This is a genomic window from Marinobacterium nitratireducens, assembly GCF_014645375.1.
GTDB classification, from domain to species: Bacteria; Pseudomonadota; Gammaproteobacteria; order Pseudomonadales; family Balneatricaceae; genus Marinobacterium_A; species Marinobacterium_A nitratireducens.
In genome coordinates, this window is record NZ_BMLT01000004.1 from 286,477 (window position 1) to 343,596 (window position 57,120).

The 57,120-nt window shown below is 62.9% G+C and carries 52 protein-coding genes and 7 tRNA genes (2 of these 59 cut by a window edge); 24 read left to right on the plus strand and 35 right to left on the minus strand.

Going from position 1 to position 57,120, the window contains the following annotated elements; translation table 11 throughout:
* The 3 genes in view from IEX85_RS09595 to IEX85_RS09605 are tightly spaced (at most 60 nt apart) and all read right to left on the minus strand, a layout consistent with a single transcriptional unit that may run on beyond the window.
* A protein-coding gene (locus IEX85_RS09595) for a metallophosphoesterase (RefSeq protein WP_188860365.1) crosses the window boundary here: on the minus strand, positions 1–207 show its beginning. It extends 786 nt beyond the left edge of the window; 207 of the gene's 993 nt are visible here — the first part of the coding sequence; its start codon is at positions 205–207; its stop codon lies beyond the left edge, outside the window.
* Position 208: 1 nt separating this feature from the next.
* A complete protein-coding gene (locus IEX85_RS09600) occupies positions 209–1,090 on the minus strand; it encodes an NAD(+) kinase (RefSeq protein ID WP_188860366.1) in 882 nt (293 codons plus the stop codon).
* Between the two features lie 60 nt (positions 1,091–1,150).
* The gene (locus IEX85_RS09605) at positions 1,151–2,122 is read right to left on the minus strand and encodes a 1-aminocyclopropane-1-carboxylate deaminase/D-cysteine desulfhydrase (protein WP_188860367.1); all 972 of its coding nucleotides are present in this window, start codon (positions 2,120–2,122) and stop codon (positions 1,151–1,153) included.
* A 297-nt stretch (positions 2,123–2,419) separates the two neighbouring features.
* Between IEX85_RS09605 and IEX85_RS09610 the strand changes: the two genes are divergently transcribed.
* On the plus strand, positions 2,420–2,884 hold the full coding sequence (locus tag IEX85_RS09610; RefSeq protein WP_188860368.1) for an aminoacyl-tRNA deacylase: 465 nt from the start codon (positions 2,420–2,422) through the stop codon (positions 2,882–2,884).
* A gap of 501 nt (positions 2,885–3,385) precedes the next feature.
* Here the strand turns inward: IEX85_RS09610 and IEX85_RS09615 are convergent.
* The 7 genes from IEX85_RS09615 to IEX85_RS09645 form a co-directional block, all read right to left on the minus strand.
* Positions 3,386–3,462 (minus strand) — tRNA-Asp (locus IEX85_RS09615).
* Positions 3,463–3,468: 6 nt separating this feature from the next.
* A tRNA-Val gene (locus tag IEX85_RS09620) sits at positions 3,469–3,544 on the minus strand.
* Positions 3,545–3,674: 130 nt separating this feature from the next.
* Positions 3,675–3,751: transfer RNA gene (locus IEX85_RS09625), tRNA-Asp, on the minus strand.
* A gap of 6 nt (positions 3,752–3,757) precedes the next feature.
* Positions 3,758–3,833, minus strand: a tRNA-Val gene (locus tag IEX85_RS09630).
* A gap of 218 nt (positions 3,834–4,051) precedes the next feature.
* Positions 4,052–4,128: transfer RNA gene (locus IEX85_RS09635), tRNA-Asp, on the minus strand.
* A 6-nt stretch (positions 4,129–4,134) separates the two neighbouring features.
* Positions 4,135–4,210: transfer RNA gene (locus IEX85_RS09640), tRNA-Val, on the minus strand.
* Between the two features lie 229 nt (positions 4,211–4,439).
* Positions 4,440–4,516: transfer RNA gene (locus IEX85_RS09645), tRNA-Asp, on the minus strand.
* 283 nt (positions 4,517–4,799) lie between these two features.
* Between IEX85_RS09645 and IEX85_RS09650 the strand changes: the two genes are divergently transcribed.
* Together IEX85_RS09650 and IEX85_RS09655 are read left to right on the plus strand one after the other, a co-directional pair.
* Positions 4,800–5,378, plus strand: a complete 579-nt coding sequence (locus IEX85_RS09650; RefSeq protein WP_188860369.1) for a SecY-interacting protein Syd — start codon at positions 4,800–4,802, stop codon at positions 5,376–5,378.
* 4 nt (positions 5,379–5,382) lie between these two features.
* Positions 5,383–5,976, plus strand: coding sequence for a YajG family lipoprotein (locus IEX85_RS09655; RefSeq protein WP_188860370.1), 594 nt, complete (start codon positions 5,383–5,385; stop codon positions 5,974–5,976).
* 9 nt (positions 5,977–5,985) lie between these two features.
* Here IEX85_RS09655 and IEX85_RS09660 read toward each other — a convergent pair whose 3' ends face one another.
* Positions 5,986–6,654, minus strand: a complete 669-nt coding sequence (locus IEX85_RS09660) for a DNA-3-methyladenine glycosylase I (RefSeq protein ID WP_188860371.1) — start codon at positions 6,652–6,654, stop codon at positions 5,986–5,988.
* Positions 6,655–6,826: 172 nt separating this feature from the next.
* Between IEX85_RS09660 and IEX85_RS09665 the strand changes: the two genes are divergently transcribed.
* From IEX85_RS09665 to IEX85_RS09705, 9 genes are all read left to right on the plus strand, one after another.
* Positions 6,827–8,041: a pyridoxal phosphate-dependent aminotransferase gene (locus IEX85_RS09665; RefSeq protein ID WP_188860372.1), complete on the plus strand. Its 1,215-nt coding sequence runs from the start codon at positions 6,827–6,829 to the stop codon at positions 8,039–8,041.
* Positions 8,042–8,175: 134 nt separating this feature from the next.
* Positions 8,176–10,419: a mechanosensitive ion channel family protein gene (locus tag IEX85_RS09670; protein ID WP_188860373.1), complete on the plus strand. Its 2,244-nt coding sequence runs from the start codon at positions 8,176–8,178 to the stop codon at positions 10,417–10,419.
* A gap of 174 nt (positions 10,420–10,593) precedes the next feature.
* Positions 10,594–11,772, plus strand: coding sequence for a glycosyltransferase family protein (locus tag IEX85_RS09675; RefSeq protein WP_188860374.1), 1,179 nt, complete (start codon positions 10,594–10,596; stop codon positions 11,770–11,772).
* The gene (locus IEX85_RS09680) at positions 11,769–12,926 is read left to right on the plus strand and encodes a glycosyltransferase family protein (RefSeq protein ID WP_188860375.1); all 1,158 of its coding nucleotides are present in this window, start codon (positions 11,769–11,771) and stop codon (positions 12,924–12,926) included. Before IEX85_RS09675 ends, IEX85_RS09680 begins: the two co-directional genes overlap by 4 nt.
* A complete protein-coding gene (locus tag IEX85_RS09685) occupies positions 12,923–13,660 on the plus strand; it encodes a polysaccharide deacetylase family protein (protein WP_188860376.1) in 738 nt (245 codons plus the stop codon). Before IEX85_RS09680 ends, IEX85_RS09685 begins: the two co-directional genes overlap by 4 nt.
* A 78-nt stretch (positions 13,661–13,738) precedes the next feature.
* Positions 13,739–15,025, plus strand: a complete 1,287-nt coding sequence (locus IEX85_RS09690; protein WP_188860377.1) for a glycosyltransferase family 4 protein — start codon at positions 13,739–13,741, stop codon at positions 15,023–15,025.
* Positions 15,022–16,140: a glycosyltransferase family 4 protein gene (locus IEX85_RS09695; RefSeq protein WP_188860378.1), complete on the plus strand. Its 1,119-nt coding sequence runs from the start codon at positions 15,022–15,024 to the stop codon at positions 16,138–16,140. Before IEX85_RS09690 ends, IEX85_RS09695 begins: the two co-directional genes overlap by 4 nt.
* Before the next feature lie 6 nt (positions 16,141–16,146).
* The gene (locus IEX85_RS09700) at positions 16,147–16,734 is read left to right on the plus strand and encodes a histidine phosphatase family protein (protein WP_188860379.1); all 588 of its coding nucleotides are present in this window, start codon (positions 16,147–16,149) and stop codon (positions 16,732–16,734) included.
* Positions 16,735–16,781: 47 nt separating this feature from the next.
* Positions 16,782–17,153, plus strand: a complete 372-nt coding sequence (locus IEX85_RS09705) for a hypothetical protein (protein WP_188860380.1) — start codon at positions 16,782–16,784, stop codon at positions 17,151–17,153.
* 11 nt (positions 17,154–17,164) lie between these two features.
* On the opposite strand, the gene IEX85_RS09710 is transcribed toward IEX85_RS09705, so the two are convergent.
* Both IEX85_RS09710 and IEX85_RS09715 read right to left on the minus strand, forming a co-directional pair.
* The gene (locus tag IEX85_RS09710) at positions 17,165–17,647 is read right to left on the minus strand and encodes a 3'-5' exonuclease (protein WP_188860381.1); all 483 of its coding nucleotides are present in this window, start codon (positions 17,645–17,647) and stop codon (positions 17,165–17,167) included.
* A 1-nt stretch (position 17,648) separates the two neighbouring features.
* The gene (locus IEX85_RS09715) at positions 17,649–18,554 is read right to left on the minus strand and encodes a class I SAM-dependent methyltransferase (RefSeq protein ID WP_188860382.1); all 906 of its coding nucleotides are present in this window, start codon (positions 18,552–18,554) and stop codon (positions 17,649–17,651) included.
* 145 nt (positions 18,555–18,699) lie between these two features.
* On the opposite strand from IEX85_RS09715, the gene htpX reads away from it, so the two are divergent.
* A complete protein-coding gene (gene htpX, locus IEX85_RS09720) occupies positions 18,700–19,587 on the plus strand; it encodes a protease HtpX (protein WP_188860383.1) in 888 nt (295 codons plus the stop codon).
* Between the two features lie 342 nt (positions 19,588–19,929).
* Here htpX and IEX85_RS09725 read toward each other — a convergent pair whose 3' ends face one another.
* The 4 genes from IEX85_RS09725 to pdxB all read right to left on the minus strand — a co-directional run bounded on the left by IEX85_RS09725 (position 19,930) and on the right by pdxB (position 23,274).
* The gene (locus tag IEX85_RS09725) at positions 19,930–20,136 is read right to left on the minus strand and encodes a hypothetical protein (protein WP_188860384.1); all 207 of its coding nucleotides are present in this window, start codon (positions 20,134–20,136) and stop codon (positions 19,930–19,932) included.
* Positions 20,137–20,261: 125 nt separating this feature from the next.
* Complete coding sequence (locus IEX85_RS09730; RefSeq protein ID WP_188860385.1) at positions 20,262–21,374, minus strand: ATP-NAD kinase family protein; 1,113 nt, start codon at positions 21,372–21,374, stop codon at positions 20,262–20,264.
* Positions 21,375–21,383: 9 nt separating this feature from the next.
* Positions 21,384–22,091 carry a flagellar brake protein gene (locus IEX85_RS09735; protein WP_188860386.1) on the minus strand — a complete coding sequence of 236 codons (708 nt, stop codon included), beginning with the start codon at positions 22,089–22,091 and terminating at the stop codon, positions 21,384–21,386.
* 34 nt (positions 22,092–22,125) lie between these two features.
* Positions 22,126–23,274 (minus strand): 4-phosphoerythronate dehydrogenase PdxB, encoded by a 1,149-nt coding sequence (gene pdxB, locus IEX85_RS09740; protein WP_229721864.1) that lies wholly within the window; start codon positions 23,272–23,274, stop codon positions 22,126–22,128.
* Positions 23,275–23,433: 159 nt separating this feature from the next.
* On the opposite strand from pdxB, the gene IEX85_RS09745 reads away from it, so the two are divergent.
* Positions 23,434–23,682: a hypothetical protein gene (locus IEX85_RS09745; protein ID WP_188860387.1), complete on the plus strand. Its 249-nt coding sequence runs from the start codon at positions 23,434–23,436 to the stop codon at positions 23,680–23,682.
* Positions 23,683–24,261: 579 nt separating this feature from the next.
* On the plus strand, positions 24,262–25,080 hold the full coding sequence (speD, locus tag IEX85_RS09750) for an adenosylmethionine decarboxylase (protein ID WP_188860388.1): 819 nt from the start codon (positions 24,262–24,264) through the stop codon (positions 25,078–25,080).
* 53 nt (positions 25,081–25,133) lie between these two features.
* Here the strand turns inward: speD and IEX85_RS09755 are convergent, their stop codons facing one another.
* A complete protein-coding gene (locus IEX85_RS09755; RefSeq protein ID WP_188860389.1) occupies positions 25,134–25,511 on the minus strand; it encodes a diacylglycerol kinase in 378 nt (125 codons plus the stop codon).
* Positions 25,501–27,288 (minus strand): phosphoethanolamine transferase, encoded by a 1,788-nt coding sequence (locus IEX85_RS09760; RefSeq protein WP_188860390.1) that lies wholly within the window; start codon positions 27,286–27,288, stop codon positions 25,501–25,503. The genes IEX85_RS09755 and IEX85_RS09760 overlap by 11 nt, the downstream gene beginning before the upstream one ends.
* Before the next feature lie 329 nt (positions 27,289–27,617).
* On the opposite strand from IEX85_RS09760, the gene dusA reads away from it, so the two are divergent.
* Together dusA and tal are read left to right on the plus strand one after the other, a co-directional pair.
* Positions 27,618–28,652 (plus strand): tRNA dihydrouridine(20/20a) synthase DusA, encoded by a 1,035-nt coding sequence (gene dusA / locus IEX85_RS09765; RefSeq protein WP_188860391.1) that lies wholly within the window; start codon positions 27,618–27,620, stop codon positions 28,650–28,652.
* Positions 28,653–28,710: 58 nt separating this feature from the next.
* Positions 28,711–29,667 (plus strand): transaldolase, encoded by a 957-nt coding sequence (gene tal, locus IEX85_RS09770; protein ID WP_188860392.1) that lies wholly within the window; start codon positions 28,711–28,713, stop codon positions 29,665–29,667.
* Between the two features lie 483 nt (positions 29,668–30,150).
* On the opposite strand, the gene IEX85_RS09775 is transcribed toward tal, so the two are convergent.
* The 10 genes from IEX85_RS09775 to cobB form a co-directional block, all read right to left on the minus strand.
* Positions 30,151–30,636: an STAS domain-containing protein gene (locus IEX85_RS09775; protein ID WP_188860393.1), complete on the minus strand. Its 486-nt coding sequence runs from the start codon at positions 30,634–30,636 to the stop codon at positions 30,151–30,153.
* Positions 30,629–31,801 (minus strand): PP2C family protein-serine/threonine phosphatase, encoded by a 1,173-nt coding sequence (locus IEX85_RS09780; RefSeq protein WP_188860394.1) that lies wholly within the window; start codon positions 31,799–31,801, stop codon positions 30,629–30,631. Before IEX85_RS09780 ends, IEX85_RS09775 begins: the two co-directional genes overlap by 8 nt.
* Positions 31,802–31,881: 80 nt before the next feature.
* Complete coding sequence (locus IEX85_RS09785) at positions 31,882–32,589, minus strand: MlaA family lipoprotein (RefSeq protein ID WP_188860395.1); 708 nt, start codon at positions 32,587–32,589, stop codon at positions 31,882–31,884.
* A 197-nt stretch (positions 32,590–32,786) separates the two neighbouring features.
* Positions 32,787–33,788, minus strand: a complete 1,002-nt coding sequence (locus tag IEX85_RS09790; protein WP_188860396.1) for a porin — start codon at positions 33,786–33,788, stop codon at positions 32,787–32,789.
* A gap of 466 nt (positions 33,789–34,254) precedes the next feature.
* Positions 34,255–38,169, minus strand: coding sequence for an ATP-dependent RNA helicase HrpA (hrpA, locus tag IEX85_RS09795; RefSeq protein WP_188860397.1), 3,915 nt, complete (start codon positions 38,167–38,169; stop codon positions 34,255–34,257).
* 131 nt (positions 38,170–38,300) lie between these two features.
* A complete protein-coding gene (locus IEX85_RS09800; RefSeq protein ID WP_188860398.1) occupies positions 38,301–39,098 on the minus strand; it encodes a class II glutamine amidotransferase in 798 nt (265 codons plus the stop codon).
* Between the two features lie 19 nt (positions 39,099–39,117).
* Positions 39,118–39,624, minus strand: coding sequence for a bactofilin family protein (locus tag IEX85_RS09805; RefSeq protein WP_188860399.1), 507 nt, complete (start codon positions 39,622–39,624; stop codon positions 39,118–39,120).
* Between the two features lie 83 nt (positions 39,625–39,707).
* The gene (locus tag IEX85_RS09810) at positions 39,708–40,712 is read right to left on the minus strand and encodes a M23 family metallopeptidase (RefSeq protein ID WP_188860400.1); all 1,005 of its coding nucleotides are present in this window, start codon (positions 40,710–40,712) and stop codon (positions 39,708–39,710) included.
* A gap of 219 nt (positions 40,713–40,931) precedes the next feature.
* The gene (gene ppnN / locus IEX85_RS09815) at positions 40,932–42,320 is read right to left on the minus strand and encodes a nucleotide 5'-monophosphate nucleosidase PpnN (protein WP_308425645.1); all 1,389 of its coding nucleotides are present in this window, start codon (positions 42,318–42,320) and stop codon (positions 40,932–40,934) included.
* 203 nt (positions 42,321–42,523) lie between these two features.
* Complete coding sequence (gene cobB, locus IEX85_RS09820; protein WP_188860401.1) at positions 42,524–43,228, minus strand: Sir2 family NAD+-dependent deacetylase; 705 nt, start codon at positions 43,226–43,228, stop codon at positions 42,524–42,526.
* 251 nt (positions 43,229–43,479) lie between these two features.
* On the opposite strand from cobB, the gene IEX85_RS09825 reads away from it, so the two are divergent.
* The 3 genes from IEX85_RS09825 to yidD all read left to right on the plus strand — a co-directional run bounded on the left by IEX85_RS09825 (position 43,480) and on the right by yidD (position 47,205).
* A complete protein-coding gene (locus IEX85_RS09825) occupies positions 43,480–44,868 on the plus strand; it encodes a PhoH family protein (protein WP_188860402.1) in 1,389 nt (462 codons plus the stop codon).
* A 409-nt stretch (positions 44,869–45,277) separates the two neighbouring features.
* Positions 45,278–46,834: a malate dehydrogenase (quinone) gene (gene mqo / locus IEX85_RS09830; protein ID WP_188860403.1), complete on the plus strand. Its 1,557-nt coding sequence runs from the start codon at positions 45,278–45,280 to the stop codon at positions 46,832–46,834.
* Between the two features lie 98 nt (positions 46,835–46,932).
* A complete protein-coding gene (gene yidD, locus IEX85_RS09835) occupies positions 46,933–47,205 on the plus strand; it encodes a membrane protein insertion efficiency factor YidD (protein WP_188860404.1) in 273 nt (90 codons plus the stop codon).
* Here the strand turns inward: yidD and IEX85_RS09840 are convergent.
* The 3 genes from IEX85_RS09840 to IEX85_RS09850 are packed head-to-tail and all read right to left on the minus strand — an operon-like array spanning position 47,187 to position 49,505.
* Positions 47,187–48,095: a 5-oxoprolinase subunit C family protein gene (locus IEX85_RS09840; protein WP_188860405.1), complete on the minus strand. Its 909-nt coding sequence runs from the start codon at positions 48,093–48,095 to the stop codon at positions 47,187–47,189. The genes yidD and IEX85_RS09840 overlap by 19 nt on opposite strands.
* A complete protein-coding gene (gene pxpB, locus IEX85_RS09845) occupies positions 48,092–48,781 on the minus strand; it encodes a 5-oxoprolinase subunit PxpB (protein ID WP_188860406.1) in 690 nt (229 codons plus the stop codon). The genes IEX85_RS09840 and pxpB overlap by 4 nt, the downstream gene beginning before the upstream one ends.
* A complete protein-coding gene (locus IEX85_RS09850) occupies positions 48,771–49,505 on the minus strand; it encodes a 5-oxoprolinase subunit PxpA (protein WP_229721865.1) in 735 nt (244 codons plus the stop codon). The genes pxpB and IEX85_RS09850 overlap by 11 nt, the downstream gene beginning before the upstream one ends.
* Before the next feature lie 224 nt (positions 49,506–49,729).
* On the opposite strand from IEX85_RS09850, the gene IEX85_RS09855 reads away from it, so the two are divergent.
* Positions 49,730–51,955 carry an SLC5/6 family protein gene (locus IEX85_RS09855; protein WP_188860407.1) on the plus strand — a complete coding sequence of 742 codons (2,226 nt, stop codon included), beginning with the start codon at positions 49,730–49,732 and terminating at the stop codon, positions 51,953–51,955.
* A gap of 66 nt (positions 51,956–52,021) precedes the next feature.
* Here the strand turns inward: IEX85_RS09855 and IEX85_RS09860 are convergent, their stop codons facing one another.
* Positions 52,022–52,837 carry a mechanosensitive ion channel family protein gene (locus tag IEX85_RS09860; RefSeq protein ID WP_188860408.1) on the minus strand — a complete coding sequence of 272 codons (816 nt, stop codon included), beginning with the start codon at positions 52,835–52,837 and terminating at the stop codon, positions 52,022–52,024.
* 387 nt (positions 52,838–53,224) lie between these two features.
* Between IEX85_RS09860 and IEX85_RS09865 the strand changes: the two genes are divergently transcribed.
* From IEX85_RS09865 to IEX85_RS09875, 3 genes are all read left to right on the plus strand, one after another.
* Entirely contained in the window at positions 53,225–53,821 is a 597-nt protein-coding gene (locus IEX85_RS09865; protein ID WP_188860409.1) for a TIGR04211 family SH3 domain-containing protein, read from the plus strand.
* Between the two features lie 112 nt (positions 53,822–53,933).
* On the plus strand, positions 53,934–54,383 hold the full coding sequence (locus IEX85_RS09870; protein WP_188860410.1) for an RrF2 family transcriptional regulator: 450 nt from the start codon (positions 53,934–53,936) through the stop codon (positions 54,381–54,383).
* Between the two features lie 137 nt (positions 54,384–54,520).
* Positions 54,521–54,763 (plus strand): GrxA family glutaredoxin, encoded by a 243-nt coding sequence (locus IEX85_RS09875; RefSeq protein ID WP_188860411.1) that lies wholly within the window; start codon positions 54,521–54,523, stop codon positions 54,761–54,763.
* A 264-nt stretch (positions 54,764–55,027) separates the two neighbouring features.
* Here the strand turns inward: IEX85_RS09875 and recD are convergent, their stop codons facing one another.
* Positions 55,028–56,869: an exodeoxyribonuclease V subunit alpha gene (gene recD, locus IEX85_RS09880; protein ID WP_188860412.1), complete on the minus strand. Its 1,842-nt coding sequence runs from the start codon at positions 56,867–56,869 to the stop codon at positions 55,028–55,030.
* Positions 56,869–57,120, minus strand: partial view of an exodeoxyribonuclease V subunit beta gene (recB, locus tag IEX85_RS09885; RefSeq protein ID WP_188860413.1) — the 3' portion only. 3,270 nt of this gene lie beyond the right edge of the window; only the last 252 of its 3,522 coding nucleotides appear in the window; its start codon lies beyond the right edge, outside the window; the stop codon is at positions 56,869–56,871. Before recB ends, recD begins: the two co-directional genes overlap by 1 nt.

Here is a 57,120-nt window from a genome sequence, read left to right on the forward strand (position 1 = left end):
TTCCATATCCCGCACCAGCTGCACCGCCTCGCGGATACGCGGGCCCCGGTCAACGATATCGCCGACGAAAATAGCCTGGCGGGACGGATGGCGGTAAACGCCGCCCTGACGCCGGTAACCCAGCCTGTCCAGCAGCATGCGCAGACTGACCGCACAACCATGTACGTCGCCGATCAGGTCGTATCCCTCGAACGCAGCTACAGTCAAATCACTCTCCCAACTTGGTGCCCCAGCCCAGCTTCTCGCGGCAGGTGCGGTAAAAGTCGTAATTCAGCGGGTGCAGCAGCTTCAGCTTGTGCGGCTTCTTGTGTATGCGAATGATATCGCCGGGCGCCAGGCCGATGCTGAGCTGCCCGTCACATGAGACCGTCGGATAGGTCTTGTTGTTCTCACTGATCACCAGCTTGAGCTCGCTGTTGCCATCGACGACGATAGGCCGACTCGACAGCGTATGGGGGAACATCGGCACCAGAACCAGCGCATCCAGCTTCGGCGACATGATAGGACCGCCCCCCGACAACGAATAGGCCGTGGAGCCGGTGGGCGTCGATACAATCAGCCCGTCGGAACGCTGGGTATAGACGAACTGCCCCTCGATATAGAGTTCGAACTGGATCATCTGGATCGCCTTACCGGGATGCAGCACGATGTCGTTGAGCGCAGTCCCCTCGGCAATCACCTCGCCCTCGCGCGTCACCACCAGATCCAGCAGAAAGCGGCTCTCGACCATATATTTGCCGTCGAGCACCTCGGCGACCTTTTCCTCTATCTCGGCCGGCGAGATGTCGGTGAGAAAGCCCAGACTGCCGCGATTGACGCCCAGTACCGGCACATGGGACGGAGACAGCGCGCGCGCCGCCCCCAGCAGACTACCGTCACCGCCGACCACTATCACCAGGTCGCAGATTTCGCCCATCATCTTCTGCTTGCAGGTCTGCAGACCGTGACCCGGCATCATGTCGGAGATTCGTTCGTCGAGAACCGTTGTCAGCCCCTTCTCGTTAAGGAAGCGAATCAGCTGTTTCAGTGAGTCGATAACGGTTTTACTGCCCAGGCGCCCGATCAATCCTATGTGTCGAAAATAATCCATCTATGTTTCCTGTGTGAAATAACCGGGTCCTGTCCGAATATCCGCGACATTCGATACCGATCAGAGCGGTAAGGCTCCGCGAAAAGCCGAGCGTCGATCGTACAACGTTTTTGCCATTCCTCTAAGCCCCTGCAGCCCGCCGGTATGAATCAGCACAACACGGGTTCCGGCGGCAATGCCCCCGGATACCACCAGACGATTAAACCCAAGCAGCAATTTGCCGGTATAGACGGGATCAAGGCAAATGCCTGTTTCCTGCTCGAAAGCATGCAGAAAAGCCGCCAACTGCAGCGAAACGCGACCGTAACCGCCCTCGTGCGCGTCGAGCTGCAGCTGCCAGCCCGCGCTATCGGCAAGCCCGGCCTCCCGCAGCTGAGAGGCAATATCGCGATACAGAAAATCACCGCCCCGAAGGACCGGAAAGCCCAGCAATCTGCAGTGTTCGGGCCGCGCCGCGACAAGACCGGCCAGGGTGCTGCCGGTACCGACGGCAAGACCAACCAAGCCGGTGCCAGCCAGAGCGCCGGCTGGAAAAGCGTCGAAGATTTCGCCGCAACCCTGCAATGCCGGCGGACCTGCGCCGCCCTCGGCGATGATATAGCAATCGCCGAAGCGATCCCGAAGCCGGTCCGCAACTTCAGGAGTCTGTTTGCAGCGGTAGGTTCGGCGGTCGACAAAATGCAGGCGCATGCCCCAGTCCGCGGCATCCCGCAGGGTGGGATTATCCGCATACCCGGGTTCGCCGCGGACGACACCGATGGTCTCAAGACCCATGACGCGGCCGGCAAACGCCAGCGCATGCAGGTGGTTGGAAAAAGCGCCGCCGAAGCTGATCACCCTGCGGTAGCCGGCAGACATCGCCTGCTCCAGGTGGTATTTGAGCTTGAAGAGCTTGTTGCCGCTAACCTGGGAATGCAGCTCATCCAGACGCAGCAGCGACACCTCGATACCGGCCTGCCGGTACAACGGCAAAAGCAGGGGCTGCAGTCTCGCCGGAGCGCCCGAAACACCCGGCCACGGAATATTGATCATGGCGGCATAAGCTACCAGATGAGGCCCGATATGCATACGCGAATAACCGCGACGCAGGCACCATGGACTATGCTAATAACACGGCGACGCAGCGGGCAAAAACACCTGCCAGTGCCGCCTGGCTGAGGAAGCCGTCGACGCCACAGCGACGCCGGCCCTTCCAAAGAGCGAATCGGCCATGGTCCGGTGATGCACCTTCGGCACACCGCCGGTTCCTGTGCCCTTCGCACCGTTCGACCAACGCCGCATATACGCCTGCGGCAACCCGAGTCCGACTTTTCGGGGGAGGTTAGCACTATGTCCATTGCACCGACCGTGCAGACGTTCCTGGATCGCCAGCATGTGCCCTACCGCCTGCTGCATCATACCTATGCGGAAACCATGATGAGCTCGGCCATCGCCGCACAATTGCCGGCACGCCAGGTGGCCAAGGGGGTCGTACTCAAGGATGAAGAAGGATTCGTGATGGCAGTGGTTCCTTCGGACCGGATGGTGGATATCGACGCCATCAACCGCAGCATGAACCGACTGCTCGAACCCGCCTCACAACAGGATGTGAAGATCCTCTTTCGCGACTGCGACCACGGCGCAGTTCCCTCACTGGGCCAGGCCTACAACATGCCCGTGATCTGGGAAGACGCCCTGGCATCGGAAGAAGACTGCTATTTCGAGTGCGGCGATCATACCGATCTCATCCGCCTCGACCGCAGCTCTTTCCAGCATCTCATGCACGACTACCCGCACGGAGCCATCAGCCATTAGGCGAGGGAATGTTCCCGATATGGAATCAACATGCAAAACGGCGTCGAATCGGCGCCGTTTCTGTATGGGCGCGGATGAATGTGACGGGTGACGGGTGACGGGTGACGGGTGAAAGATACCGTCTGTTGCGACTCTTCGGTACCCTGAAGAACCATCATCGTTGGGTTACGCGACTACGTCGCTAGACCCAACCTACGAAGAGATGGCAGGCAGGTATTCTGGCCTTTTCATCCTTCCAAGTTGTTGGCGGAACGGACGGGACTCAAACCCGCGACCGTACCCTGTGGAGAGATGACAGGCAGGTATTCTAACCTCTCTCTTCACAGATGTTGGCGGAACGGACGGGACTCGAACCCGCGACCGTACCCTGTGGAGAGATGACAGGCAGGTATTCTAACCGCTCTCCTCGCAGATGTTGGCGGAACGGACGGGGTTTGACCCGAGACCGTACCCTGTGGAGAGATGACAGGCAGGTATTCTGGCCTTTCTCTTCACAGATGTTGGCGGAACGGACGGGACTCGAACCCGCGACCCCCTGCGTGACAGGCAGGTATTCTAACCAACTGAACTACCGCTCCGCGTTCTGGTGGGCGAAGAGGGGTTCGAACCCCCGACCCTCTGCTTGTAAGGCAGATGCTCTCCCAACTGAGCTATTCGCCCAGAACGTTTGTGGCCTTATACGACTCTTCGGCACCTTGAAGAACCGGTGTTGGGTTACGCGACTTCGTCGCTAGACCCAACCTACGAAGAGATGACAGGCAGGTATTCTAACCTCTCTCTTCACAGATGTTGGCGGAACGGACGGGACTCGAACCCGCGACCCCCTGCGTGACAGGCAGGTATTCTAACCAACTGAACTACCGCTCCGCGTTCTGGTGGGCGAAGAGGGGTTCGAACCCCCGACCCTCTGCTTGTAAGGCAGATGCTCTCCCAACTGAGCTATTCGCCCAGAACGTTTGTGGCCGTATACGACTCTTCGGCACCTTGAAGAACCGGTGTTGGGTTACGCGACTTCGTCGCTAGACCCAACCTACGAAGAAATGACAGGCAGGTATTCTGGCCTTTTCATCCTTCCAAGTTGCTGGCGGAACGGACGGGGTTTGACCCGAGACCGTACCCTGTGGAGAGATAACAGGCAGGTATTCTAGCCTTTCTCTTCACAGATGTTGGCGGAACGGACGGGACTCGAACCCGCGACCCCCTGCGTGACAGGCAGGTATTCTAACCAACTGAACTACCGCTCCGCGTTCTGGTGGGCGAAGAGGGGTTCGAACCCCCGACCCTCTGCTTGTAAGGCAGATGCTCTCCCAACTGAGCTATTCGCCCAGAACGTTTATGGCCTTATACGATTCTTCGGCACCTTGAAGAACCGGTGTTGGGTTACGCGACTTCGTCGCTAGACCCAACCTACGAAGAGATGACAGGCAGTTATTCTGACCTTTCTCTTCAGCGTTTTACTTCCGAAGAAGTTGGCGGAACGGACGGGGTTTGACCCGGGACCGTACCCTGTGGAGAGATGACAGGCAGGTATTCTGGCCCTTCTCTTCACAGATGTTGGCGGAACGGACGGGACTCGAACCCGCGACCCCCTGCGTGACAGGCAGGTATTCTAACCAACTGAACTACCGCTCCTTTTTACCGCCCGGTGGCACAGGCATTACCCCGCGCCGTACCGGCCGCCCTGTTGCATATCGCCCCAGAACGGAGTGCGAATTCTAATGATTTTATGAGCGCTGTCAAACGTTTAGCGCAATTTTTTTTAGCGCAGTTCAGGCGCCTGTTTTTTGTACAGAACGCTAAACCCTGCCGATCCCGCCGAACCTCTTCGCATTCCGCGCCAGCGTCAAGCGGCGTGCTTGTACAAGCAATTTGTTAGCCGCTAGAGTAAGGCCAACTCAGCGACAACCGGAACGACATGTCCACAACGACAAACGTCGAGCAAGCGCTCGACCGATTCATTGAACGCGCCCTGTCTGTACAGATGGAACAAAGCGGCCGCCTGCCCCATCAGCCCTACGACCCCGAGTGGCCGTCGGACTGCTACCAGGCACCTGCTACGCCGGGACAGCAGACGGCATGGCGGCCGGTACGCCAGTGCACGGCGTCCGACCTTTTCGAGCGCATCGGAGCGGCACTTGATCAGGACATCCACCCGGATATCGTCAGCTTCTACAACCGCTACTGGTCGGACCCGCTGCCGGCAAGGCGCAGTGAAGGCATGCTCAGCCTGCTGCAACTCTGGAATCCCGAAGACGGCGAGCGACTGCGCGCCAACCTGATCGGCCACGCGCTGAATCAACGCCGCCGCAAGCGTCCGTTATCGCTGTTCTTCGCCTGCGTCGAGGAGGACGAAGACCTGTTCATCAGTCTCGACAACTGTAACGGTTCTATCTGGCTGGAGTCCGTGCGCCGCGGCCCGCTGCGCCAGCTCGACTCGAGCCTGGCCGCATTCATCGACAGCCTCGAACCCGTAGCGACCCCCGACCAGGAGTAACATCATGCGCCGCCTGAAACGGACCGCAGGCCTCGTGTTTCTTGCACTGCTAATGAGCGCCTGCACCAGCCTCAGCCCTCAGCAGGTCGAACTGCAGCCGCTGGTCGACACCCGCCAGCGACTGCCCGGCGGACTCTCGGTGGCCCTGGAGGCCAAGGACCTGCGCCCGACACCGGTGATCGGCTACCGCGTTTCACGCTTCGAACAGAACGCTTTCATCACCCTGGCCCGGGACGCCCGCTACACGCTCCTCAGCACTGCCCAGCAGGCGCTGCGACAGATGGGCGCCTACCGCTTCGCTCCTTCCGTCAGCGGCGCTAACGGCCTCAAGATAAGCCTGCTGCTCGACCGTCTGAGCTACGATGCCAGCCAGCACAGCGTGCGCCAGGAGGTGCGGCTGGATATGGCGCTACGCCTGGTGGCCGAATATCGGGGACGTGCGTTCACCGGCCAGTATCAGTCGCAAAAGACTCACAGCTCGCCGCTGCCGCCATCGGAAGCCAAGAACCAGGAACTGCTCAACGACCTGGCCAGCGAAACCCTGACCCGGGCTTTCAACGACCCGAAGCTGATCGAATTCCTGCGCCGGGGCGGATAACGACAGCCGTTACCAGCCCACCGTCATCGACAGCAACCGACTGATCTGGCACAGCGGGCGTCCCGATTCCTGCTGCCACTGATTGAACGCCTCCTGCACCTTTTTCAGATCGCGCTGCGCAGTCGGCTTTTTGTCGACCACGCCCTGGGCCTTCAACGCGGCAACCACGTCATCGGTCAGAATAAAGGTATCCTTACCGACCATGCGCAGGAAGTAAGGCCCGGAGTTGCCGCCGAGCTGGGATCCGCGTTTCTTCAGAAACGCCCAGAGGCCGATGATGTCGTCCGTTGGCCACTGTGCGAGAAAACGCCCGAAACTGCCCGCTTGTGCTGCGCACTCGTTCACCATCAGCGCATTGGCGCGCACTGACTTGATCTTGCCGAAATGACGGATCAGCCGCTCGTTCTGCATCAGGCCCTCGAGCTGCTCGTCCGACATCAGCACCACCTTGCGCGGATCGAAGCCGAAGAAGGCCTCCTCGAACGCCGGCCATTTGGCATCGACCAGGGAGTGCTTGAGCCCGGCGCGAAAGACCCGCCGCGCCAGATCGGACAACAGCCTGTCATCCCCGGCCTCAGCCAGTTGTGTATCGTTCAGGGGCTGCGGAAGCAGCGCTTCGATATCCTCGCCGGCGCGGTGTGCACAAACGTGTTCGTGGATCCACTGGAAGCTTTTCATCCCTCGCTCCTGACTGACTGCAGCCGGGCTGCGGCGGCAGCCCGGATATTCTTTTGCCGCGTAAATCGGCGTATGATGATCGCCTTTTTCGCCGCTAAAAGGCCTTACCGGCCGAATCCGCCACCGGGGGCGCGGCGAGTGCGCTCATGCAATGGAGTTCAGGGTTGCAACCATGCCAGTTATCCGAAAATCGAACAAGCTGATAAACGTCTGCTACGACATCCGCGGTCCGGTACTGCAGGAAGCGAAGCGGCTCGAGGAAGAAGGTCATCGCATTCTCAAACTGAACATCGGCAACCCGGCGCCCTGGGGCTTCGAAGCCCCGGAAGAAATCGTTCAGGACGTGATTCTCAACCTGCCCTCGGCACAGGGATACTGCGATTCCAAGGGGCTGTTCTCGGCGCGCAAGGCGGTGATGCAGGAAACCCAGCGCAAAGGCATCCGCAACGTCACCATCGAGGACATCTACATCGGCAACGGCGTCTCCGAACTGATCGTGATGGCAATGCAGGGTCTGCTCAACGACAATGACGAGATGCTGATCCCGGCGCCGGATTATCCGCTATGGACAGCGGCGGTCAGCCTCGCCGGCGGCAACCCCGTGCACTACGTCTGCGACGAGCAGTCGGACTGGTTCCCCGACATCGACGATATTCGCAGCAAGATCACCGATCGCACCAAGGGCCTGGTCATCATCAACCCGAACAACCCCACCGGTGCACTCTACCCGCCCGAGCTGCTGCAACAGATCGTAGACCTGGCACGGGAACACAAACTGATACTGTTCGCCGACGAGATTTACGACAAGATCCTCTATGACGGCGCCGAGCACACCTCCCTGGCCTCGCTGGCAGACGACGTGCTCTGCATTACCTTCAACGGCCTGTCGAAAACCTATCGCGCGGCAGGATTCCGGTCCGGCTGGCTGATCGTCAGCGGCCCCAAGCATCAGGCCCGCGACTACATCGAAGGGCTGGATATGCTGGCGAGCATGCGGCTGTGCGCCAACGTGCCGGCACAGCACGCGATCCAGACAGCCCTCGGCGGCTACCAGAGCATCAATGAGCTGATCGTGCCCGGCGGCCGGCTGTACGACCAGATGGACAGCGCCTGGCGCCAGATCAACGAGATACCCGGGGTTTCCTGTGTACGCCCCAAGGCCGCCATGTACCTGTTCCCGAAACTCGACCCGGCGATGTATCCGATCAAGAACGACGAGAAGATGGTGCTGGACCTGCTGCAGCAGCAGAAGGTCCTGGTCGTTCAGGGCAGCGGTTTCAACATGCCCGACACCCAGCATTTCCGCGTCGTGTTTCTGCCCAGAAAGGACGACCTCCACGACGCCATCGGCCGACTGGCCGACTTCCTGCGCCACTACCAGCAGTAAGCCCCCGGCCTGCCCGATCGTCGGGCGGGCCGACTCTCTTGCGAGAGACATCCGCCTGAGCTGACAGGTTCCCTTGTCAGCTTCCGGGGATTAGACTCAAGCAATTGAATTCATTGCATAAGGTCCAGCCAGCCATGAATGCTTCGCTCGTCCGCCCCCTGCTGATCCTGCTGCTGATGCTGCTGCCGCTGGCCGCTCCCCAGGCGGCCGAGCCGCCGACCGGCCAGACCAGCGCCGAACGGGTCGCCGGGATGACCGACGCTGAGGTGCGCGCCGCGCTGAGGCAGCAGCTGGAACAGGAATCCATACGCGATCGTCAAAACCCCTACGACGTCCTCAATACCATGCAGGTCTCGACCCGGGACTTCGAAAGCCGGCTGCCGCAGGTTCGCCAGAGCCTGGCGCGCTGGCCGGAGCAGTGGCATCGCTTCTGGCTGTCGCTGACCGACCAGCGCGGCGGGCCCGGCGCGCTGGACCTGATGCTGGGCTTCGCCATGATGCTGCTGGCGGGCCTCGCCGTGGAAAACCTCGCGGGCTGGAAGCTGCGCCAGCTGTCGGCCGACATTTCCTCCCGCACCTCATGCAATCTCTCCACCAGCATCGGCTACCTGGCGATACAGACGCTGGTCAACCTGGTGCGACTGGGGGCCTTTTTCCTCGGCGCACTGCTGGTGCCGCTGCTGCGTCATGCTCCCGACAGCAGCCCGCGCACCACCCTGATCATGCTGCTGATCACGGTCACCCTGGTGCGCCTGGCCTCGATACTGTCGCGCAGCCTGCTGGCGCCCTACGCCCGCGGCATCCGCCCCTTTCACATGGAGTGCGAGGATGCGCGCAACACCCACTTCTGGTTCATGGCCTTCGCCACCGTCTACGCGCTTGAACAGCTTGGCAACGAACTGCTGTACCACCACGGTATCGAGCCGGTGCTCAAGGCCCTGACCATACCGGTTGGCGGCCTGCTCCTGACCCTGATCGTGCTGGCCTATCTGTGGCGACACCGCAACACCATCACCCAGCTTTTCACCGAGTCGGAGCCCGGCACGGAGCCGGCGGCCCCGGGCTTTCTGCAGCAGTACTGGCCCATTCTCGCCACCACCTGGCTACTGCTGATCTGGGGCCTGTGGTCCTACTTCAACTTCGTCGGCGATGTCGAGTCGGCCAGCGCCCTGACCCCGGCCTGGTGGCTGACGCTCGGCTTCGTGCTGATCGACCGCCTGCTGCACGCCCTGCTAGGGGCCCTGTGCCGGGCGCCCTGGCTGCAAAGCTACAGCTTCGATCAGCGCTCCCGGCGCTTCCGGCAGGTGATACAGAACGGCAGCCGGCTGCTGCTGCTCGGCGCCGCCCTGTTCTTCATCAGCGAAGCGCTGGGATTCAATTCGATGTCGATGTTCGAAGCCTCGCTGGCGGAAAGGGCCCTGAGCGGTGCCATCAATATCCTGATACTGCTGCTGCTGGCCTACACCAGCTGGCAGCTGATTCTGTCCGCCATCGAGCGCCGCCTGCCGGAACCGAGAGAGAACGAGGCCATCGCCAGCCTCGACGGCGAAGGCGGCGGCAGCGGCGCGACCCGTGTCGAGACCCTGCTGCCGATGGTGCGCAGTTTCGCCTACGCCATCCTGATCATCATCGTGGTGCTGACCACGCTGAGCATCCTCGGGGTCGAGATAGGTCCGCTGCTCGCCGGCGCCGGCGTGGCCGGCATCGCCATCGGCTTCGGCGCGCAGAAGCTGGTGCAGGATATCCTGTCCGGCATCTTTTTCCTGCTCGACGACGCTTTCAGGCGCGGCGAGTATATCGAGGCGGCCAACATGCGCGGCACGGTGGAGCAGATTTCGTTGCGCTCGATGCGCCTGCGCCATCACCTCGGCGCGGTCCAGACCATCCCCTACGGCGAAATACAGACCGTCAAGAACCTGTCCCGCGACTGGGTGACCATGAAGCTGGAATTCCGCCTGCCCTACGACACCGATATCGAAAAGGTGCGCAAGATCATCAAGAAAGTGGGGCAGGAGATGCTCAACGACCCGGAAATGGGCCCCAACTTCCTGCTTCCCCTGAAATCGCAGGGCGTGATGCGCGTCGAGGAGTCGGCGCTGATCTTCCGCATGAAGTTCACCTGCAAACCCGGCGAGCAGTGGGTCATCCGCCGTGAAGCCTACCGCCGCGTGAAGGACGCGCTCGCCGAACAGGGCATCAACTTTGCCCACCGGGCCGTCCATGTTCTGCTGCCCGACACCCTCGCACATGAGCTGCATGACTCTAGCCCAGAAGTGCGCAGCGCCGTAACCCAGTCCATTGGCAGTGCAGTCGCCCAGGCCGAGGAGGTGCCGCCGATGCTCAAGCGCGACAACCGGATCGACGACGAAGACAGCTGATGGCGCAGCCGGTCCGGCGGGCATTTTCGCGCCGGGCCGATATACAACGACAAAGCCGGTGCTTTACTATGAACCCCGGCAACGGCGACATACCCGGACAGCCGAGCCCCGAGGCCCGGCAACCGGTGCGGAACGACGCCGATACGAACGGATTCAGAGACAAAAGGCCTGCTTTTGAAAACCCGACGCTTGCTGATATACAGCCACGATTCCTTCGGACTCGGTCACCTGCGCCGCTGTCGCACCCTGGCCCACGCTCTGGTCGATGCCTACAAGGACCTGACGGTTCTGATACTTACCGGTTCGCCCATCATCGGGCGCTTCGATTTCAAGGCAAGGGTCGATTTCGTCCGCATCCCCGGGGTCATCAAGTTGCACAACGGCGACTATACCTCGCTGGCGCTGCACATCGACCTGGCCGATACCCTGGCGCTGCGCGAATCCATCATTCTGCATACCACCAAGGTCTTCGCACCCGACCTGTTTCTGGTCGACAAGGAACCCCTGGGCCTCAAAGGCGAGGTGCACGCGACCCTGCGCATGCTACGTGACAAACCCACCCGCACCGTACTGGGGCTGCGCGACGTCATGGATGCCCCCGAATTGCTGGCCGACGAATGGCGCGCCAAGGGCGTATTCGGCGAACTGGAAGCCTTGTACGACGAGTACTGGGTCTACGGCCCCAGGGCCATGGGCAACCCGCTGCGGGACCTGCCGCTCGATCCGTCGGTCGAGGAGCGCATGCGCTTTACCGGCTACCTGCGCCGCGACATCCCCGCCGTCGCCAACGCGGTCGACTATCCGCCACCGGAGCGGCCCTACCTACTGGTCACTCCCGGCGGCGGCGGCGACGGCATCGAGATGATCGATTGGGTGCTGCGGGCCTACGAATCCGGGGCCACCCTGCCCTGGCGCGGCCTGTTCGTGCTCGGCCCCTTCATGCCCCAGGCCGAACGGGCGCAGTTCATGCAACGCGCCGAGAAGCTCGACCAGGTCGACATGATCACCTTCGACGCCCAGCTCGAGCGCCTGATGGCCAATGCCAGCGGCGTCGTCGCCATGGGCGGCTACAACACCTTCTGCGAAATCCTGTCACTGAACCGTCCGGCGCTGATACTGCCGCGCAGTCATCCGCGGCGCGAACAGCTGATCCGGGCGCGCAACGCCGCCCGCCTCGACCTGGTTTCCATACTGGACAGCGATGGCCCCCGCTCCACGGAGGATATGGTCGCGGCGCTGCAGCGACTGCCGCAACAGCCGCCGCCTTCGGTCCATGAGCAGCCGGGTTGGCTGGACGGCCTCGACCAGGTGATCCGCCGCGTCGGCCAGCTGTTCGGAGAAATCTCGCCATGAGCGACGGGCGCGGAACGGCGCGCATCCTGTTTTACGTTCAGCACCTGCTTGGCATCGGCCATCTCAGGCGCGCCGCGCTGATCAGCGACGCCCTGGTGGCACGGGGATTCGAGGTTCACCTGGCACTTGGCGGCGAACCGGTGCCGGCGATCCCCTTCAACGGCGCCCGCTGCCACTATCTGCCCGCGGTAAAGACCGACGCCGCCTTCAGCGGCCTGACCGACGCTGCCGGAGAGCCCATCGACGACGCCTTTCGCCAGCTCCGGTGCGAGCGCCTGCTGGCACTCGCGAACGACGTCCAACCGGCGGCCATCATCACCGAGCTTTACCCTTTCGGTCGCCGGCAGATGCGCTTCGAGCTGCGCCCCCTGCTGCAATGGGCCGAACGTCAGCCAAAGCGGCCGTTGCTGATCTGTTCGCTGCGCGACATCCTGCAGCGCCGCCGCGCCGAACGGGAGCAGGAAACGCTGGCTCTGGTACAGCACCACTATGACCGCATCTGGGTCCACGGCGACAGCAGACTGAGCCCGCTCGCCGCCAGCTTCGGTCCCGCCGCCGCCATCGCCGAGCGCACCTTCTACACCGGCTACGTCGCGCCCGCCGCGCCCTGCATGCGTGCGCGCAGCGGCGTGGTGGTCTCGGCAGGAGGCGGTGCCGTCGGGCGGCAGCTTTTGCACGCCGCGCTCGATGCCCACCGGGCGGGACTGCTCGACGACCGCCCCTGGACACTGATTGCCGGGCCCGGCCTGCCCGAGGCCGACTACGCAAGACTCGGCGCTGAGGCCGAACGTCCCGGCATGGAGCTGATCCGTTTCTGCGAGCGCTTCATCGAGCGCCTGGCCGGCGCCGAGCTGTCGATCTCCCAGGCCGGTTACAACACCGTAATGGACCTCATTGTCAGCGGCGTGCCAGCGGTGCTGGTCCCCTTCGCCGGCGACGGCGAGACCGAGCAGCTGGAGCGCGCCCGGGCGCTGGAGGCCGGCGGTCGCGCCAGCCTGGTAACGGAGGCAAACCTCGACGCGGCCAGCCTCGCACAGGCGGCGCAGCGCGCGCTGGGCCAGTCCCACAGCCTGCCGCCGCTGCCGCTCGAGGGTGCCGCCTGCGCCGCCGAGGACCTGGCGCTGCTGCTGCGACAACCAGGGGGACTGGCATGAACCCCTGGCAGGCACTGGAGAGGGAACTGGATCTTTGGCCCGCGCCACCGACGATGTGGTGGCGCGACGATGACGCGATTGCACCGACGGCAGCCCTCGAGCGGCTGCTGACCATCACCGCGGACGCCTCCATCGCGCTGCAACTGGCGGTGATCCCTGCCCTCTGCACCACTGCACTGGCGCAGCGGCTGGCCGACGAGACCGATGTCTGGGTACTGCAACACGGCTGGGACCACCGCGGCTATGCCGCGCCCGGCGAGCGCAAGCGCGAGCTCGGCGGCCCGCGCCCGCGCAACGAGATCCTGCAGCAGCTCAAGCGCGGCCGGGCGCTGCTGGCGCAGCAGTTCGCAGACCGGGCGCTGGACATCCTGGTGCCGCCGTGGAACCGCATCGACGCCGACCTGCTGCCCGCATTGCCGCAACTGGGCTACCGACGCCTGTCGGTGCTGGGACCGCGCCCGGCGGAACCGACGGACATTGGCCGGATCAATGTACATATCGATATCATCGACTGGAAAAGCCGCCGTTTCGCCGGCGAAGCGAGCATCCTGCAACGCCTGACCGGGCATCTGGAGGCGCGCCGCCTCGGTACCGTTGACGCCAGCGAACCCACCGGGGTGATGACCCACCACCTGGACCAGGACGAGGACTGCTGGCGCTTTCTCGCCGCCCTGACCGACAGGCTGTCCGGGCGTGTACGCTGGATCGGCGGGCCGGAGCTGCTCGAGGCATGAGCACCGCCCCGCCGCCCTCGCGGGCGACCCTTGTGCCCCGGCAACTCTGCCAGACCGATATATGACCAGGAGTTTTAGTTGAGCCGACAGATCACCCTCGTACTCAAAGGCTACCCGCGGCTGTCGGAAACCTTTATCGCCCAGGAAATCCGGGCGCTGGAGCGACGCGGACTGCAGATCACCCTGGCTTCGCTGCGCCATCCCACCGATGTGGCGCGGCACCCGATCCATGGCGAGATCGAGGCCGAGGTCATCTATCTTCCGGAATACCTGCATCAGGAGCCCCGGCGGGTACTGAAGGCCTGGTGGCGGGCCCGGCGCCTGCCCGGCTACCGCGACTGCATGCGCAAATGGATGCTCGACTGGCGCCGCGACCGCAGCCGCAACCGGCTTCGCCGCCTGGGGCAGGCACTGGTGCTGGCAACCGAGCTGCCGCCCGGCACCGAGCAGCTGTATGCCCACTTTCTGCACACGCCTGCCTCGGTCACCCGCTACTGCGCCCTGCTGACAGGTCTGCCGTGGAGCGCCTCGGCCCACGCCAAGGATATCTGGACCAGCGAGGCCTGGGAGCTGCGCGAAAAGCTCGCCGAGCTATGCTGGCTAGCCACCTGCACAGAGGCCAACCACCGCTACCTCAGCGAACTGAGCGACGACCCCAAACGGGTGCACCTGATCTACCATGGCCTGGACTTTCGCCGTTTTTCGGCGCCGGACTCCCACGAGCAGCACCGCGACGGCCGCGACGCCGATAACCCGGTCAGGCTGATCTCGGTCGGCCGCGCCGTCGCCAAAAAGGGCTATGACGACCTTCTGGAAGCACTGGCGGCGCTGCCGCGCACGCTGCACTGGCAACTGACCCATATCGGCGGCGGCCCGCTGCTCGAGTCCCTGCGCCAGCGCGCCCGCGAACTCGGCATCGCCGACCGCATCGAGTGGAAAGGCGCACTTCCCCAGCGCGAGGTGCTGGAGGCCTACCGCCAGGCCGACCTGTTCGTGCTGGCCAGCAAGATCGTCGAGGACGGCGACCGCGATGGCCTGCCGAACGTGCTGATGGAGGCGCAGAGCCAGGGCCTGGCCTGCCTCTCGACCCGCATCTCGGGCATCCCCGAGCTGATTCGCGACCGCCAGTCCGGCTGGCTGGTCGATCCGGGCGATCCCGCGGGCCTCGGCAGCGCCCTCGGGACACTGATCGGCGACCCGGCGCTGCGCCAGCGGCTGGGCCTTAGCGGACAGGCGCGGGTGCGTGACACCTTCGACATGGAGCAAGGCATCGATGCGCTGGCGAAGCTGTTCGGCCTGGCCGCCGCGCCCGCACAGGAGCCGCGCACCGAACGCCCCGTCGATGCCTGCTGCGACAGCCGATGACCACGCCGCTTGCCTTCTATGCCCCGCTCAAGCCGCCGGACCACCCCAATCCCTCCGGCGACCGGCTGCTGGCGCAACTGCTGATGAGCGCCCTCGACAGAGCGGGCTTCGATGTCCGCCTTGCCAGCCGTCTGCGCAGCCGTGACGGCACCGGGCAGTTGTCGCGCCAGCAGCGCCTCGAAGCGCTTGGCGAACGACTGGCACAGCGTCTGTTGCGACACTGGCAACGGCAGGGCTGGCGGCCCCGGCTCTGGTTCACCTACCACCTCTACTACAAGGCGCCGGACTGGATAGGGCCTGCGGTCTGCCGCGCACTGGGCATCCCCTATGTCGTCGCCGAGGCCTCCTGGGCCGCAAAGCGCGCGCAGGGCCCCTGGGCTTACTCGCAGCACCAGCTCAAAGCCAGCCTGGCGCTGGCGCAATGCATCTTCACCTTCAACCCGGCGGATGCCCCGGGCCTGCGCCAGCTGCTCGGAAACACGGCCCCCATCGTCGAACTGCCGCCCTTTCTGCAACTGCCGCCCCGGGCGAACGACGAGCGCAGAACACTGGCGCACCAGTACAACCTCGACGCCGCCAGACCATGGCTGATCAGCGTGGCGATGATGCGGCCCGGCGACAAGCTTGCCTCGTACCGCCAGCTGGCACAGGCGCTGAGGCTTGTGCAGGCTGACTGTCAGCTGCTGCTGGTCGGCGACGGCAGCGCAAGGGCGAGCGTGGCCCGGGCTTTTGCCGACGACCGCCGCGTGCGCTTTACCGGGCAACTCGCCACCGACCAGCTGCTGCCGCTGCTCGGCGCCTGCGACCTGATGGTATGGCCCGCCGTCAACGAAGCGTTCGGCATGGCGCTGCTCGAAGCCCAGGCACTGGGCGTGCCGGCGATAGCCGGCGACTACGGCGGCGTCGGCGGTATCGTCAGCGATGGCGAGACCGGCCGCCTCACCCCCCGGGACAGGCCGGAACTGCTGGCCGCGGCCATCGACGACACCCTGGCGCATCCGACACGGCTGGCGCGGTGGCGCCGGGCCTGCCGCCCCCGGGCCGAGGCGCGACACTCGCTGGACGCCGCGGCCCGATTGCTGCGCCGGGAACTGGAGCCCCTGTGCCATGACTGAACCGCCATGCTCGAACTGATTTGTCTGCGCCACTGGCCAACCGACTGGAATCGGGAGAAGCGCCTGCAGGGGCGGCGTGACCGGCCACTCGCCGACAGCTCGAGGCGCGAACTCGAGGCTCTGGCCATGCCACCCGAACTGCTGCAACTGCCATGGTTCTGCAGCCCGCTGCGCCGGGCGCAACAGACAGCGGCCGCGCTGGGCATAGACTTCGAAGTGGCGGCGGCACTGACGGAAATGGACTGGGGCGCCTGGGAAGGACAGCGTATCGAGGACCTGCGCCGGGACGATCCCGCCGGCATGGCGGCGGCGGAAAGTCGCGGGCTGGCGCTCAGGCCGCCCGGCGGCGAGTCGCCGGACGAGGTCCGGCGGCGGCTCGACATCTGGGCCGAAACCCTGCGACAACAGGGCTACCGGCGGGCCGGCGCGGTCTGTCACAAGGGCGTTATGCGCGCGCTGCTGGCCGCCGCCTGCGACTGGGATATGCGCGGCAAGGCGCCATTCAGGCTAGACTACCGACGGCTGCAGAGCTTTTGCTGGGATGGCGAGCGCTGGCAACCGGGGAGACTCAACCGCCCGCTTATCGGCAGCTGAAACAGGCCGCAGCGGACGGATTCCACAACGACAAGGAGACGTGCAAGATGTTTATCAAGATCAAGAAAAACAGCGGCATTCACATGGAGCACAACGGACTGGAGAAACAGCACCTGGTGCCGGTGACATCGAACTTTCTGCTCAACCTCAACCAGGTCGCCGAAGTTTCGTTCTACAGCATCAAGGAAACCAAGACCCGCTACGACCTCGAACACCACGCCGTCCAGGTGCCGCCACACACCCGCGTCATCCATCTGCAGATGAGCTACCCCTATGGCAGCCGCGATGAACACAGCGGCGTCGACAAGGGCGTGCTGATCGAACGCTGCTACTACAAGCTCTATTTCATGCCGGAAGAAACCGGTCAGTACGACGTCATTCGTGGACAGATCGAGGCGCTGATCCTCAACGACGACTGAAACGCTGCCCGCTATTCCGGAACGGCAAAGGCGTATTCGAGCGCCTCGATCAGATCACCGACATCGTCCAGCGCGCGATGTCGGCGCTGCTGCGACGCGATTCTGTCGAGAAAACGCTGCAACCGCTCCCCCGCCAGCAGCGACTCGAGCCCCTGCAACCGAAACAACGGACGCATGCCCGCGGCCTCGTAAAGACGACGCAGCCAGAACACATCGAACTCGAGGGCGTCGCAGTACACGCAACGCCCTTCGAGCGCCCGATTGAGACGCCGGCACGCCTGCTGCGCCCCGACACCCTCGGCTTCGAGCTGGGCGCGGCTGATGCCGTGGATATTCTCGGCACTTTCGCTCCAGTCGTCCCACCCCGGCACGCCCTGGGGGCTGACGAGAAAACTGTCGTGCTCACCGCTGGCGGCATCCTGCCAGGCTACCTCGATCGGATAGGAGCGCGGTCCCAGACCGCTGGCCTCGAAATCCAGACAAATCAGATCCATCTCAAGCCTCTTGTTCGAACAGCATGACCTTGAGCCCATGCCCGGCATCACGTTCGGGAAAGTCGTCCGGGTTCGGCAGTTGCTGCCGGAAGCGAAACTGCGGACAGGCATCGGCCATCAGGTCACGGACAAAAACCGTATCATGCATCGGGTCATTGTGACAGGCCAGGATCCGCGCACCCGGCGCCGCGAGCCCCGGCAAACGCCTCAGTACCCTGGCGTAGTCGCGCTCGGCGATGAAGCTGCCCGGCTGAAAGCTCGGCGGGTCGAGCAGGATCAGGTCATAGGGGCCGAGCTTGCGCAGCTTGCCCCAGGACTTCATCAGGTCGTGGGCCAGGTAGCGCACCTGTGCCTCCTGCTGCCCGTTGAGGCGATGATTGTCGCGCCCCTGCTCCAGCGCCCCGCGACTCATGTCCAGGTTGACCACAGAGCGCGCCCCGCCGGCCACCGCCGCCACCGAAAAGGCGCAGGTGTAGGCGAACAGGTTCAGCACCCGGGCACCCCCGGCATGATCACGCACCCAGCGCCGACCCTCGCGCATATCCAGAAACAGACCGCTGTTCTGGTTCTGCAGCGGCCGGACCTGGAAGCGCAATCCCAGCTCCGACGTCTCCAGCCGCTGTGGCACCTCGCCAAACAGCACCCGCTGCTGCGCTTCACGTCCGCGGCCACGCTGCTGCACCACCAGCGCCCCGATCTCGGGCTGATGCTCCAGCGCCCTGCAAAGCTGATCGAGCCAATCAGGCTCGACATCGGCGTACAGCCGCACCACCGCCACCGGCGGAAACCAGTCGACCACCAGGTGCTCGAGCCCCGGATAGCAGCGCCCGCGGCCGTGGAACAGCCTGCGCGATTCGCCCCGGGCCTGCGTCAGTTGTTGCTCAATGGTTGCGATCACCTGATCCATTGGCCGCTCCAGTCGCTGAAAAAGGCGGGCGATTATACCCGCCCACCCCGGTTCCAGCCAGATAGAATAATGCTGCAAAGCCTTGAAACTTTACGCTCGAGGCCTTATCTAATTCGCAACTTTATAGCCTGGGAAACGCACCACCATGATGAGGATCGTCCTGTTTCTAGCCACCAATATCGCGGTACTGATCGTCGCCAGCATTACGCTGAACCTGCTGGGTGTCGAACATTACCTTAGCGGCAGCGGTCTCAACCTCGGCTCGCTGCTGGTGTTCTGTGCAGTCTTCGGCTTCGCCGGATCGCTGATCTCGCTGTTTCTTTCGAAGACGATGGCGAAGATGTCCACCGGCACCCGCATCATCGAGCAACCCGGCAACGATGCCGAGCGCTGGCTGATCGATACGGTCGCGGAGCTGTCGCAGAAAGCCGGTATCGAGATGCCGCAGGTCGGCATTTTCCCGGCGCAGCAGGCCAACGCCTTCGCCACCGGCTGGAACAAGAACGCCTCGCTGGTCGCTGTCAGCCAGGGCCTGCTCGAGCGCTTCAGACCCGAGGAAATCCGCGCGGTGCTGGCGCATGAGATCGGCCACGTCGCCAACGGCGATATGGTCACTCTGGCGCTGATCCAGGGCGTGGTGAACACCTTCGTGATGTTCTTCGCCCGCATCGCCGCCTACGCGGTCGACTCTTTCCTGCGCCGTGACGGCGAAGAAAGCGGCCCGGGCATCGGCTACTACATCACCACCTTCGTGTTCGAGATATTGTTCGGCATCATCGCCTCGATCATCGTCGCCTGGTTCTCGCGCCGCCGCGAGTACCGCGCCGACCACGCCGGCGCCACCCTGGCGAGCCCACACGCCATGGTCGGCGCTCTGCAACGCCTCAAGGCGGAGTACGGTGTGCCGGACCAGCTGCCGGGTCAGTTCCAGGCCTTCGGCATCAGCAGCCATATGAAACAGGGCCTGATGGAGCTGTTCTCTTCGCACCCGCCGCTCGACGACCGCATCGCGGCGCTGCAGAATCAGCGCTGAAGCCAAACGGAAACGGGCGCCGAGGCGCCCGTTCTTTTTGGTTTATCGATACGGCAAGACAGGGCGCTCCGTAGGATAGGTGGAGCCGCCACTGCCACATTCTTTCCGGGTGGCACCGGATTTATGGCGGCGTAACCCATCACAGTTCCTGCGGGCGCCTTGAATGCGGCCGGTGCGGATACATCCGGGCAATTCCTATTTAAGAACTGTGCTGCCCTTGATGGTGTGATGAGGTACCGCGGACGCCGAAGCTTTTGATGGGTTACGCCGCCCCAGACTTCGTGCTATCGGACAAGACCGCCGCGATGGCGGCTCCACCCATCCTACCGCTGTTGACTGCTCTCAGTGCCAGTTGCCCTCGTCGAGCACGCAGAAAGACAGGCAGGTGCTGAACAGCGCCACCGCCATCATCAGCGGCGGCTGCGCCAGCCAGAGCATGAACAGACCGGACAGTATCCAGATATCCCGAACCAGCGCCCGGCGCGATCGTACCTGCCAATCACCGAGCCCCAACCATAGCAGCAAGAACCTGAGCAGACCTGGAAGCATGGACCTCTCCTGAGCCACCCCGCCTGACAGAACACGCCCGAATGCGAACCGGCCCGGCCCTGCGCCCGCCAGCCCCTGAGGTCGACGGTAGAAGCGCACGGCTTTCTGACAGATTAGAAGCTGCGTCAGATATCCGCCACCCGATACAACACCGCATCGTGGTATCCGGTGGTGACACGAATCACCCCGGCCAGCGAGCGATCGAGCTCCGGGTCGCCGCTATCCACGATCAGCGGCCGGCCTTCCAGCTCCTTGAGCTTGGTCTTGGTCGCCAGTACCCGAATATGCTCCCGCCCGATACGCCGCAGCAGCTCTGCAGACAGCTGCTGATTGCCGCGGCCGATGATATGGCCCTGCCCGCCGATCACCGTGATCACCAGGCGCACCTCCCTGTCCTGCGTCAGCTCCAGCAACTGCGCCGCGGTGCAGTCACTGGCGACAAGCCGGCCGTCCTCCACCAGATCGACCCCGAGCAGGGTATTGGCCAGCCGCAGCTCGTCCATCACCGCCTGCACCGTCGTGCCGGATCCCATGATGTAGCACACGCCGGGCTCCATGGCCTCGACCACGTCGGCGGCGATGTCGGCCTGCACCAGCTCCTCGGATTCGCGCGCGCCATTCTTGACGTGCTGCAGGTAGCGATGCTCCTGGGGCACCAGCAGTTCGCCGTAGTAGCGCGCACGCACGCGCCCCTGACGGAACTGCTCCTCGTCGATATCGCGCACTTCCTGATCGCCCAGCGTCACCAGCTCGCCGCGTATCAGCATCGCGACGATCTCGCCGGCGGCGCGGGGCGTTACCGCATAGACTCCGGAGTGGATCTTGACACCGGCGGGAACGCCCAGCACCGGCATCCGGTCCGACAGCACATTGCAGATATTGCGCGCGGTTCCGTCCCCGCCGGCGAACAGCAGAAGGTCGACACCGGCATCGGCCAGCGCATGGGCGGCGCGCTCGGTATCCTCGGGCCCGGTGTGACCGGAGTCGATCGCTCCCAGCACCCTGGGCTCGAAACCCGCCTCGCGCGCGACCTGCTCGCCCATCTCCCCCGGCCAGGTCAGAATCTCCACCGGCAGCCCGCGCAGCACTTCCAGTGCCTGCAGCGTGCGCTCTCCGGCGCGCGGCCTGGCACCCAGCTCCAGAGCCCGCCGGGTGGTCTCGGCGCCATCGCTTCCCTTGAGCGCGACAGAGCCACCGAGGCCCGCCAGAGGGTTGACTATCAGTCCGAGTCTGAACATGGACACTTCCTATATCTCGTCAATGTAGCCGGCTTCGGCCAGAAAGCGCTGGTAAACGAAGGCCGCCAGCATCAGCCGCGCCTCTTCCTCGAGCTCCTGGAACTCGACGCCATAGCGATAGCGCAGCATCTCCGGCGCCCCCTCCTGCTGCTGGCTGCGTATGATCGCGGGCGCCAGCAGCACCTGATCGATGCCGGCGACCCAGAGCCTCAGCGTCAGATAAACCGGATCCCCGCTCATCCCCACCGGTTGCGAGGTTTCGACACAGGCGCCACCGAGACTGATGTCTCTGCAGATGGCGGCACAGGGCAGGCTGGCACCACCGAGGTACTCGTCTTCCTGCCGGTCGACGGCCACCTTGAGCCGCACCGGCACCCGCGTACTGGCCCGGATACGCTTGACCTCGAGCGCGCGCGGATACTCCAGATGCCAGTAGCCGTATGGCGCTGACGCCGCCGACAGCAGTCGCGTGGTAAAGGCGCAGATATGATTGCCGGCCATCAGTCGCACCGTCAACGTGGCGCCCTCGCCGATCCGCGCCGCCTGAGAGCCGGCCCGGGGCGCGCTGATCAGTAAGCTGGCGCCGTCGCGGTAGCCGATCAGTTCCGCCGTGAAACGACTGCGCGGGCTACGGCACTCGACGCGCAGGCGCTCGCCGGGGCGCGGCTGCAGATCAGCAAGTCCGGGCGTTTCGCCCTGTTGCAGGAGTTTCGGCATCGATACACAGGTGGCTGTTGGCAAACCCGGTAGCTTACGCCAATTCGACACTGAAACCGAGTGCGGCCAGCTCCCGGGCCCGGGATTCATCCAGATCACCGCGCACTTTCAACGTGGCGAACTCCCGCCGCACCGGATAGTTCTTGCGCAGCCGGTCGAAAGCCTGGCCCCGCTCCGCTTCCGGCAGCCCCAGCGTCGCCCGCAGCTCCCGGTCATCCCGAAAGGGGTCGTAAAGCAGACGCATCAGCTCGAGCGGCTCCACCTGCGCCGAGACATCGACCATACGGATCGTCGCCTCGGGCACGCAGGACTCGAAGGCAACGGCGTCACCGATACCGAACAGACGCCGGACCGCCTGATACAGCATGTAGGTGCCGCGAATCTTGCCATCGAGGCTGTACCCGGCGATATGCGGCGAGCAGAAACGAACCCGCTGTGCCAGCTCTGGGTCGACGACCGGCTCGTGCTCCCACACGTCCAGCACCAGCGTCAGGTCCTGCCGACGGCGCGCAACATCGAGCAGCGCCCGGTTATCGATCGCCCCGCCGCGACCGGCATTGAGCAATATCGCGCCGCGCTTCAGCTGCGCCAGTTGCAAGGATCCCAGCAGATGACGGGTCGGGTAAGGGCCGTCGCTGATCAGCGGCGTGTGCATCGAAACGATGTCGGCCTGCGACAGCAGTTCGTCGAGGGTAACGAAACCCTCCGGCGACGCAGCGGCACGCGGCGGATCGTTCAGCAACAGCCGCACGCCAAGCCGCTCCAGCCGTTGCTGCAAACGCCCACCGACATTGCCGACACCGATGATGCCCAGGGTCTTGTCCCGCAGCGAAAATCCCTGCTCGGACGCAAGCTGATAGAGCACCGTCAGCACGAACTCGACTACCGCATCGGCATTGCAGCCCGGCGCGCTGCTGAAGGCGATGCCGCGTCCGGCGAGATAGTCCAGATCGACATGGTCGGTACCGATGGTTGCGGTACCAACGAAGCGCACCCGGGAGCCCTCCAGCAGTGCGCGATCGACCCGGGTAATGGAACGCACCAGCAACAGATCGGCATCGACTAGGGCATCCGGGCTCATATCACGCCCCGGGAGCCTGCGGATGCTTCCCAGCGGACCGAACAGCGCCTCCAGTTGCGGTATGTTCTCGTCCGCCACTATATTCAGGGTCCTGTGCTTCAAACTGGCCTCCGGGGCTTTACAATTGCGGGGGTTTCGGGCTCAATGCGCCGTTACGCCCGCCGGAAATCCGCGAAATTCGCCGGCAGGATACGCGACATACGGCAAACAGGCCGCAAACGAACACTATTCTCCCCCCGATAGAGTTAGGGTAAAAGCCCCTTGATAGTACGCTGGCGCAAAGATCAGGAATACTTCATCGTCCGTCTGTATCAGGACCTTGTGGGTGACTGGATACTGAGCCAGAGCTGGGGCGACTGCCTGAGCGACGAATCCGGCATCAGCCATACCGTACTGCCGTCCTATCAGGAAGCGCGGCGCCTGCTGCGCACCATCGCCCGCGAACAGCGCCTGCGCGGCTACCGCCACGAAGACCGCAGCGAGGTGCAGCTGGGATTCGATTTCGGCTGAAATTCGCAGGGCGCTGTATTCAGAAAGGGTCATCGCACCCGGGTCAAACAAGGTGGATGGGAAAAATCCGGCCCCGAAAGGGGCCGGCCTGCACACTGCAAGGTGATAAGAGCCTAAAGCTTGCAAAATGAGGTGAGGCCCGCCCCGCCAAAGGCGGGCCCCGTTGCCCGGCAGCGCGTCTGTTAGGTGAGGTCCGAACGCCGCCGGTCACTTACGAGCGGGATCCATACTATTACCATTGATAATCATTCGCAATAGCGTTTGCATATAAATTCCGTGTTTTTTTAACAAGCCGGTGGCACTGCGGGCCGGCTTCGGGACATTCCGAACCCAGGCAGCAGCACCCAAGGACCAGCAAAACCGGCACCTGCCTCGCGTGCCTTGTGCCCGGCGCCGGAATTTGCCAATTTTTTGAGCAACAGATCCTTTATTCCACGCTACCAGTTGCACTACAATCAGCACACAATCCGGGGCGGAGGAACCGAGCGTCAAGCAGCTCTTCAGCAGAGTCCTTCCCCTGCCCCAGCCCGAACCCTACACCGCGCCCGAGAGGCGCGTTATTTTTTGGAGGTCCCGCCGTTGACACCCAGTGGCAAAATCAAACTGCAGGGTTTTAACAACCTCACCAAGAGCCTGAGCTTCTGCATCTACGATATCTGCTACACCCGTACGCCGGAGCAGAAGGCCGAATACATCGAGTATATCGACGAGCAGTACAACGCCGACCGTCTGACGGAAATCCTGACCGAGGTCTGCGAGATCATCGGCGCCAACGTGCTGAACATCGCCCGTCAGGACTACGAGCCCCAGGGGGCGAGCGTTACCATTCTGGTTTCCGAAGAGCCGCTTAAAGATTCCCAGATGGTGGACAAATCGGAGAAGCCGGGACCGCTGCAGCCGGACTACGTGGTCGCTCACCTCGACAAGAGCCACATCTGCGTGCATACCTATCCGGAGAGCCATCCGGACAACGGCATCTGCACCTTCCGGGCAGATATCGAGGTTTCCACCTGTGGCGTCATTTCACCGCTGAAAGCGCTGAACTACCTGATTCACAAGCTCGAGTCGGACATCGTCACCATCGACTACCGGGTACGCGGATTCACCCGCGATGTGCACGGCGTCAAGCACTATATCGACCACGATATCCACTCGATCCAGAACTTCATCAGCCAGGATATTCGTGACCAGTACCAGATGCTGGACGTCAACGTCTATCAGGAAAACATCTTCCACACCAAGATGATGCTGAACGACTTCGACCTGAACCAGTACCTGTTCGGCACCACCACCCGGGACCTGAGCGAAGACGAGATCAACCACATTACCGAGAACCTGTTCCGGGAAATGCGCGAGATCTTCTACGCCCGCAACCTGCCGGAAATGTCATCCGAATAAGCGCCCGGGCAAGATGAGAAAAGGCGCCTGCGGGCGCCTTTTTCAATGGTTTCTCAGAGTGCCGCGAGCCGCTCCCAGAGCGCCGCCCCCCAGACCAGGGCGGCGATCATCAGGGTGACGAAGACCGCCGCCGAGCCCAGGTCCTTGGCCCGGCCGGCCAGCTCGTTGAACTCCAGTCCGGCCCGATCGACCACCGCCTCGATCGCCGAGTTGATCAGCTCCGCCATCAGCACCAGCAGGCAGCTGACGAGCAACAGCGCCAGCTTGAACACCGAGTCTGCAAGCCAGAACGAGAACGGCAGCATCAGCAGCACCGCGTAAAGCTCGTATCGAAAGGCAGGCTCGTGAACGAAAGCCGCGCGCATTCCCTTGAACGAGTAACAGGTCGCATAGTAGAAGCGCGCCGGCCCCGTCACTTTGTCATTCGGCATTATCCTCTCCAGGTAGCTGCAGACGGCGCTCGAAAAGGCGTCGATAGCGCTCGTCGAGCTGATCGTAACGAACCAGCGTCTCGCCGTCACTCAGTTTGACATTGCCACGCTCGAAGTCGATCTCGAAGATCGACTGGTCCGGAAACACCAGCGCAGCGCGGGGATCCTTGTGCAGCGTGATCATGAATGCCGTCACGATTCGCAACCGGTTGCGGTCGACCGGTTGCAGCAAGCTGACGCCATCCAGCTCAGTGACCGGAACAACGCCCATCAGTTCCAGCGCCGTGGGCACAATATCGGCATGGGTGACTGGCGCATCCAGATTCACCCTGACCGCCTCGCCCCGCCCCTGCGGCGGAAAGATCAGCAGCGGATTGCGAATGACCTCCGGGCGAAAGTCGTGATGGAACTGACTTTTCTCCCCCGCCACGTGCTCGCCGTGATCGCTGGAATAGAAAACCCAGGTATTGGCATCGGCGGCACGGGCCTCGGCCACCAGGCGCGCCAGGTAGCGATCGGTATAGCGGACGGTATTGTCGTAGGCATTGACGCTGTTGGGTCCCTCTTCCGGCAGGTATACCTTGCTGGCCGCCGGCACCTGACGACTGAACGGCGTATGGCTGCCACTCATCTGCGCCACCAGCAGGTAGGGTTTCCCGGTCGCCGCCGCCTCGGCGATGAAAGGCAGCAGACCGCGTTCGAGTACCTGCTGATCGTCCGCGCCGATGGAAACCGACACATCCGCGCTGAAGTCCACGCCCTGACGGAAGTGATCGAGATCCTTGTCCACCAGCATCTGGTCGAGCCCGCGCCAGCGAAAGTCCTGCGCCGTCACCAGCCCCGTCCTGTAGCCGGCACTCTTGGCGTAGTTGAACAGGGTCGGCACTCGAAACACGGCTCCGTGCGGATCGATCCCTTCGAGCCCGGTCAGCATATAGGGAACCGACGTCAGGGTACGCGGCGAAACGCTCACGGCGTTGCGCATCGCCAGCAACTCACCCCGCGCCTGCAGGGCGGAGAGACCCGGCGTGGTATCGCGCGCGTAGCCATACACCCCAAGATGATCCCGGTTCAGCGACTCGCCGATAACGAAAATAATGTTGGGCGCCCCTGCCCTTGCGTGCCGGGGCGCGAGCGCGGGGCGCTGCGGGCCTGCCAGCTCGCCCAGCTGCAGGTCCACCGCCCCCGCCAGACTGGAGTAATACGCCACCGGCGCCACCTGAAAATAGGGGGCCCCGTACCAGTTGAGCGACACCAGCCCGAACAGCCCGGCCGCCAGCAGGCCGCTGCCCCAGCGCCCCCAGCCGCGGGGCCGATACTCCACCGACATCACCAGAACCAGCACCAGCATGGCCAGCAGCGTCGTCAGCAGTGGCACCAGTAGACCGACGTGCTCGCGCCACAGCGCCAGCGACAGCAGCGGGTCCGAAAAAAAGAAGCGCACATCGAAGGTGGTGATGAACTTGCGGTAGATCTCGAAATAGGACGTCTGCGCCAGATAAGCCACCAGGAACAGCGACAAAAGCGTGAGCGCAATGCGCCGCCGCCGCAGCAGCAGGCCGCGAATATTGAACAGCAGCCCCCAGTATGCCAGCCCGCTGAGAATGAAATTGACCACGAAGCGCGTGCCGGTAATGTTCTCGCGCGTCCATTCGATATCCCGGACCAGGAGCAGATCGATCAGCAGCAGCATCGACCAGCACAGCATCAGACCGGTTCCCGGGTGGTCGCGACAGAAACGACGCATCGACGACCAGACGGAAGGCAGCAGAAACATTGAGCAGCAATCCTCGCCTGTTGACATCGAGCGCCCCTGACCGGACCTGTGCAGGGGCCCGGACGCCATCGGCGCTCGCCGAAAAACGACAATCATATCGGCTTTTAACCGCCCCCGCAGCCGCCGTGTCGCCACTTCGCGCGGCACCCGCCCTCCGGGGTGAAGCCAGAGACGGTCTGGGATACAATGAGCAGCAACCGCCCCGGGGCGTACTGTCGCATTCCTGCCCCGCCCAGGCCGGAGCATTGCAGCTCACCACCCGGCCAGCACTGGATTTTATAGTGGATTCGCATTACTCGAATCCGCTTCAACGGCAACAGATCTCCGATATGCAGCACACAGAAACAGCCGACACCACCGCCAGCCTCAACACCGGCCCCGCACTTCGCGAGCACAGCGTCAATCGCCGCTTCTCCGTGGCGCCGATGATGGACTGGACGGACCGCCATTGCCGCTATTTTCACCGACTGCTGAGCAATGACGCGCTGCTGTATACCGAGATGGTTACCACAGGCGCGCTGCTGCACGGCGACAGCGAGCGCTTCCTGCGCTACGACGCTACCGAACACCCGATCGCGCTTCAGCTTGGCGGCAGCGACCCCGAAGCCCTCGCCCGCTGCACGCGCATGGCGGAGGAGCACGGCTACGATGAGGTCAACCTCAATGTCGGCTGTCCCAGCGACCGGGTACAGAACAACATGATCGGCGCCTGCCTGATGGCCCATCCACAGCTCGTGGCCGACTGCCTCGCGCGCATGCAGGACGCGGTGCGGATTCCGGTAACGGTCAAACACCGCCTCGGCATCGACGATATGGACAGCTACGAGGAGCTGCACCGTTTCGTCGATATTGTCCGCCAGTCGGGCTGCCGCACGTTCATCATCCATGCCCGCAAGGCGATTCTCGCCGGCCTGAGCCCGAAGGAGAACCGCGAGATCCCGCCGCTCAAATACGACTGGGTGTACCGCATCAAGCGGGATTTCCCGGAACTCGAGATCATCGTCAATGGCGGCATCAAGACGCTGGAGGACTGCGAGGAACACCTCCGCTCCGTTGACGGCGTGATGATCGGACGTGAAGCCTACCAGAACCCGTACGGCATGCTCGCCGGTGTCGATCAACGCCTGTACGGTCAGGCAGCCCCGGCGCCATCCCGCCGGGATGTCGCCGAGCGGATGCTCGACTACACCGCCCGGGAACTGGCCGCCGGCGCCAGTCTTGGCCATATCACCCGCCACATACTCGGTCTTTTCCATGCCCAGCGCGGCGGCCGGCAGTTCCGCCGCCACCTGAGCGAAAACGCCCATCGCCCCGGCGCCGGCGTCGAGGTACTGAAGGCCGCCCTGGAACGGATTCCCGACTAACCCCGCACTCAACCCGTTTGAATACCCTGCAGTAACATCTTTCAAAGGAAAAGCGCCCATGCAAAGCCAGTTGCAACAACTGAAGTCGATGACCACCGTCGTCGCCGATACCGGCGATATCGACGCCATACGCCAGTTCGCTCCGGTGGACGCGACAACCAACCCCTCGCTGCTGCTCAAGGCCAGCCAGCAGGAGCGTTACCGCCCGCTGCTGCTCGAGGCCAGCGAGTGGGCCCGCAGCCGCGGCGGCGACGACCAGACCCGGCTCGACAACATGACCGACAAGCTCGCGGTGCTGATCGGCAAGGAAATTCTGCAGATCGTTCCGGGCCGCGTCTCGACCGAAGTCGACGCGCGACTGTCATTCGATACCGAGGCAACCATCGCCCGCGCCCGCAAGCTTATCGCACTGTATGACGAGGCCGGCATCTCCCAGGACCGCATCCTGATCAAGATCGCGTCGACCTGGGAAGGCATACGCGCAGCCGAAGTGCTGGAGCGCGAAGGTATTCACTGCAATCTGACCCTGCTGTTCGGTTTCGCCCAGGCCAAAGCCTGCGCCGATGCCGGTGTCTATCTGATATCGCCGTTCGTCGGTCGTATTCTCGACTGGCACAGGGCCCACGAGGCGGACGCCGACTTCAGCGGCGATCGCGACCCGGGGGTCCGCTCGGTCAGCCGCATCTACCAGTACTACAAACAACATCATTACGACACTGTCGTGATGGGCGCAAGCTTTCGCAATATCGGCGAAATTCAGTCGCTGGCAGGCTGCGACCGCCTCACCATCAGCCCTGCACTGATGCAGGAACTCGAGCAATCGACCACCCCTCTGGAGCGCCGGCTGAATCCGGACAACGCCGTCAGCGATGACGCCAGAGCCAGCCTGGACGAGACCGCTTTCCGCTGGGCGATGAACGAGGATGCGATGGCAACCGAAAAGCTCGCAGAAGGAATTCGCAATTTTGCGGCAGACCAGCTGCGGCTGGAAAAGCTGCTGGCGGAGATTCAGTGATGAATGGTAAGTGGTAAGTGGTAAGTGGTCAGTGGTAAGTGGTAAGTGGTAAGTGGTCAGATAACAGAAGGCCCGCGACTGCGGGCCTAATTTTCAATGCGGCTATTTATGCTACCTGGCTTTGCTCGATGAACTTAGCAAGCGTGCCGCTCTGAAATACCTGTAAAAGCCGCCCGGCGAGAGGTATTCACGAAAATACCAATATTCGCCCGAGGGCCGGGCTCCTGCGAAAAGCCGGATCTACCCCGGAGCCCTGTACGCAGATAAAACAAAGGGCCCTCAAGCATCCTGCCATCGAGCCCTTATTCCAGCTTCCGTGCCGGTCATTGCGCCAATCCCTGGGCAATGAAAGAACGAATCGCTTCCTGCGGAAGCACCTTCACATCCTTGTGCGTTCGCTCTACAGGTAAACAGTTTAGCGATCCTCGCCGGCGTTACCATAGGAAGAATTCCTAAAACGCGATCTGGCGATGAAAAAGATTTTCAGGGATAGCATTCGAGCGCTGAAACCAGATCGACAAAGGCTTCGCGATTGGACTCATTGAGATTCATCAGCACCTTGTGGGCATCGATAATGCGTTCGCGCACTGCGGCTTCCGATTCCTGCACGAAAGGCACGCGCTGCAGATCCACAAGACTGGTCGGCAGGCTTTCCAGCAGCAGGAAGATACGGTCGAAGCCCATGGTGAGCAGTATGCGGGTGATGTCCTCGTTGGTTGAAACCAGGGTCGGCTGCTCCAGCGAGAGACGCCGGGCAAAAACCGCGAGCTTCGCGATCAGACCCAGCGTGGTACTGTCGATGGTATCGGTCTCGGTCAGGTCCACCAGTATATGCTCGATGTCGCCAACCGCCAGCATCTGCTCCAGATGGCGGTCAAGACTGGCGCACAGGGTGAGTCGCACCTCGCCGACGAACTTGAGTACGTAACTGCCGCCCTCCCGGGCGAAGAAAATCGATCCTTCACGCATGGGCGGCGCCCCGACACAGTGTCATGATTGCGATATCGTCCGGACAGTCGGCATCCCCGAGCAGACGCTCACGCAGCCGCTGCGGCTGAGTCAGACCCGACGCAATCAGCTCTTTCAACTGCTCTTCGCGCTGCACCAGGGAGTCGCCGGGCATGACTTCGAAAACACCATCGGAGAAGAGCGTAAGCGAAAAGTCCGGCGCCAGCTCGACGTCCTGCTCGTCGAAAAAGGGCTCGTCGAAAAGCCCCACCGGCATCCCGCGCCCCTCGAGGAACACCACCTCGCCGCCCTGCCTGAGCAGCGGCATCGGGTGATGACCGCCGACGGCATATTTCAGACGCGAGGTACGAGCGTCCAGCACGCCGGCGAAAATCGTGAAATGCTTGCCGAGACCGGTATCGAGCAGTTCCCTGTTAAGCAGGTGCAGCGCCGCAGCAGGGGACAGATCCGCCAATTCGACGTTTTCCCGGTGCGCGCGCTGCACGCGACTGGTCATATTCTTCAACAGTACCGTCACCAGAGCCGACGAAGCACCATGCCCGGACACATCGGCGAGATAGAACAGCGTCAGATTGTTGTCCAGCGGTGCGACATCGACAAAGTCGCCACTGAGCACCAGCGAAGGCGTCAGCTCGTAGTCGAAGCGTATGTCGCCAACCGTCTGGGATAGCGGCGGCAACAGGTTCTGCTGCACCTGCTGCGCCGCCAGCTGGTCGGAGCGCAGCTCTTCGAGACTGCGCTCGAGGGTTTCGCGATAGCGCGGCACCGCTTCCAGCTGCGCAGCCCGGCTCAACAGCCGCGACAGGGCCGCCACGAACGCCTGAGCCTCCCCGGCGAGACAGCGGTAACTGAATATATCGCTGGCCCCGGCCCGCAAACCCGACAACAACGCAGCGGCATCCAGATCCGGCACCAGTAACAGCACCGGCTTGGGATGAACGCGAATGCACAGATCGGTGAGGCTGGTCCCGGTCGGCAATCGCTGGACGTTGATCACGACCAGCGAAAAGTCGAAATGATCGAGCATATCGGCCAGCCGCTCGTAATCAGCCGCCAGCAGTATCTGCAACCGGAACGCGTCGACCTGTTCGCTGAGCTCGAATACCTGATCGACGATAGCGGTCTCCGATTCCACCAGCAGAATGCGGTGACAGGAGTGACTCATAGAGCAGCCTGCAGAAGAGATAGCCACATATTCATGAGCTTGCACACTACGCCCATTACCGGGAAGTTTCAATGTAACAATCAGAAGTCGTCAGCATCGAATTCATTGTCAATTCGACCATCGTTGACCATATATTCACGACGCTGCAGATAGGCATCGCGAATAAACAGATAACGGTCACCGCTTACCAGCGCTTCGGCTTTCAACAGACCTGCGCGGGTATCCAGTACACGTGCGCCGTAAAGGCTGTTGCGGGTCGGTACGTGGTCGACTTCGCCGACCGGGTCCAGATAGGAATCCGGCACCAGAGCAATGCCGTCACGCAGCGTACTGGGACCGAAAAACGGCAGCACCAGATAATTGCCCGCCGGCACACCCCAGTATCCCAGCGTCTGACCGAAGTCCTCGTCATGCTTTGCCAGTCCGAACGGCGTGGCGATATCCACCACCCCGCCAAGACCGAAGAAGGTATTCATGGTGATGCGCGCGGTGTCACTAGCCGCATCATGCAGCTTGAACTGCAGCAGGTTGTTGGCCAGGGTGCGAACGTCCTGCAGATTGTCGAAAAAGTTGGACACGCCCCGCTCCACCAGATCCGGTGTCACGTAGCGGTAGCCCTGCGCCGCCGGCTTGAGCGCATAACGATCCAGGTAATCGTTGAACTGAAACATGGCGCGGTTGAACCCCTCCCAGGGATCCGGGTCGGACGGTACTTCGTCCGCGGCCACCGACAACGACGCGGACAGCAGCACCGCACCCAACGCAGCCGAGCTGCACAACTTTAACATCTCGTATCCTTGCCCTAGTCACAAACCCACAGATGCTGCTTACTTTATAGCATGTTGCACCTGCGTAAAACAGCCGACGACCCAGAACGCCGACCTACTACCACCTGCCCTGGCGCCAAAACGCCAGCAAAGCGAGTCTTCCACAAACACAAAAAGGGCCCCGAAGGGGGCCCTTTCCGATACCAATCGCGAGGCGATTAGAAGGAGACGTTGTAACCCAGGACGAACTTGTCGAAGTCGTCGTTTTCCAGGCTGTTGCCGTCTACGTCAGCAGAGGTGTACTGAGCCTTGACGGAAGCCTTGCGGCCCAGCGCGTAGGAAGCGTATACGCCCCACTCGTCGGACTCGACGCCAGAGTCGTCGTACTCGAAGTCCATGTAGGTCGCACCGATGGTAGCGTCACCCAGCGCGTAGGCAGCGCCCAGGCCCCACATGTCCGACTCTTCGCCAGTCTCGTTGTCTTCGGTCGCTTCGTAGGTTGCATCCAGCTGCAGACCAGCGATCGCCCAGCCCAGGCCCACACCGTAGACTTCCATGGTGTCAGCGTTCATCTGGTCCATTTCAGAGTAGGCAGCAGCCAGGTCGAAACCGCCCAGGCTGTAGTTGAAGCCGACGATACCGCCGTCGACGTCGTCACGGTCTTCGTCGCCTTCGCCGTCGACTACGATCTGGCCGTAAGCTTCGAAACCGCCGAAGTTCGGGGTCACGTAGCTGGCAGCGTTACCGACACGGTCGTTGAACGCGAAGTACTGGTTGGTGGAGAAAGACTCGGCGTATTTATCCATACGCTCAACGGATTCAGCCAGGATGTTCTGGCGACCGAAGATCAGGGTACCGAAACCGCCGTCCAGACCGACCAGCGCCTTACGGGTGGCAACCTCACCGGTGTCGGTGGAGCTATCGAAATTTTTGTTAGATGCGAACTCGACTTCCAGCTGGTAGAAAGCTTCGACACCGCTCAGGTTTTCCAGCTCGGAAGAGCCCTTGACACCCAGAATGGTATCGTCAACCTGAAGATCAGCATCGGAAGCGCCAGTGTAACCGGCGTCCGCATCGGTAGCAGCAGTCAGGTCAACACCTGTGTCGTCACCCATGATCAGCTCGACTTCGACGTTACCGTACAGGGTAGCGTCAGCCTGAGCGACGATCGGAGCAGTCATGGCGCCAGCAACAGCCAGTGCAATCAGTGACTTTTTCATCAACATTCCCCTTCAATGATTCAACTTACTAGTAGTGAATTCTAGTTTTTTCTTAGTGCACGCAGGTGCTACTAGGAAAATACTATAAATCCAAATTATTTCAAACCAGTGAAAGCACTTTTTTCCTTCACCCGGGATTCCTTTTATTGCCGGTCGTAATAATAACCGCCAACCATTAAGTTTCCCTGAATACTGCCCCGGACTTGGGCGGCTGGTCGAGTTTATCCCTGAAACCGGACCGCCTGCTGCCTGGCTATCCGGCGCTTTCCCAAGCCGGACAGAAATGACAGTCAAATCGAGTGCATTACAGCATACCGTCTGTAGCCACGCAAGCCTCGCCAACGCTCCACCCGGCCTGTAGACAGCCGCCGGGAACATTAACTCTTTATTGTCGCCCAACAGCTACAATTAAGGTTTACAGCTGCCTACTAATTATCCTGTTATTATTTATCGGCCATCATCGGGATTATCGCTGCAGCTCGCGCCAGAGCTGCTGGATACGCTTGTCCGATACCGTTACCCGCGTACCGAGCGTCTGGGCAAAAAGCGAAACCCGGTATTCTTCGAGCATCCAGCGGAAGTCTTCGAGCGCCGGGTCAAACACCCCCTGACTGCGATTCTTGTCCGACTGCTTCTTATACAGTGACCAATAGTGCTGCAACTGATCAGATAACAACCGCTCGCGCTGGAGGTCACGCTGATATTTTTCCAAACGCTTTTCAATTGCCGCCAGATAACGTGGAAAATGCTGCAAGCGCGATCCGCTGTTTTTGATCAGATATTCAGGATCGATCAGCTCGCCAAGCTGGGTTTTAATATCGTTGAGTACCGTTGCCGCCTGCAGCGGTATGCGACCGCCCAGGCTTTTGCGGATACGGTGCGCCGATCTGTGGCACTCGTACACGAAAGCCGCCAGTTCCATCACTTTGTCCCAGAGCCCTGCCCTGGCCCCATTCAGACGTTCGCGAAAGCTCTGCTCATCGCGCGGGAGCGACTCGTCCAGTGCCAGCAGCTGCATCATCGCCTGCTGCAGAATCGCATCGGACAGTTTCGCCTTGTCGAACAGGCTTCCTATATATAGAAGAGACTCGTTAAGGTTCGGAATATCCCGCCGCACCTGACGCACCAGCCCGGCAAGCTCGAGCTGCGCCAGCCGCGCAATCCCCAGACGGGACTCCTGCTGCGCCTGCCCCGGTGAGGCGCAAACGTGGAGCTCGACGCAGTCACCGCAGTCGCGCAGTGCGGGATAGGCATCGACCTTGATGCCGCCGGCCTGACGCAGCGAGACCGTCTCGGGCAGCTCGCCGAAATCCCAGCACAGAATACCGCTGCGCCCCCACTGATCGCCGGGGCCCGCACGCAGCGCCGCTTCCGCCGCCTTGCCGAAGCGCCGCGTGAGATCTGCAAGATCGCGCCCTTCTCCCAGCCGCTTGCCGTGCTCGTCCAGCAGGCGCAGGTTCATGCGATGATGGCTGTCGAGCGGCACGTCCCGCAGCGCGGCGGGCTCCACCAGTACACCGTTCATGCGCCGCAGATGATGACTGAGCGCCTCGTAGAGATCGCCGTCGGCAAAAACCGCCCGTTCGACAAAGGCTCTGACGTAGTCCGGGATCGGCACAAAATGCTTGCGTTGCTGTTTCGGCAAACCCTTGAGGATGGCGATGCACTTTTCTTCCAGCATGCCGGGCACCAGCCAGTCCAGACGCCGCTCCGACAGTCCGTTGAGCAGCGCCAGCGGAAGGTCCAGAGTCACGCCGTCGTCCGGCGCACCGGGCTCGAAGTGGTAGTGCAGCCGCAACTCGACACTGTCCAGCCGCAGCCGCTCCGGGTAGTCCCTGGCGGTGACGTGCCCGGCCGAACGCTGCAACACGTCGTCCTCGGTCATGAACAGCATCCGGGGGTTGTCCTGCTCGACGGCCTTGCGCCAGTGCTCGAACCCCGCGCCGTTGACGACGCCCGCCCCGCCCGCCTGCTCCATACGCTCGAAATAGAAGTCGTACAGGCTGTCTTCGTCCACCAGCAGATCCCGGCGGCGCGACTTGGCTTCGAGATCCTCGACTCCCGCCAGCAGACGACGGTTGTGCGCGAAAAACTCGCCCTTGGTGCTGAAAGCCCCCTCCACCAGCGCGGAGCGAATGAAAATCTCGTGGGATACTTCAGGGTCGATCTTGCCGTAATGCACCTTGCGCTTGGGCACCACGATGAGGCCGTACAGCGTGACCTGCTCGCTGGCGACCACCTGGGCCCGCTTTTTCTCCCAGTGCGGCTCGAGATAGGTACGCTTGACCAGATGCCCCGCCAGCGGCTCGACCCATTCGGGCTTGATGGCGGCATTCATGCGCGCATACAGCTTCGAAGTTTCGACCAGTTCTGCCGACATCACCCACTTGGGTGCTTTCTTGAACAGCGTCGAGGCCGGAAAAAGGTAGAAGCGCCGATTGCGCGCGCCCAGGTACTCCCTGTTCTCCTGTCGCATGCCGATCTGACTCAGAAGCCCGGCCAGGAGCGAGCGGTGCAGCGCCTCGGCGGTTGCCGGCTCGCGATTTTCCGCAAGGTCCAGCTGCCGGGCAATCAGGTGCAGCTGGCGATGCACATCACGCCACTCGCGCATGCGCAGGAACGACAGGAAGTGCTTCTGGCAGTATTTGCGCAGCTGGTTCTGGCTCAGCTCCTGGCGCTGCTCCTCGTAGAGGGTCCAGAGATTGAGCAGCGTCACGAAGTCCGACTCGTCGTCGGCATATTGCCTGTGCTTCTCGTCGGCGGCCTGCTGCTTGTCCAGCGGACGCTCGCGCGGATCCTGACTGCTCAGCGCGCTGGCAACGATCAACACTTCGCGCAGGGCGCCCTGAGTGGCGCCCTCGAGCACCATGCGGCCAATGCGCGGATCCACCGGCAGCTTCGACAGCTGCCGCCCGAGCCCGGTGATGCGTCGCCTGTCATCGACCGCCCCGAGCTCCTCCAGCAGCTTGTAGCCGTCGTTGACGAAGCGGCTGTCCGGCGGGTCGATAAAGGGAAAGTCCGCAATATCGCCAAGCCTCAGGCTCAGCATCTGAAGAATGACCGCCGCCAGATTGGTACGCCGGATTTCGGCGTCGGTGAATTCGCTGCGGCCGGCGAAATCCTCCTCGGAATAGAGTCGGATGCAGATCCCTTCCGCCACGCGTCCGCAGCGTCCGGCACGCTGGTTGGCGCTGGCCCGGGAAACCGGCTCGATCGGCAGGCGCTGGACCTTGGCGCGGTAGCTGTAGCGGGAGATCCGCGCCTGACCCGGATCGATGACATAGCGGATGCCCGGCACCGTGACCGAGGTTTCGGCAACGTTGGTGGCGAGGACGATGCGCCGTCCGGCGCGGCGCCCGCCCTCGAACACCCGGTTCTGCTCGGCCAGACTCAGGCGCGCGTATAGCGGCATCACCTCGGTATCGCGCAGCTGGGCACGACGCAGGGTTTCCGCCGTCTCGCGGATTTCCCGCTCGCCGCTGAGAAACACCAGAATATCCCCCGGCGCTTTTTTCTGCTGCCGCTCCAGGGTACCGATCTCGTCAACGGCCTCGAGAATCGCCTGCTGCTGGTCGATGTCCCGCTCGTCCTCACCGCGGTCCGTCAACGGCCGGTACAGCACCTCCACCGGATAGGTGCGCCCCGAAACTTCGATGATCGGCGCATCGTCGAAGTGTTGCGAAAAGCGCTCCAGGTCGATGGTCGCCGAGGTGATGATCAGCTTGAGGTCGGGACGGCGCGGCAGCAGCCGCTTGAGGTAGCCGAGCAGGAAATCGATATTGAGGCTGCGCTCGTGCGCCTCGTCGACGATGATGACCTCGTAGCGCTCCAGCAGCGGGTCACGCTGGGTCTCGGCCAGCAGGATTCCGTCGGTCATCAGCTTCAACAGGCTCTGCTCGGATACCTGCTCGGTGAAGCGAACCTGGTAGCCGACGATATCGCCCAGCGGGCTGTGCAGCTCCTCGGCGATGCGGTTGGCCACGGTCCTGGCCGCCAGGCGGCGGGGCTGGGTGTGACCGATCAGTCCACGGCGCCCGAGCCCGAGATCGAGACAGATCTTGGGCAGCTGGGTGGTTTTGCCGGAGCCGGTCTCGCCCGCCACGACGACCACCTGGTTGTCGGCAATCAGCCGCGCAATCTCATCACGCCGCGCCGATACCGGCAACTCCGGGAAGTCGATGCGGGTCAGGCGCCGTGCGCGCTCCTCGACCCGCGCCACCGAGTCCTGCATCGCCGCCGCGAGCTGGCCTGCCATGCGATCGGCGGGCTGGCGGTTGCGCAGACGCTGTTCGAGTTTCTGGAGTCGACGCTCAAAGGCGGCACGGTCGCGGCACTGGCAAAGCGGCAACTGGCGGTAAAATTGCTGGGTATCGATAGTCACGTACTGGCGTTTGGGGAGTTGGCGTTAAATAAGGGCGCTTATTATAGAGGAGGCACGAAGGGGTTGGACAGGCGTATACGTAGGTTAGGGCGCCGAAGGCGCGCAACCCAAAATCGACGCCAGCCGGCAGGTTATACCGCAGCCCCCGGCGGCGACCGGCGCGCGACCTCGAGGCCGTTCTCGAATACGATCAGCTCGCCGGTCCCGAGCCGTTCCCAGCGTTCGTTGTCGGTGAGCGGCTCGGTGGCGATCACGGTAACGATATCGTTTGGCGTGGTTTCGTGACAGAAGTCCACCGTCAGCTCGTAGTCCTTGAGACGGGCCTCGCCAAAGGGCGCTCGCCGCGTAATCCAGGCCAGTTTGGTGGTGCAGTAGCAGAACAGGTAGTGCGACTCGGACAGCAGCATGTTGAAGACACCGAACGCCCGCAGCCGGTCGCACAGGTCCGCAATATAAGCGCTCAGCTCGGCGATATCCCCGGGCGGGCTGGGGAACCGCTGGCGTACCTGACCCAGCAGCCAGCAGAAGGCGTACTCGCTGTCGGTGGTCCCGACCGGATGATAGAAGGTCAGCGGCAGCTCGTAGAGACGCTCGTCAAGCTGGCCGTTGTGGGCATAGGACCAGCTCAGTCCCCACAGTTCCCGGGAGAACGGATGGGTGTTTTCCAGGCAGACCTTGCCGACGTTGGCCTGGCGGATATGGCTGATAACGACATGGCTCTTGAGCGGATGGCTGCGAATAAGCCTGGCGATGGCCGACTCTACGCTCGGCGCGGGATCGTGAAAGAAGCGCACGCCCCGCCCCTCATAGAAGGCAATGCCCCAGCCGTCCCGGTGCGGTCCCGTTCCACCGCCGCGCTGCATCAGCCCGCTGAAGCTGAAGCAGATATCCGTCGGCACGTTGGCGCTCATACCCAGCAATTCACACATCGGCACTGATCCTTCTGTGTTACGCCTTGCCCGGATCCCTGCTCAGGGTGATCCGGTCGGGCAGGCTGTCGATCGCATCGACACCGAACTCCATCGTGGCGGCCCTGCGGGGCGCCTGCTCCGGCTCGGCTCCTGTGTCCGGCTCGGGCATCGTCTCCAGCACCAGCGGTTCCGGTGCAGGCGAGCGGCGCTCGCCCTGAAAGCAGCCTCGCGGGTCGACCGCCAGCGTCTGGCTCAGGACCCGCGCGCGCACCTTGCCGCCGGCCTCGACATGCAGAGCGTCGCAGACCACCTCGCCCTCGAGCTGTCCGCTGACATGCAGCTCGCGCGCGCGCACATGGCCCTTGATCCAGCCTTTGCGCCCGATGGAAATATCATCGCTGGAATCGATCTTGCCCTCGACGGCGCCGTCGACATGAAGCCTTCCCTGAATACGAAGGTCTCCCGACACCCGGTTGCCATGGGCGATTATGGTCACGGCTCCTCGGGGCGGGTTGGCGGCGGATTTTTTCTTCAGAATGCCCATCGGGTGTTCGGCCTTAATATTGCGGGTTCAGCGGCCGCAGGAAAAAGCCGCGGCGACCGGAAAATTCTAAACCCATTGCGGTTTCACTGCACCCGCTCGCGGGAACTCGCCGTGCCATCCCGGGCAAGCTGCGCCAGCTCCTCGCTCTGGCCGCGCTCGCGGCAGTTGGCGGCGGCATGGAACTGCCCCTTGCAGATCACATCGAACAGCGCGGCCCACTCGACCTCGTCGACCTTCTCGAACAGGTCGTCGAAGCTGGCGATATTCCAGTTCAGAAAAGGTTCCGGATCGATCGCCGAATACAGACGCCGCACCTCGTAGTGCAGATGCGGCCCGGTCGAGCGGCCGCTGTTGCCACTATGGGCGATCAGGTCACCCTTGGCCACCAGCTGACCGGCCTTGACGTCGAGCTTGTCGAGGTGAGCGTAATAGGTCTTGAAACCGAAATTGTGCTGCAGGATGACCAGCCTGCCGAAGCCGCTCTGGCGCCCGCTGAACTCAACGATACCGTCCGCCGTGGCATAGACCGGCGTACCGCGCCCGGCGGCGAAGTCGATGCCGTTGTGCATGCTTTTCTTGCGTGTCACCGGGTTGACCCGCATGCCGTAACGATCGCTGATGCTCTGTCCCTGCAGCGGCACGCCGTTGGGTATGCTGTGCAGCAGGAACAGGCGCTGGGCGGCGGTGGCTTTGAGCACTTCGGCCTGCTGCGGCGAGTAGGTCTCGCTCACCGGCAGGCCCAGCATGGACTCGAGTCCGCTAAGGGTCTGGTCGAGGCTGGCGTTGACCTCGCCCATGCGCAGATTTTCCTCCTGCAGCGTCTCGAGGGTGGAGCCCAGCTGGTTCAGCTCCGACACGTACAGCTGCTGGGTACCGAGAATGCTCTCGTACTGGTCCGCCAGCGCCTGGTGATCCTCCTCCAACACCGCAAGATCGTCGCTGGTCTTCACCAGCAGCGCGTTGGAAATGAAGAAGCTGACGACCGCCATCAGCAGGAAGGCGGGCACCAGTACGCGGGCAACCTGATTAAGGGTGTACTGACGGGAACCACGAACGGTGGTCAGGGTGACGACCAGCTTGTTTCTCAAATTATGACCCTGCTGCTCTCGGGGGTGTTGACGGGAGAGCCGGCCGAACCCGCAGGCCCCAGGCCGGATGACTGCTGACAACCTGCGAAGGCCTCTCCCGGACCTTTTCGCAGGTTGCTAAATATACCCATAATTTAGAGGGTTGTCATAAATCGGCGACATCTTGGGACCCTGCGAACAGGTCCCATTTGGTCTCTGCGGGACTTATTCGCCGGTTCCTCAGGCCGCGCTGTGCTCGATACCGCTGAGCCGATAGCAGGGCACATAGTCCTGATAGTCGAGCTTCATGCGTCGCTGCTGCACGAAGGATGCCAGCAGTTCATCCAGCGGGTCCACCAGCGCCTTTTCGCCGCAAAGCTCGAAGGGACCGTGTTCCTCGATGGCACGCACGCCCGGCTCCTTGACATTGCCGGCGACGATGCCGGACAGGGCCCGACGCAGGTTCGACGCCAGATCGCAGGTGGTCTGATCCCTGAACAGCCGCAGCTGCGCCATATTGTCATGGGTCGGTTCGAACGGCTGCTGAAACATCAGTGGCACGCTGATCTGCCAGTTGAAGTGGAAGGACTCGCTGGTCGCCTTGCGGTACTCGGTAACGTTGTGCAGCCCTTCCTGCATGCGCAGCGCCACGCGCTGGGGATCGCCGACGATGATCTCATAACGCTTGGCCGCGGCGTCGCCCAGGGTATGACGGATAAAACGATCGACAGTCTCGAAATAGGCCTCGCTGCCTGTCGGGCCGGTGAAGATCAGCGGGAACGGCAGATTGTTGTTCTTCTCGTGCAGCAGGACTCCGAGGATATAGAGGATTTCCTCCGCGGTGCCGGCGCCGCCCGGGAACACGACAATACCGTGCCCCAGACGCACGAAGGCCTCGAGGCGCTTCTCGATATCCGGCATCACCAGCAGCTCGTTGACGATCGGGTTCGGCGACTCGGCGGCGATGATGCCCGGCTCCGAAATCCCGACATAGCGCGCGTCCCGGATGCGCTGTTTGGCGTGCGCGATGGCGGCGCCCTTCATCGGCCCCTTCATCGCGCCGGGACCGCAGCCGGTACAGATGTTGAGTCGCCGCAGCCCCAGCTCGTAGCCGACCTTTTTGGTGTACTCGTACTCCTCGTGCCCGATCGAGTGGCCGCCCCAGCACACCACCAGGTTGGGCTTGACGTGGGGGCGGAACATGTCGGCATGGCGCAGGATCTGGAAAACGGTATTGGTAATGGCGCCGGTCTCGTCGAGCCCGTGGCAGACATCGTCCAGCTCGTCGCCGACGTAGAGCAGGTCGCGCAGCACCGAGAACAGGTGCTCGCGAATACCCTGGATGATCTCGCCGTCGACAAAGGCGCTGGCCGGGGCATTGATCAGTTCCAGCTGCAGGCCACGGTGCTTCTGGCTGATGCGAATATCGAAATCCCTGTAGCGCTCGAGCACCTGCTTGGTGCTGTCGAGCTCGCTGCCACAGTTGAGCACCGCCAGACTGCACTGGCGGAAAAGGCGGTAGAGGCCGCCCTGGCTGGCGTCCTGCAGACGCGCCACTTCGAGCGGGGAAAGAGTTGCGAGATTGTCGAGCGGTGTCACGCTGGCGGTCACGAAAGCTTCGGTGCTCATAGAGTCACCTCCCTTCAGCATCGATTTCCTGAAAATGGAGCCTGCCTCGTCCAGCGGGCCGGAGGCTTGAACAGGTCTTGGGACTAGTCTGACCGGCCCGCTTACCGGGAGTTCACTTCCCTCAATATAGGGAATTTAATTGCACATCACCATAACCCCTTGATTACTGCGGCAAATAAATTTTCCGCATTGCAGCAATCGCCTCAGCCTCCGAGCAGCTGCTCTACCAGCAGCGGCACCTGCTCGCTGGCCGGACCGTAGCGCCCTTCCTCGAAGACACTGCCAAGACGCGACGCCTCGAGGTTCAGCTCCAGGGTCCGGGCCCCGGCGCCGGCCGCCACCTCGACGAACCCCGCCGCCGGATAGACATGCCCCGATGTGCCAATGGCGACGAACAGCTCACAGGCCTCCAGCGCCTCGTAGATGGTATCCATCTGCAGCGGCATTTCGCCGAACCAGACGATATCCGGCCGCAGCCGGCCCTCGGCCTCGCAGCATTCGCAACGCTGCGAGACAGAGCAGTCACCCTCGACCGGATAACGGCGACCGGTGCGGGTGCAGCGCACGAACAACAGTTCGCCGTGCATATGGATCAGGCGCCGGCTGCCCGCACGCTCGTGCAGATCGTCGATATTCTGCGTCACCACCAGCACCTCGCCGGGATAGTCCCGCTCGAGTCGCGCCAGCGCCCGGTGCGCCGGGTTCGGTTCCACGCCCCCCAGCAGCTGGCGGCGGCGTGCATTGTAGAATCGGTGCACCAGCACCGGATCACGCTCGAAAGCCTCGGGGGTTGCGACGTCCTCGACGCGATGATCCTCCCAGAGACCGTCCGCGGCGCGAAAGGTTCTGAGGCCCGATTCGGCCGAAATCCCCGCGCCGGTCAACACCACTATGGATCCGTATTTCACCCTGTCCTCCGAAGCCGTCGCCAGCCTGAAATTCCCGCAAGCGACTGAGCTGCCTGAAAATTTTTCCATGTTGCCGCGTCGCGCCTGTATTCAGGCGCTTCAGTGTTTTATTGTAGGGGAAAGGGCCCTGCAGTACCCAAGGCCCAGCAGCCCGTCCGAGTTGACGCCGATCTACTGCGCAAAGACCGACAGGCTGCTGACTCGTGGTATGCAGTGGTCCTATATCCAGCAGGCTGCTGAAGGAAAAGCCGATGAGTGCATCGAAACTCTATATACTCGACACCAACGTACTGCTGCACGATCCCAAATGCCTGTTCGAGTTCAAGGAGCAGGACATCGCCATCCCGATGACGGTTCTCGAGGAACTGGACGACATCAAGGACCGCAAGAAAACCGTGGCGCAGGAGGCCCGGTACGCGATCCGGGCCATCGACAACATACTGAGCGCAGCCACCAGCCCCGAGCAGATCCTGCGGGGCGTGCAGATCCATCACCCGGCCGAGTCAGAGGAGCGCCGTCTCGGCAAGCTGAGCATTTTCCCCGACCACGAACTCGCCACCCAGAAAGGCTTCCTGCCGGCCGACAAGAGCAAGGACAACCAGATCATCAACTGCGCCCTGCACCTGCAGGCGACCAACCCGCACCGCGACATCGTGCTGGTCACCAAGGACATCAACATGCGGCTCAAGGCGCTCGGCGCCGGCTTGCTGAAGGTCGAGGACTACCGCACCGACCAGCTGATATCCGACCTCGAACTGCTGCCCGCCGGCCATCAGCGCATCGAAGGCAGCTTCTGGGACCGCGTCGAGCAGGTCGACAGCTATCAGGATGGCGACCGGACCTACCACCGCGTCAGCCGCGATATGCTGCCGGATACCTACCCCAACGAGTATATCTTCGACGACAGCGAAGACTTCGCCGCCCGCACCATCTCCATCGAGGACGACAGCATCGTGCTGCTGGACCTCGGGCGAGACCGCCTGATGCAGCAGAACTGCTGGGGCATCGAACCGATTACCGTCTATCAGGCCTTTGCCATGCAGTCGCTGCTCGACCCGACCATCGACCTGTGCCTGCTCAACGGCGCCGCCGGTTCCGGCAAGACCCTGATCGCGCTGGCCTGCGCCCTGGAAATGGTGATCGAGCAGAAACGCTTCAACAAGATCATCGTCACCCGCTCGACGCCACCGGTAGCCGAGGACATCGGCTTCCTGCCCGGCACCGAGGAAGAAAAGATGACGCCCTGGCTCAGCTCCATACACGACAACCTGGAAGCCATGCACGAACATGACGAACGACCACAGAGCAGCGTCAAGTACGCCATCGAAAAGGCCAACATCCAGTTCAAGTCGCTGAACTTCATCCGCGGCCGCAGCATCCAGGATGCGGTGGTCATCGTCGACGAAGCGCAGAACCTGACGCCGCAGCAGCTCAAGACCATCATCACCCGCTGCGGCAAGGGCACCAAGATGATCTGCCTTGGCAACCTGGCGCAGATCGATTCCAACTATCTGACCGCGCTGACCTCGGGCCTGACCTATATCGTCGAGCGTTTCCGTGGCTTCGAGGGCTCGGCCAATATCCATTTCGAAGGTATTTTCCGCTCCCGCCTGGCGCAGTACGCCGAAGAACATCTCTGATCGTTCGCCCCTCCCCGGCGATGCCGCAGGTGCGGCATCGCCAGCCTCCGACCAAAGTATGAACCCTCGCTGCAGGCCGCGGAATCAAAGGCGCAAAGCCCGCCATTCCGCCGTCTTATACCAGCTATAAGGGATTTGAAGTTCCCTTCTGTCGCTCCCAGCTTATAATTCGTCGCAACTGCGAAATAGAAAATTAACCGGCTGTTCATGTAACCGTAACCTTGGCACCGGCCAGTATCGCAGACAGAATTCCCGGCTGTTTTCCGGACCTTGCAAACCAGATCCGGACAGCCAACCTGGTAATAAAAAGGTAAGAGAACGCGGGATGCGCGGCAGCGCCGCAAGTGCCACAAGCATTCAATCCCGACGTCATCTCACCCCCATGAGCAACTAACATGGCGGAGTTAACATGACCACGAAAACGGTAGATGTACTTCTTGTCGGCGCCGGTGCCATGAGCACCACCCTGGGTATGCTGCTCAAGCAACTCGACCCGACGCTGAAAATCACCCTGGTTGAACGTCTCGACCATGTTGCCCACGAAAGCACCGACGGCTGGAACAACGCCGGCACCGGTCACGCGGCCTACTGCGAACTGAACTACACCCCGCAGAAGCCCGACGGCAGCATCGACACCGCCAAAGCGTTCGCGATCAACTCCGCCTTCGAAGTCAGCCTGCAGTTCTGGTCCTACCTGGTCGGACAGAACATCCTCCCGGAACCGAAAAGCTTCATCAACCCGACCCCGCACCAGAGCTTCGTCTGGGGTAAGGAGAACGTCAGCTTCCTGCGCAAGCGCTTCGAGGCCCTCAGCGCCCATCCGGCCTTCGCCGACATGGAGTACAGCGAGGATCCCGAGGTCCTGCGCGAGTGGATGCCGCTGGTGATGCAGAACCGCAGCGCCGATGAAGCGGTCGCCGGTACCCGCGTGCGTTACGGCTCCGATGTCGACTTCGGCTCCCTGGCACGCTGCATGGCCAGCCACCTGGAAACCCAGCCCGGCTTCGAGATGCTGCTCAGCCGTACCGTCCGTGACCTCAAGCGCAAGTCCGACGGCCGCTGGCGCGTCAAGATCAAGAACAACCAGACCGGCGAGCGCGAAAAGCTCTACGCCCGCTTCGTCTTTCTCGGCGCCGGCGGCGGCGCGCTGCCGCTTTTGCAGATGTCAGGCATCCCGGAAGGCAACGGCTACGGCGGCTTCCCGGTCAGCGGCCAGTGGCTGGTGTGCAAGAAGCCCGAGATCGTCGAGCAGCACTTGGCCAAGGTCTACGGCAAGGCCCCGATCGGCGCGCCGCCGATGTCCGTGCCGCACCTGGACACGCGCATCATCAACGGCGAGAAGGCGCTGCTGTTCGGTCCTTTTGCCGGCTTCACCACCAAGTTCCTGAAGAAAGGCTCGAAGCTGGACCTGCCCAAGAGCATCAAGGCCAACAACCTCAAGTCGATGATGTCCGTGGGCATGAACAACATGGACCTGACCCGCTACCTGATCAGCGAGGTGATGCAGTCCCACGACTCCCGCATCGACGCTCTGCGCCGCTTCTTCCCGGAAGCACGCAGCGAGGACTGGAGCCTGTCGTATGCCGGCCAGCGGGTACAGATCATCAAGAAGGACAAGAGCAACGGCGGCGGCAAGCTGGAGTTCGGCACCGAGGTGATCACCTCGGAAGACGGTTCGCTCGCGGCCCTGCTCGGTGCATCCCCCGGCGCCTCGACCGCGGTCAACACCATGATCAACATCATCGAGCGCTGCTTCCCGGAGCAGATGGCGGGCGAGGCCTGGCAGCAACAGATGAAGGCGATGGTGCCCTCCTACGGTCAGTCGCTGACCGAGGACCCTGTACTGCTGAAACAGGTACGCCAGCACACCCTTTCGACCCTCGAGCTCGACCAGCTGGACGCCTCCAGCCCAAAGCTGTCCGCCGCGGCTGAGCCGGCCGAATCGCGGCACAACCTGGCCAGCTGATTCCTGCAGCGCGCCGCCCTGCCGCGGCGCGCCCTTTCCCCCGCCGGCCAGCTGCAGTATGCTGGCGAGGAATACCTGAACGCCTTCACCCCGCCGCCATGCGCCTATTACTCATTGCCCTGATCCGTGGCTACCAGCTGTTTATCAGCCCACTGCTCGGTCCGCGTTGCCGTTTTTATCCGAGCTGTTCGCAGTACGGAATCGAAGCGATACGCAGCCATGGCCCGTTCAAGGGCGGCTGGCTGACGCTCAAGCGCCTGCTCAAGTGTCACCCGGGCCACCCCGGGGGGTTCGACCCGGTGCCCGGGCACTGCGACTGCGGCAATGACAACGTTAATGAGAACGAACGGGCTCAGCCGAAAAAGTCGTAGAAGGTCCGCATCAGGGCGCTGGCCTCCTCGACGTCGATGGCTTCGAAATGCACCTCGGTCCCCGGACGCATCTGCGCCAGCCTGAACAGATCCAGCGGCAACAGGGTTCCCAGAACCGGGTAGCCGCCGATGGTCTGGCGATCGTTGAGCAGCACTATGGGCTGCCCGTCCGGCGGCACCTGCACCGCGCCCAGGGCAATTCCCTGGGACAGAATTCCGCCCTGCGACCAGCCCAGCGCGGGACCCGCAAGCCGGATACCCATGCGGTCGCTGTCGCTGCTGATCCTGTAGCCTTCGTCGAAAAAACGTCGCCGCTCGGCCTCGCCGAACTCCTGATACTGGTAGCAGCGCAGCACCCGGAGCGCATCCCCGCTCTCCCCGCTCGTACAGTAGCGCGGCGGAACCCTTCGCAGCAGCGCTCCCGGGCTCTGGTCCGGCAGGCACTCGAGCCGGTCGCCTGCGGCCAGCGCACGCCCCATGCCCTCGCGCACCACCGTCGCCCGGCTGCCGAAACGGCAGCGGCCGGTAAAGCCTCCGGCCACCGCCAGATAGGCGCGCAACCCGCTGCGGGCATAGCCAAAGCGCAGGTGATCGCCGGCACGAACAGAGTAGGACTGCCAGGGCTGACAGGGTTTGCCGTTGATCTCGAACCCGAGATCGGCACCGGCAAGCGCAACGCGTGTATCGAGCCCGGCCAGCAGTTCGAGCCGGCCAAGGCTGATTTCCAGCAGCGCCGCATTCTGATCGTTGTCGAGCAAGCGGTTGGCCCAGCGCGCCGCCCGCTCGTCGAGGGCCCCGCCGGTGGTCAGTCCCAGGTGCTGGTAGCCGCGCCGTCCCAGGTCCTGGAGCAGTGCCAGGGCTCCCGGCTTGAGCACTTGGAAGCCGCTCATGCCGGCAGCTCCAGCAGGCGACGGTAGTCGCGCTCGGAAACCGGCTCGAAACGTACCCGGTCGCCGACGCCGATGCGCAGATGCGGCGGCACCTCGGGGTCGAACATCGCCAGCGGGCAGCGCCCCAGCAGGTGCCAGCCGCCGGGCGACGCCTGCGGATAGACCGCGGTCTGGCGCTCGGCCAGCGCCACGGAACCGGCTGGGACCCGGGTGCGCGGCGTGTCACGTCGCGGCGTGGCAATACGGGCATCGACTTCGCCGAGATAGCCGAAGCCGGGACTGAAACCGATAGCGAATACGCGATACTCCGGCGAGGCATGCAGATCGATCAGCTTGCCCACCGTCATCCCATGACGCTCGGCGAGTGCCTCGAGGTCTGGCCCCACCCGAGGGTCGTACCAGACCGGCAGCGTCACCAGCCGGCCGGCTTCGGTCGCGGCGGCGCCCTCCAGATCGTCGAGCAGCGACTCGAGGCGCTGGCCAAGCGCCGTCGCGGTGTCTCGTCTGAGGTCGAAGCTGAGCAGGATAGAGGCGTAGGACGGTACCAGGTCGGTCACCACCGGGGCCAGTTCCTGACGAATAAGCGCCGCGGCCGCCGCCACCCGCGCCGAGGTCGCGGCGTCGGCCCGCTCCCCCAGCAGGATCAGCAGGCTGTCGACCGACGCCAGACGGATCTCAGGTTTCATCGATCAGCCTGCGAATCTGACGAAGCACACCGATTCCGGCCTCGTTGTCGCCGTGAACGCAGAGGGTGTCGGGGGCCAGCGGCAGCGGCTTGCCATCGACCGACAGCAGCACACCGTCCCCCGCCAGCCTGCGCACCTGCTCGAGCACCGCGTCCGGGTCGTGCAGCACGGCGCCGGCCTGCGAGCGCGGCAGCAGCAGGCCGTCGCGGTCGTAGGCGCGGTCGGCGAACGCCTCGAACAGCAGCTCCACGCCGACAGCGGCAGCCATGTCCTGATAGTGCGCGTTGCGCGCCGTGGCCTGAATCATCAGCGGCAGTCCGCCGCAGACACCCTTTGCCGCCTCCATCAGCGCCCGCATCAGCCGGTCGTCCCGCATCATGTCGTTGTACAGGGCACCGTGCGGCTTGACATAGCCGACACGGCTGTCGCGGGACTCCGCAATCGCCTGCAGCGCACCGACCTGATACTGCAGCATGCAGGCAGCCTCCTCGGGACTGCAGGCTATGCTGCGCCGGCCGAACCCTACCAGATCCGGATACCCGGGATGGGCGCCCACCTGCACCGAGTGCGACCGTGCCAGCTCGACGGTACGCGCCATGGTCAAGGGGTCGGAGGCATGAAAGCCGCAGGCGATATTGGCCATGTCGACCAGCGGCATGGCCTCGGCATCGAAGCCCATGGTCCAGCTGCCGAAGCTCTCACCCATATCACAGTTGAGTTTCACGATCAGCTCCCAGTCGTCGATTGAAGGTTTGGGTCGTGAGTCCTAGCTGCACATCGCTCACCACTTACCATTAACCGCCATTGTATCCCCTGCAACCACTTTGACGCCCAAAATGCGCTTTCGTCTCAAATGGATAGCCATAATCGACCGTACATTGACCACCCTTTCCCCAGCGACTATTTACTTAAGGCATCACTTTTGCGCAACCTCGGGCCCCTGCCGACATGTTCTCACCCCTGACGGTCACCCTCGTCGTCCTGTCATACATGGCCATTCTGTTCGCCACCGCCCAGTACGCCGAAAAAAAGGCCGAGCTGCGGGGTCCCAAGGCGCACGGCCGCTGGATCTATTCGCTGTCGCTGGCGGTCTATGCCACCTCCTGGACCTTCTACGGCAGCGTGGGCCTGGCCAGCCAGTCCGGGATGCTGTTCTTCGGCGTCTACATCGGCGCTCTGCTGGCGGTGGCATGCTGGTGGGTCATTCTGCGGCCCATGGTCGCGGCCAAGGAAACCTTCCATATCACCAGCATCGCCGACTTCATCTCCACCCGTTACAACCGATCGCAGGCCATTGCCGCGGTGGTGACGCTGATCGCACTGATCGGCAGCCTGCCTTACATCGCCCTGCAGCTGGAGGCCGTGATCAGCTCGTTCAACCTGATCACCACCGGCGGCAGCGACGCCGGCATCGGCGGCTTGACCGGACTGCTGGTGACCCTGCTGATGGCGGTGTTCACCATACTGTTCGGCGCGCGCCGGCTGGACCCCACCGAGCGCCACCCGGGCATGGTCACGGTACTGGCCATCGAGTGCCTGGTGAAACTGCTGGCCCTGACCGCCATCGGCCTGTTCGTCACGCTGTCGATCTTCGGCGGGTTCGGCGAACTCAGCGAGCGACTTCTGTCCGGCGATCTGCAACATCTTACCCGCTTCCAGAGCGACCGCGGCGACGGTTTCACCTGGCTCACCTTCATCGTGCTCAGCTTCGTCGGCGTCCAGCTATTGCCCCGGCAGTTTCACGTTGCAGTGGTGGAAAACCCGGATCAGGGCTACATCAAGACCGCCATGTGGCTGTTTCCCACCTACCTGATACTGATCAACCTCTTCGTTCTACCGATTGCAGGCGCGGGACTGATCAGCGAAATCCCACCGCAGCTTGCGGACTTCTACGTACTGCTGGTCCCGCAACAGGCCGGCGAGCGCATGCTGACGATGCTGACCTTCCTCGGAGGCTATTCGGCGGCCACCGCCATGGTGCTGGTCACCACCATGACGCTGGCAACCATGGCGTCGAACCATTTACTGCTGCCGCTACTCGAACGCACCCCCGGTCTGCGCCGGGCAAGGGGTTCGCTGCTGCAGGTGCGCTGGATCCTGATTGTGCTGATCCTGCTTGCCGCTTACGGGTTCGCGGCGGAGTTCGGCGACGCCTACCTGCTGGTCACCATCGGCCTGTTGTCCTTCGCCGCCGTGCTGCAGTTCGCACCGGCAATGTTCGGCGGCATGTTCTGGAGCCGTGGCAACAGCGCCGGCGCCCTGGCAGGATTGTGCGGCGGCTTCTCGATCTGGATTTACACCCTGGCCCTGCCCACCTTCGTCCGCCAGGGCTGGATCGACACCTCGTTTCTGAACCAGGGCCCGCTGGGACTGCACTGGCTGCGCCCCGAGGCCCTGTTCGGCCTGGAGGGGTTGCCGGGCCTGAGTCACAGCGTATTCTGGTCATTGCTGGTCAATATCGGACTCTATGTACTGGCATCGCTTCTGTACGAACCGCACAAGAGCGAACGCACCCTGACCAACGAGTTTCTGGCGTCGATGCGCCCCAACCTGCAACGTTACCGCGCCCGCTCCACAGGTCTCGAGGCCTATATCGAGCTGGCGCCGAAACTGGCGGAAGCACAATCCCTGCTCGGCAAGTACTTCAGTTCCGACAAGGCGGAGCTGGCCATCCACGGCCTGTCGCAGGAGCTTGGCATTGCCGGCAAGAGCGAAATCACCGTCATCGAGCTGATCGAATTCCACCGCATGCTCGAACACGTGCTGTCCGGCGCGATCGGCGCGGCCAGCGCCCACCACGCCATCGAAACCTCGATCCGCTACAGTGACCGGGAGGCGTCCGACCTGAAGGCGCTATACAGCCACCTCGTCAGCGAACTGCAGGGACAGCAACTGGCCTCACAGGACACCGGCAGCAGCGGCAGGGATCATGCGTCGCGGACGGATCAGTACGGCATGGTCGGCGACCTTCAGAGCACCATCGAGCAGCTGGAGCGCCGACTGGCGGAGCAGCAGGAACAGATCGCAGGACTGGAAGCCAAGGTCGAGGAACGCTACGAGGAAGTCTTCCGTTACCGGCTCGAAGCGCAGAAACTGCAGCAGGAAAACGACCTGCTGCGACGTGAACTCGGCGCCCTGGGGGCGCCGGTAAGCGGCGAGGATGGCCCGCCCTAGCAGCTAGCGAGCCGCTAAAGCGGGTCATCGGCGCCCGATACCGGGCGCCGATTACCACTCACGAGATCAGCCTTCGTCCTTGTGCAGATGTACGTCCATCTGCGGGAACGGGATGCTGATGCCTTCCTCGTCGAAGCGCAGCTTCACCTTTTCATTGGTATCCCAGAGCACGTTCCAGTACTCGGCGCTGTTGACCCAGGGACGGACATTGAAGTTGACGCTGCTGTCCGCCAGCGCCGCCACCGCGACGACCGGCGCCGGATCCTTCAGCACCCGCTCGTCCTGATCGAGGATCTCGAGCAGGATGGCCTTGGCCTTGCGCAGGTCAGCGTCGTAACCGATACCGAACACCATGTCGACACGTCGCGTGGCACGCTTGGAATAATTGGTGATCACGCCGCTGTAGATGCCGCCGTTGGGCACGATGACCTCACGGTTGTCGCCGGTCCGCATCACGGTGTTGAAGATCGAGATATGCTCGACGATGCCGGCAACGCCGCCGGCCTCGACGAAATCGCCTTCACGAAACGGCCGGAATACGATCAGCATGACCCCGGCGGCAAAGTTCTTCAGCGAATCCTGCAATGCCAGGCCGACCGCGAGGCCGGCGGCACCGACCACCGCGATCAGCGATGTCGTATCGACCCCCAGCTGATCCAGCGACGCCACGATCACGACCAGCAGCAGCAACACATTGACGATGGAGCTGATGAAGTTGATCAGCATCTTGTCGAGCTTGGCCTTGGCCAGTACCCGGCCCAGCACACTGACGACGATCTTGATGACGATGCGACCGACGATGAAGATGGCCAGCGCCAGCACGATATTGATCGCCCAGGGGATCGCATAGGCGTCAACGTAATCGGCGTAGAAATTTTCCATACTCTTACCTCTTGCTAAAGGATTCTCTACAGAATCACCACCGGGCCTTCCTTGGGGAGGCGCTGGACAGCACTCTGTCGCGCATGAGCGACGAAACAGGCGATTTCATGCCTGAATAGACGCACATGAGCGACATAGAATAATAAAAGACCGCAGCTTGGCAACTGTCGGGGTTTCAAGAATTTTCTGGGGAACTATAATCGGGGACCTCGGACAAACCAGGCTGCAGGTTTCAGGTGACTGATTCACAGGTTCCAGCGCAGTTCTGCCGTTTCAGCGGAGCCTCCGACCTTCCCGCTCGCAGGGACAGCGACCGGTCCGAGCCTCCTAAAGGCCCGCTATTGAGGTGGGTATCAGGTAACTCAAGCATTAAGACCCTTCGATCCCATGACTAGAATTCTGGACTTCCGCGGCCTCAAGTATCTGGCCGCCAGCCTCACTCTCGTGGCCGCCCTGCCGGCCAGCGCCCAGACCGGGCACATCGCCGACGACGTCTATACCTATTATCACAGCGGCCCGAGCAACCAGTACCGCATCACCGGCCGTATCCGCAGCGGCGAGCCGGTGGAAATCCTCAAGCGCAACAGCGACACCGACTACGTGCAGATCCGCATGGAGAACGGCAAAACCGGCTGGCTGCCGGGCGAGCATGTCGCCGAGGGTCCCAGCACCCTGGCACGCCTGCCGCAACTGGAGGAGGCCCTGAGCGAGAAACAGGCCACCGCCAGCGAACAGGAGCGGGAAATCGATACCCTGCGCGCGGAACTGAACCAGCTGCGCAGCGAAACCCAGACCTACTCCAGCGAGCGCCAGGCTCTGAACAGCCAGATCGAGGACCTCAACCGCCAGATTCAGAACATGGACGAGGGCAACCTGATGCGCTGGTTCACCCACGGCGGCCTGGTGGCGCTCGGCGGCGTACTGCTCGGCCTGCTGGTTCCGTATTTTCCGAAAAAGCGCAAGCGCCGCGACGACTGGTTCTGATCGCGTCGCACCGCCTCGGAGCAAGGAGGGGAGTTTGAATAATTGTTCACAAACCCTAAATTGCATGCCAGAATCCGGTTATCACCCACAATAACCAGGGTCTTGGTGCGTAATGCAGCTCAATAAGCAAACCGACTACGCGGTTCGAGTGCTGGTCTACCTCGGGAGTGCGGCAGACTCGGAACGCTGCACCGTTTCGGAAATGTCGGAAACGCTCGGCGTGTCCGCCAACAACCTGGCCAAGATCGTCAACCGGTTCGCCAACCAGGGACTGATCACCACGGTACGCGGACGCAACGGCGGTATCCAGATCAAGCGTGAGACGCTGGACTACCCCCTTGGCGAACTGGTGTCCATGTTCGAACCGGACTGCGAGCTGGCCGACTGCGACCATGCCAACTGCAACCTGGTCGAGCAGTGCGGCTGGCGCGACGTGCTGGCGGGCTCGCGCGAGGCGATGATCGCGCACATGAACCGATACCGGGTGCGTGACCTGCTCAAGGACCGCGCCTGGCTTAACCGGGTGCTGCGTCCCGGGCAGTCTTCAGCTTCCCCCTCCTGACCCGATCAGTGTCCGATAGCAGTTGCCAATGGACACCATTGCTACTGCCAATTGGCGCGACCCTGTGCGCTCTGGTGAAATACTCTCCATCGATTCAGGGCGCCATCGTCGCGCCAGCATCCAACAGGAGTCCCCGAATGGAGCGCATCACTATCTTTGGCCGCGCCGGTTGCGGTTACTGCACCCGCGCCGTTGAGCTGTGCGAACGACAGGCGCTGAACTACCGCTACGTCGACATCCACGCCGAAGGCATCAGCAAGCAGGATCTGGAAAAGACCATCGGCAAGCCGGTGATGACGGTGCCGCAGATTTTCAGCGGCGAGCGACATATCGGCGGCTACACTGAATTCGCCCGGGAAGTTGCCCAAGGCACGCATTGAGGGCTAGTCTTTAAGCGACCCGCCGCTTTCAGCGGGCGCCAACGAGGGAGGACCCCAGCCATGATCACCATCGCTATAGCAGCACTGGCAGCAGGCGCTCTGATACTGGTGCTCGCCCAGCGCAATCGCCCGGAGCCACGCCGCGTTCGCGTTCGCGTTCGCGATCAGGAACCCATGGATCGCAGATAGATAAGGTAACCAGTTTACAGATGACAGTTAACAGTCCTAGCAGGCCCCGACTGTTAGCTGTTAGCTGTTAGCTGTTCACTTTCCCCCCCAAAGCCGGGCGGCGAGGCCGCTGGCCCGCTCGGTCCTCCTTGTAATCATCTGCTTGAGCTGCGCCTCGCGGGCGTACAGCTCGAAACCCTTGCGCGCCCGGGTGATACCGGTATAGAGCAGCTCGCGCGTCAACACCGGCGCATCCTCCGGCGGCAGCAGCAACAGGACCTGATCGAACTCGGAGCCCTGGCTCTTGTGCACCGTCATGGCGTAGACGGTTTCATGCTCGGGCATGCGGCTCGGCAGCACCGGCCGCGGAGCGCCGCCCTGATCGAACCAGACCCTGAGCTCGCCGTCGGCGTTGGGCATGGCGATGCCAATATCGCCGTTGAACAACTCCAGCGCGCGGTCGTTGCGCGTCACGATAACCGGCCGCCCCGGGTACCAGACGCCTGCCGGACGAATCAGTCCGGCATCGGCCAGCCCGCGCTCGATGCGCTCGTTGAGACCGCTGACACCATAGCGGCCCTGACGCAGCGCACTGAGCAGCTGAAAACGCCCGAATGCCCCGAGCACCGTCGCTGGCGACTGCCCCGCCGCCAGCGACGCCAGGTAGTCGCGATAGCCGGCCACGCAGCGATCGATCAGCGCCTGATAGTGCCCCTCGCCCAGGCGATGCCATACGACATCGCCGAAGCCGCCGGCCCAGACCCTGGCGCTGCCGGAAACATCGCCGGCATTGACCGCCCGCGCCAGCCGGCCGATGCCGCTATCGGCGCCAAAGCGGTAGCTGGTGCGCAGCTGCGCCAGGGCGTCCGCGATCGGCGGCGCCCCGGCATCCGCCAGCGCAGCGGCGTTCAGCGCGCAGACCTCCTGCAGATACTCCGACTGGGCGACGCCGTAGCGCAGCTCACCGGACCAGCTGCAGATATCGCCGAGCACGCTGCCAGCCTCCACCGACGCCAGCTGATCCCGGTCGCCGATCAAAATCAGCCGGGCGTGCTCCGGCAATGCCGCCATCAGCCGGGCCATCAGCGGCAAATCCACCATCGACGCCTCGTCGACCACCAGCAGATCCAGGTGCAGCGGATTGGCACTGTCGTGCCTGAAGCGCCGGCTACCCGGCACCACCCCCAGCAGACGGTGCAATGTCGAGGCTTCATCCGGAATCTGCGCCGCCACCTCCGGCGCCAGCTCGAGCCGGCCGCGCGCCGCGGCGATCGACTCGGCCATCCGCGCCGCCGCCTTGCCGGTCGGCGCCGCCAGGCGGATACGGGGCCGACGGCCGTCGGCGAGCTGCTGCTCGATATGCAGCGCCAGCAGCTTGATCACCGTGGTCGTCTTGCCGGTGCCGGGACCGCCACTGATGACCGCGAAACGGCGGCTGACGGCGACTGCCGCCGCCACCTGCTGCCAGTCCGGCTCATCACCGGTCACTGGAAACAGACGTGCCAGAGAATTGCGCACGGGGTCGCGCTGCAGCGGCACCGGCTCGCAACGCTGCAGCAGAAAGGCCGCCAGGTCGCACTCGAAGCGCCAGTAGCGATAGAGGTACAGCCGCTCCCTGTCCAGCACCAGCGGGGTTTCGGCCTCACCGCAACCGAGCACGACGCCATCGGCGGAACAGGCGTCCAGGCCGTCGCGCGCAAGCCAGGGACGCAGCCGGTCCGCCGCTTCCGGCGGCAGCCCCTCGATCAGATCCGTTACCGACGACAGCGGCAGACAAACATTGCCGCGCCCAAGTTCGAAACTGGTCAGCGCCGCCAGCAGCAATACCCGCGCATCCCGGCAACCGCCCGAGTGGTGCAGAAACCGGGCGAACTGAACGTCGAGCGACCGCAGGCCGCCGGGCACCACCGCCTGGCGAAGTTGTGTCAGAATTTCCATCAGGCAGCCTCCCCGTCTGCACCCGAGAAGAGCGCGTCGAGCGCCTCGATCAGCTCCCGTTGCGGACGACACTGGAAAACGCCCCGGCCGGTCGCGTCATCGGCGCGCATACCGCGCAGAAACAGGTAGAAAACGCCACCAAAATGACGTTCGTAGTCGTAGTCCGGCAACCGCTGGCGCAACAGCCGGTGCAGCGCCAGGGTGTAGAGCTGATACTGCAGGTCGTAACGGTGCGCGCGCATCGCCGCCGT

Excerpts from the sequence above, each read along its gene's own strand:
- IEX85_RS09600 (WP_188860366.1), bottom strand. The coding sequence starts at position 1,090 with ATGGATTATTTTCGACACATAGGATTGATCGGGCGCCTGGGCAGTAAA.
- IEX85_RS09605 (WP_188860367.1), bottom strand. The coding sequence starts at position 2,122 with ATGATCAATATTCCGTGGCCGGGTGTTTCGGGCGCTCCGGCGAGACTG.
- IEX85_RS09610 (WP_188860368.1), top strand. The coding sequence starts at position 2,420 with ATGTCCATTGCACCGACCGTGCAGACGTTCCTGGATCGCCAGCATGTG.
- IEX85_RS09650 (WP_188860369.1), top strand. The coding sequence starts at position 4,800 with ATGTCCACAACGACAAACGTCGAGCAAGCGCTCGACCGATTCATTGAA.
- IEX85_RS09655 (WP_188860370.1), top strand. The coding sequence starts at position 5,383 with ATGCGCCGCCTGAAACGGACCGCAGGCCTCGTGTTTCTTGCACTGCTA.
- IEX85_RS09660 (WP_188860371.1), bottom strand. The coding sequence starts at position 6,654 with ATGAAAAGCTTCCAGTGGATCCACGAACACGTTTGTGCACACCGCGCC.
- IEX85_RS09665 (WP_188860372.1), top strand. The coding sequence starts at position 6,827 with ATGCCAGTTATCCGAAAATCGAACAAGCTGATAAACGTCTGCTACGAC.
- IEX85_RS09670 (WP_188860373.1), top strand. The coding sequence starts at position 8,176 with ATGAATGCTTCGCTCGTCCGCCCCCTGCTGATCCTGCTGCTGATGCTG.
- IEX85_RS09680 (WP_188860375.1), top strand. The coding sequence starts at position 11,769 with ATGAGCGACGGGCGCGGAACGGCGCGCATCCTGTTTTACGTTCAGCAC.
- IEX85_RS09685 (WP_188860376.1), top strand. The coding sequence starts at position 12,923 with ATGAACCCCTGGCAGGCACTGGAGAGGGAACTGGATCTTTGGCCCGCG.
- IEX85_RS09695 (WP_188860378.1), top strand. The coding sequence starts at position 15,022 with ATGACCACGCCGCTTGCCTTCTATGCCCCGCTCAAGCCGCCGGACCAC.
- IEX85_RS09700 (WP_188860379.1), top strand. The coding sequence starts at position 16,147 with ATGCTCGAACTGATTTGTCTGCGCCACTGGCCAACCGACTGGAATCGG.
- IEX85_RS09705 (WP_188860380.1), top strand. The coding sequence starts at position 16,782 with ATGTTTATCAAGATCAAGAAAAACAGCGGCATTCACATGGAGCACAAC.
- IEX85_RS09710 (WP_188860381.1), bottom strand. The coding sequence starts at position 17,647 with ATGGATCTGATTTGTCTGGATTTCGAGGCCAGCGGTCTGGGACCGCGC.
- IEX85_RS09715 (WP_188860382.1), bottom strand. The coding sequence starts at position 18,554 with ATGGATCAGGTGATCGCAACCATTGAGCAACAACTGACGCAGGCCCGG.
- htpX (WP_188860383.1), top strand. The coding sequence starts at position 18,700 with ATGATGAGGATCGTCCTGTTTCTAGCCACCAATATCGCGGTACTGATC.
- IEX85_RS09725 (WP_188860384.1), bottom strand. The coding sequence starts at position 20,136 with ATGCTTCCAGGTCTGCTCAGGTTCTTGCTGCTATGGTTGGGGCTCGGT.
- IEX85_RS09730 (WP_188860385.1), bottom strand. The coding sequence starts at position 21,374 with ATGTTCAGACTCGGACTGATAGTCAACCCTCTGGCGGGCCTCGGTGGC.
- IEX85_RS09735 (WP_188860386.1), bottom strand. The coding sequence starts at position 22,091 with ATGCCGAAACTCCTGCAACAGGGCGAAACGCCCGGACTTGCTGATCTG.
- IEX85_RS09755 (WP_188860389.1), bottom strand. The coding sequence starts at position 25,511 with ATGCCGAATGACAAAGTGACGGGGCCGGCGCGCTTCTACTATGCGACC.
- IEX85_RS09760 (WP_188860390.1), bottom strand. The coding sequence starts at position 27,288 with ATGTTTCTGCTGCCTTCCGTCTGGTCGTCGATGCGTCGTTTCTGTCGC.
- dusA (WP_188860391.1), top strand. The coding sequence starts at position 27,618 with ATGCAGCACACAGAAACAGCCGACACCACCGCCAGCCTCAACACCGGC.
- tal (WP_188860392.1), top strand. The coding sequence starts at position 28,711 with ATGCAAAGCCAGTTGCAACAACTGAAGTCGATGACCACCGTCGTCGCC.
- IEX85_RS09775 (WP_188860393.1), bottom strand. The coding sequence starts at position 30,636 with ATGCGTGAAGGATCGATTTTCTTCGCCCGGGAGGGCGGCAGTTACGTA.
- IEX85_RS09780 (WP_188860394.1), bottom strand. The coding sequence starts at position 31,801 with ATGAGTCACTCCTGTCACCGCATTCTGCTGGTGGAATCGGAGACCGCT.
- IEX85_RS09785 (WP_188860395.1), bottom strand. The coding sequence starts at position 32,589 with ATGTTAAAGTTGTGCAGCTCGGCTGCGTTGGGTGCGGTGCTGCTGTCC.
- IEX85_RS09790 (WP_188860396.1), bottom strand. The coding sequence starts at position 33,788 with ATGAAAAAGTCACTGATTGCACTGGCTGTTGCTGGCGCCATGACTGCT.
- IEX85_RS09800 (WP_188860398.1), bottom strand. The coding sequence starts at position 39,098 with ATGTGTGAATTGCTGGGTATGAGCGCCAACGTGCCGACGGATATCTGC.
- IEX85_RS09805 (WP_188860399.1), bottom strand. The coding sequence starts at position 39,624 with ATGGGCATTCTGAAGAAAAAATCCGCCGCCAACCCGCCCCGAGGAGCC.
- ppnN (WP_308425645.1), bottom strand. The coding sequence starts at position 42,320 with ATGAGCACCGAAGCTTTCGTGACCGCCAGCGTGACACCGCTCGACAAT.
- IEX85_RS09825 (WP_188860402.1), top strand. The coding sequence starts at position 43,480 with ATGAGTGCATCGAAACTCTATATACTCGACACCAACGTACTGCTGCAC.
- mqo (WP_188860403.1), top strand. The coding sequence starts at position 45,278 with ATGACCACGAAAACGGTAGATGTACTTCTTGTCGGCGCCGGTGCCATG.
- yidD (WP_188860404.1), top strand. The coding sequence starts at position 46,933 with ATGCGCCTATTACTCATTGCCCTGATCCGTGGCTACCAGCTGTTTATC.
- IEX85_RS09840 (WP_188860405.1), bottom strand. The coding sequence starts at position 48,095 with ATGAGCGGCTTCCAAGTGCTCAAGCCGGGAGCCCTGGCACTGCTCCAG.
- pxpB (WP_188860406.1), bottom strand. The coding sequence starts at position 48,781 with ATGAAACCTGAGATCCGTCTGGCGTCGGTCGACAGCCTGCTGATCCTG.
- IEX85_RS09855 (WP_188860407.1), top strand. The coding sequence starts at position 49,730 with ATGTTCTCACCCCTGACGGTCACCCTCGTCGTCCTGTCATACATGGCC.
- IEX85_RS09860 (WP_188860408.1), bottom strand. The coding sequence starts at position 52,837 with ATGGAAAATTTCTACGCCGATTACGTTGACGCCTATGCGATCCCCTGG.
- IEX85_RS09865 (WP_188860409.1), top strand. The coding sequence starts at position 53,225 with ATGACTAGAATTCTGGACTTCCGCGGCCTCAAGTATCTGGCCGCCAGC.
- IEX85_RS09870 (WP_188860410.1), top strand. The coding sequence starts at position 53,934 with ATGCAGCTCAATAAGCAAACCGACTACGCGGTTCGAGTGCTGGTCTAC.
- IEX85_RS09875 (WP_188860411.1), top strand. The coding sequence starts at position 54,521 with ATGGAGCGCATCACTATCTTTGGCCGCGCCGGTTGCGGTTACTGCACC.
- recD (WP_188860412.1), bottom strand. The coding sequence starts at position 56,869 with ATGGAAATTCTGACACAACTTCGCCAGGCGGTGGTGCCCGGCGGCCTG.